At 72.1% G+C, this 57,327-nt stretch carries 48 protein-coding genes (2 of these 48 running past the window's edge); 26 read left to right on the top strand and 22 right to left on the bottom strand.

The genetic code is table 11. From position 1 onward, the window contains the following. The 7 genes in view from ASD90_RS02595 to ASD90_RS02565 are tightly spaced (at most 18 nt apart) and all read left to right on the top strand, a layout consistent with a single transcriptional unit that may run on beyond the window. Nucleotides 1–808, top strand: the 3' portion of a protein-coding gene (locus ASD90_RS02595) for a glycosyltransferase family 4 protein (protein WP_162260167.1). It extends 1,004 nt beyond the left edge of the window; 808 of the gene's 1,812 nt are visible here — the last part of the coding sequence; its start codon lies beyond the left edge, outside the window; the stop codon is at nt 806–808. Next, complete coding sequence (locus ASD90_RS02590; protein ID WP_056751249.1) at nt 805–1,728, top strand: ABC transporter permease; 924 nt, start codon at nt 805–807, stop codon at nt 1,726–1,728. The genes ASD90_RS02595 and ASD90_RS02590 overlap by 4 nt, the downstream gene beginning before the upstream one ends. Then, a complete protein-coding gene (locus ASD90_RS02585; RefSeq protein ID WP_056751246.1) occupies nt 1,715–2,509 on the top strand; it encodes an ABC transporter ATP-binding protein in 795 nt (264 codons plus the stop codon). The genes ASD90_RS02590 and ASD90_RS02585 overlap by 14 nt, the downstream gene beginning before the upstream one ends. Then, nucleotides 2,506–3,708, top strand: coding sequence for a glycosyltransferase (locus tag ASD90_RS02580; RefSeq protein ID WP_082588435.1), 1,203 nt, complete (start codon nt 2,506–2,508; stop codon nt 3,706–3,708). Before ASD90_RS02585 ends, ASD90_RS02580 begins: the two co-directional genes overlap by 4 nt. An 18-nt stretch (nt 3,709–3,726) precedes the next feature. Then, nucleotides 3,727–4,983 (top strand): UDP-N-acetyl-D-mannosamine dehydrogenase, encoded by a 1,257-nt coding sequence (gene wecC, locus ASD90_RS02575; protein WP_056751242.1) that lies wholly within the window; start codon nt 3,727–3,729, stop codon nt 4,981–4,983. 14 nt (nt 4,984–4,997) lie between these two features. Next, on the top strand, nt 4,998–6,212 hold the full coding sequence (gene wecB / locus ASD90_RS02570) for a non-hydrolyzing UDP-N-acetylglucosamine 2-epimerase (RefSeq protein ID WP_056751239.1): 1,215 nt from the start codon (nt 4,998–5,000) through the stop codon (nt 6,210–6,212). Then, complete coding sequence (locus tag ASD90_RS02565) at nt 6,205–7,491, top strand: nucleotide sugar dehydrogenase (RefSeq protein WP_056751236.1); 1,287 nt, start codon at nt 6,205–6,207, stop codon at nt 7,489–7,491. The genes wecB and ASD90_RS02565 overlap by 8 nt, the downstream gene beginning before the upstream one ends. A gap of 54 nt (nt 7,492–7,545) precedes the next feature. Here ASD90_RS02565 and ASD90_RS02560 read toward each other — a convergent pair whose 3' ends face one another. Beyond that, a complete protein-coding gene (locus ASD90_RS02560; RefSeq protein WP_056751232.1) occupies nt 7,546–8,328 on the bottom strand; it encodes an isocitrate lyase/phosphoenolpyruvate mutase family protein in 783 nt (260 codons plus the stop codon). Nucleotides 8,329–8,447: 119 nt separating this feature from the next. Between ASD90_RS02560 and ASD90_RS02555 the strand changes: the two genes are divergently transcribed. Then, complete coding sequence (locus tag ASD90_RS02555; RefSeq protein ID WP_056751228.1) at nt 8,448–9,335, top strand: hypothetical protein; 888 nt, start codon at nt 8,448–8,450, stop codon at nt 9,333–9,335. Between the two features lie 12 nt (nt 9,336–9,347). Here the strand turns inward: ASD90_RS02555 and ASD90_RS02550 are convergent, their stop codons facing one another. From ASD90_RS02550 to ASD90_RS02540, 3 genes are all read right to left on the bottom strand, one after another. After that, nucleotides 9,348–11,447, bottom strand: coding sequence for a multicopper oxidase family protein (locus ASD90_RS02550; RefSeq protein ID WP_235506357.1), 2,100 nt, complete (start codon nt 11,445–11,447; stop codon nt 9,348–9,350). A gap of 243 nt (nt 11,448–11,690) precedes the next feature. Continuing rightward, a complete protein-coding gene (locus ASD90_RS02545) occupies nt 11,691–16,517 on the bottom strand; it encodes an ATP-dependent helicase (RefSeq protein WP_056751226.1) in 4,827 nt (1,608 codons plus the stop codon). Nucleotides 16,518–16,746: 229 nt separating this feature from the next. Next, the gene (locus tag ASD90_RS02540; protein WP_162260166.1) at nt 16,747–17,523 is read right to left on the bottom strand and encodes a GNAT family N-acetyltransferase; all 777 of its coding nucleotides are present in this window, start codon (nt 17,521–17,523) and stop codon (nt 16,747–16,749) included. 75 nt (nt 17,524–17,598) lie between these two features. Between ASD90_RS02540 and ASD90_RS02535 the strand changes: the two genes are divergently transcribed. The 4 genes from ASD90_RS02535 to ASD90_RS23305 all read left to right on the top strand — a co-directional run bounded on the left by ASD90_RS02535 (nt 17,599) and on the right by ASD90_RS23305 (nt 22,422). Further along, the gene (locus ASD90_RS02535; RefSeq protein WP_056751220.1) at nt 17,599–20,148 is read left to right on the top strand and encodes an RNA helicase; all 2,550 of its coding nucleotides are present in this window, start codon (nt 17,599–17,601) and stop codon (nt 20,146–20,148) included. 2 nt (nt 20,149–20,150) lie between these two features. Next, nucleotides 20,151–20,993, top strand: coding sequence for an acyl-CoA thioester hydrolase/BAAT C-terminal domain-containing protein (locus ASD90_RS02530; RefSeq protein WP_200958519.1), 843 nt, complete (start codon nt 20,151–20,153; stop codon nt 20,991–20,993). A 308-nt stretch (nt 20,994–21,301) separates the two neighbouring features. After that, nucleotides 21,302–22,087, top strand: coding sequence for a DUF1206 domain-containing protein (locus ASD90_RS02525; protein ID WP_056751217.1), 786 nt, complete (start codon nt 21,302–21,304; stop codon nt 22,085–22,087). Nucleotides 22,088–22,251: 164 nt separating this feature from the next. Then, nucleotides 22,252–22,422 (top strand): hypothetical protein, encoded by a 171-nt coding sequence (locus tag ASD90_RS23305; RefSeq protein ID WP_157610968.1) that lies wholly within the window; start codon nt 22,252–22,254, stop codon nt 22,420–22,422. Between the two features lie 72 nt (nt 22,423–22,494). Here the strand turns inward: ASD90_RS23305 and ASD90_RS02520 are convergent, their stop codons facing one another. Genes ASD90_RS02520 through ASD90_RS02510 form a run of 3 tightly spaced genes read right to left on the bottom strand, consistent with a single transcriptional unit; the run spans nt 22,495 to nt 24,987 of the window. Then, nucleotides 22,495–23,226 (bottom strand): phosphatase PAP2 family protein, encoded by a 732-nt coding sequence (locus ASD90_RS02520; protein WP_056751216.1) that lies wholly within the window; start codon nt 23,224–23,226, stop codon nt 22,495–22,497. Next, complete coding sequence (locus tag ASD90_RS02515) at nt 23,223–23,966, bottom strand: phosphatase PAP2 family protein (RefSeq protein WP_056751212.1); 744 nt, start codon at nt 23,964–23,966, stop codon at nt 23,223–23,225. Before ASD90_RS02515 ends, ASD90_RS02520 begins: the two co-directional genes overlap by 4 nt. After that, the gene (locus ASD90_RS02510) at nt 23,959–24,987 is read right to left on the bottom strand and encodes a diacylglycerol kinase family protein (RefSeq protein ID WP_056751209.1); all 1,029 of its coding nucleotides are present in this window, start codon (nt 24,985–24,987) and stop codon (nt 23,959–23,961) included. The genes ASD90_RS02515 and ASD90_RS02510 overlap by 8 nt, the downstream gene beginning before the upstream one ends. A 145-nt stretch (nt 24,988–25,132) precedes the next feature. On the opposite strand from ASD90_RS02510, the gene ASD90_RS02505 reads away from it, so the two are divergent. Continuing rightward, nucleotides 25,133–25,771 carry a DUF1345 domain-containing protein gene (locus ASD90_RS02505; protein ID WP_056751206.1) on the top strand — a complete coding sequence of 213 codons (639 nt, stop codon included), beginning with the start codon at nt 25,133–25,135 and terminating at the stop codon, nt 25,769–25,771. A gap of 26 nt (nt 25,772–25,797) precedes the next feature. Here ASD90_RS02505 and ASD90_RS02500 read toward each other — a convergent pair whose 3' ends face one another. From ASD90_RS02500 to ASD90_RS02480, 4 genes are all read right to left on the bottom strand, one after another. Further along, the gene (locus ASD90_RS02500; protein ID WP_056751202.1) at nt 25,798–27,093 is read right to left on the bottom strand and encodes a RimK family alpha-L-glutamate ligase; all 1,296 of its coding nucleotides are present in this window, start codon (nt 27,091–27,093) and stop codon (nt 25,798–25,800) included. Nucleotides 27,094–27,165: 72 nt separating this feature from the next. Then, the gene (locus ASD90_RS02495; protein WP_056751199.1) at nt 27,166–27,855 is read right to left on the bottom strand and encodes an esterase family protein; all 690 of its coding nucleotides are present in this window, start codon (nt 27,853–27,855) and stop codon (nt 27,166–27,168) included. Between the two features lie 2,304 nt (nt 27,856–30,159). After that, nucleotides 30,160–30,489, bottom strand: coding sequence for a TfoX/Sxy family protein (locus ASD90_RS02485; RefSeq protein WP_056751194.1), 330 nt, complete (start codon nt 30,487–30,489; stop codon nt 30,160–30,162). 8 nt (nt 30,490–30,497) lie between these two features. Then, a complete protein-coding gene (locus ASD90_RS02480) occupies nt 30,498–30,848 on the bottom strand; it encodes a TfoX/Sxy family protein (RefSeq protein WP_056751191.1) in 351 nt (116 codons plus the stop codon). 218 nt (nt 30,849–31,066) lie between these two features. Between ASD90_RS02480 and ASD90_RS02475 the strand changes: the two genes are divergently transcribed. Together ASD90_RS02475 and ASD90_RS02470 are read left to right on the top strand one after the other, a co-directional pair. Next, the gene (locus tag ASD90_RS02475) at nt 31,067–31,798 is read left to right on the top strand and encodes a GAF and ANTAR domain-containing protein (protein ID WP_056751187.1); all 732 of its coding nucleotides are present in this window, start codon (nt 31,067–31,069) and stop codon (nt 31,796–31,798) included. Continuing rightward, a complete protein-coding gene (locus tag ASD90_RS02470) occupies nt 31,795–32,505 on the top strand; it encodes a GAF and ANTAR domain-containing protein (protein ID WP_056751185.1) in 711 nt (236 codons plus the stop codon). The genes ASD90_RS02475 and ASD90_RS02470 overlap by 4 nt, the downstream gene beginning before the upstream one ends. On the opposite strand, the gene ASD90_RS02465 is transcribed toward ASD90_RS02470, so the two are convergent. Together ASD90_RS02465 and ASD90_RS02460 are read right to left on the bottom strand one after the other, a co-directional pair. Further along, a complete protein-coding gene (locus tag ASD90_RS02465; protein ID WP_056751178.1) occupies nt 32,471–33,925 on the bottom strand; it encodes an MFS transporter in 1,455 nt (484 codons plus the stop codon). The two genes, ASD90_RS02470 and ASD90_RS02465, sit on opposite strands and share 35 nt — an antisense overlap. 31 nt (nt 33,926–33,956) lie before the next feature. Next, the gene (locus tag ASD90_RS02460) at nt 33,957–35,282 is read right to left on the bottom strand and encodes a M20/M25/M40 family metallo-hydrolase (protein ID WP_056751174.1); all 1,326 of its coding nucleotides are present in this window, start codon (nt 35,280–35,282) and stop codon (nt 33,957–33,959) included. Nucleotides 35,283–35,310: 28 nt separating this feature from the next. Between ASD90_RS02460 and ASD90_RS02455 the strand changes: the two genes are divergently transcribed. Beyond that, complete coding sequence (locus ASD90_RS02455; protein WP_056751172.1) at nt 35,311–36,891, top strand: LLM class flavin-dependent oxidoreductase; 1,581 nt, start codon at nt 35,311–35,313, stop codon at nt 36,889–36,891. An 18-nt stretch (nt 36,892–36,909) separates the two neighbouring features. Here ASD90_RS02455 and ASD90_RS02450 read toward each other — a convergent pair whose 3' ends face one another. Continuing rightward, nucleotides 36,910–37,470 carry a type 1 glutamine amidotransferase domain-containing protein gene (locus ASD90_RS02450; RefSeq protein WP_056754274.1) on the bottom strand — a complete coding sequence of 187 codons (561 nt, stop codon included), beginning with the start codon at nt 37,468–37,470 and terminating at the stop codon, nt 36,910–36,912. Between the two features lie 126 nt (nt 37,471–37,596). Here ASD90_RS02450 and ASD90_RS02445 point away from each other — a divergent pair, with 126 nt between their 5' ends. After that, nucleotides 37,597–38,316, top strand: coding sequence for an MBL fold metallo-hydrolase (locus ASD90_RS02445; RefSeq protein WP_056751169.1), 720 nt, complete (start codon nt 37,597–37,599; stop codon nt 38,314–38,316). Between the two features lie 87 nt (nt 38,317–38,403). Continuing rightward, nucleotides 38,404–39,390 (top strand): LLM class F420-dependent oxidoreductase, encoded by a 987-nt coding sequence (locus tag ASD90_RS02440; protein ID WP_056751166.1) that lies wholly within the window; start codon nt 38,404–38,406, stop codon nt 39,388–39,390. A gap of 3 nt (nt 39,391–39,393) precedes the next feature. Here ASD90_RS02440 and ASD90_RS02435 read toward each other — a convergent pair whose 3' ends face one another. Together ASD90_RS02435 and ASD90_RS02430 are read right to left on the bottom strand one after the other, a co-directional pair. Beyond that, nucleotides 39,394–39,930 (bottom strand): DUF4395 domain-containing protein, encoded by a 537-nt coding sequence (locus ASD90_RS02435; protein ID WP_056751163.1) that lies wholly within the window; start codon nt 39,928–39,930, stop codon nt 39,394–39,396. 58 nt (nt 39,931–39,988) lie between these two features. Then, the gene (locus tag ASD90_RS02430) at nt 39,989–41,512 is read right to left on the bottom strand and encodes an MFS transporter (protein WP_056751160.1); all 1,524 of its coding nucleotides are present in this window, start codon (nt 41,510–41,512) and stop codon (nt 39,989–39,991) included. Nucleotides 41,513–41,592: 80 nt separating this feature from the next. Here ASD90_RS02430 and ASD90_RS02425 point away from each other — a divergent pair, with 80 nt between their 5' ends. Together ASD90_RS02425 and ASD90_RS02420 are read left to right on the top strand one after the other, a co-directional pair. Further along, nucleotides 41,593–42,387, top strand: a complete 795-nt coding sequence (locus ASD90_RS02425) for a deoxyribonuclease IV (protein WP_056751157.1) — start codon at nt 41,593–41,595, stop codon at nt 42,385–42,387. A 118-nt stretch (nt 42,388–42,505) separates the two neighbouring features. Further along, a complete protein-coding gene (locus tag ASD90_RS02420; protein WP_235506356.1) occupies nt 42,506–43,402 on the top strand; it encodes a serine protease in 897 nt (298 codons plus the stop codon). Between the two features lie 78 nt (nt 43,403–43,480). On the opposite strand, the gene ASD90_RS02415 is transcribed toward ASD90_RS02420, so the two are convergent. Continuing rightward, the gene (locus ASD90_RS02415; protein WP_056751154.1) at nt 43,481–44,311 is read right to left on the bottom strand and encodes a DUF4118 domain-containing protein; all 831 of its coding nucleotides are present in this window, start codon (nt 44,309–44,311) and stop codon (nt 43,481–43,483) included. A 127-nt stretch (nt 44,312–44,438) separates the two neighbouring features. On the opposite strand from ASD90_RS02415, the gene ASD90_RS02410 reads away from it, so the two are divergent. The 3 genes from ASD90_RS02410 to ASD90_RS02400 are packed head-to-tail and all read left to right on the top strand — an operon-like array spanning nt 44,439 to nt 46,193. Continuing rightward, the gene (locus tag ASD90_RS02410; RefSeq protein WP_056751151.1) at nt 44,439–44,843 is read left to right on the top strand and encodes a DUF6855 family protein; all 405 of its coding nucleotides are present in this window, start codon (nt 44,439–44,441) and stop codon (nt 44,841–44,843) included. Then, nucleotides 44,840–45,739, top strand: coding sequence for an aminoglycoside phosphotransferase family protein (locus tag ASD90_RS02405; RefSeq protein ID WP_200958518.1), 900 nt, complete (start codon nt 44,840–44,842; stop codon nt 45,737–45,739). The genes ASD90_RS02410 and ASD90_RS02405 overlap by 4 nt, the downstream gene beginning before the upstream one ends. A gap of 52 nt (nt 45,740–45,791) precedes the next feature. Further along, entirely contained in the window at nt 45,792–46,193 is a 402-nt protein-coding gene (locus tag ASD90_RS02400; protein ID WP_056751148.1) for a DUF3224 domain-containing protein, read from the top strand. Nucleotides 46,194–46,277: 84 nt separating this feature from the next. Here the strand turns inward: ASD90_RS02400 and ASD90_RS02395 are convergent, their stop codons facing one another. Beyond that, on the bottom strand, nt 46,278–51,395 hold the full coding sequence (locus ASD90_RS02395) for a GH92 family glycosyl hydrolase (RefSeq protein WP_235506355.1): 5,118 nt from the start codon (nt 51,393–51,395) through the stop codon (nt 46,278–46,280). Between the two features lie 225 nt (nt 51,396–51,620). On the opposite strand from ASD90_RS02395, the gene ASD90_RS02390 reads away from it, so the two are divergent. Continuing rightward, nucleotides 51,621–52,652, top strand: coding sequence for a LacI family DNA-binding transcriptional regulator (locus tag ASD90_RS02390; RefSeq protein ID WP_235506354.1), 1,032 nt, complete (start codon nt 51,621–51,623; stop codon nt 52,650–52,652). A 44-nt stretch (nt 52,653–52,696) separates the two neighbouring features. Then, nucleotides 52,697–53,734, top strand: a complete 1,038-nt coding sequence (locus ASD90_RS02385) for a class I mannose-6-phosphate isomerase (protein WP_056754259.1) — start codon at nt 52,697–52,699, stop codon at nt 53,732–53,734. A gap of 23 nt (nt 53,735–53,757) precedes the next feature. Here ASD90_RS02385 and ASD90_RS02380 read toward each other — a convergent pair whose 3' ends face one another. Continuing rightward, nucleotides 53,758–54,612 (bottom strand): ABC transporter permease, encoded by an 855-nt coding sequence (locus ASD90_RS02380; protein WP_056751141.1) that lies wholly within the window; start codon nt 54,610–54,612, stop codon nt 53,758–53,760. After that, nucleotides 54,609–55,649 carry an ATP-binding cassette domain-containing protein gene (locus ASD90_RS02375; RefSeq protein WP_056751139.1) on the bottom strand — a complete coding sequence of 347 codons (1,041 nt, stop codon included), beginning with the start codon at nt 55,647–55,649 and terminating at the stop codon, nt 54,609–54,611. Before ASD90_RS02375 ends, ASD90_RS02380 begins: the two co-directional genes overlap by 4 nt. Nucleotides 55,650–55,870: 221 nt before the next feature. On the opposite strand from ASD90_RS02375, the gene ASD90_RS24600 reads away from it, so the two are divergent. Continuing rightward, nucleotides 55,871–56,248 carry a helix-turn-helix domain-containing protein gene (locus ASD90_RS24600; RefSeq protein ID WP_056751137.1) on the top strand — a complete coding sequence of 126 codons (378 nt, stop codon included), beginning with the start codon at nt 55,871–55,873 and terminating at the stop codon, nt 56,246–56,248. Nucleotides 56,249–56,281: 33 nt separating this feature from the next. On the opposite strand, the gene ASD90_RS02365 is transcribed toward ASD90_RS24600, so the two are convergent. Then, nucleotides 56,282–57,235: a phage tail tip lysozyme gene (locus ASD90_RS02365; RefSeq protein ID WP_056751130.1), complete on the bottom strand. Its 954-nt coding sequence runs from the start codon at nt 57,233–57,235 to the stop codon at nt 56,282–56,284. A gap of 28 nt (nt 57,236–57,263) precedes the next feature. Then, nucleotides 57,264–57,327 carry the final stretch of a D-Ala-D-Ala carboxypeptidase family metallohydrolase gene (locus ASD90_RS02360; protein ID WP_056751126.1) on the bottom strand. It continues 686 nt past the right edge of the window, so the window shows 64 of its 750 coding nt (coding positions 687–750); its start codon lies off the right edge, out of view; the stop codon is at nt 57,264–57,266.

The raw sequence follows: 57,327 nt of genomic DNA, 5'->3' as shown, positions 1-57,327 counted from the left end.
GCGCACGCGCGGCGGCGACGCCGACAGCGACTTCTACCGCTGGACCCGCGAGACGGAGACCCGCTGCCTCTCCCTCGCCGACGCCGTCGTGACCCTGTCTCGCAGCATGCGCGACGACGTCGTCGCCCGGGGCGTCGACGCCTCGCGGGTCCACGTCATCGGCAACTGTGTGCCCGACGCCCTTCTCACCGAGGCCGTCGACGGCGGCCCCGTGCGCGAGGCGCTCGGCATCGGACCCGACGACGTCGTCGTGGGCACCGTGTCGACGCTCAACGCGTACGAGGGCATCGACGTGCTCCTCGACGCGGGCGCACTCCTCGACGACGCACGGCTCGTCGTCCTCGTCGTGGGTGACGGACCGGCCCGCGACCGACTGACCCGACAGGCCGCCGAGCTGCGCCGGTCCGGCACGAGGACGCGCTTCGTGCTCACCGGACGCGTGCCGCACAGCCGCACCCGCGAGCACCACGCGGCCATCGACGTCTTCTGCCTCCCGCGCCGGGCCACCCCGGTCACGCGGCTCGTGCCGCCGCTCAAGCCCGTCGAGGCGATGGCACTCGGGCGCCCCGTCGTGGTGACCGACCTCCCGCCCCTGCGCGAGATCGTCGGGCCCGACCGCGGCGTCGTCGTCCCGGAGGCCGACCCGGAGCTGCTCGCCCAGGCCGTGCGCGAGCTCGTCTCCGACCCGGACCGGCGTAGTCGGCTCGGGGCCCGGGGACGCGACCACGTCGCGAGCGAGCGGACGTGGTCGGTGGCCGCGGCGGCATACGGACAGGTCTACGAGCAGGTGCAGGCTGTGGCGGCATGACGATCGGGAGCAGCAGCGTGGTGGAGAGCGTCGAGGCGCCGGAGGCACGGACCGAGCCGGCGCGGCTCACCGCCGAGGAGGCGGCCGCCCTCGCGCGGGGTGCCGGCCTCGAGGAGCTCGGCGTGCGACCCGGTTTCGTCGGCTACGCCCGCGAGGTGTGGGGCTACCGCCACCTCGTCTGGCACCTGTCGTCGGCGCAGGCCTGGGCGACGAACCAGAACAACTACCTCGGCCAGCTCTGGGCGGTGCTCAACCCGCTGCTCCTCGTCGGGTCGTACTACCTGATCTTCGGCCTGCTGCTCAAGACGCGCGGCGGGACGTCGAACTACATCGCGTTCCTCACCATCGGCATCTTCGTCTTCGGCTACTCCGCGAGCGCCATCATCGCCGGCTCGCGGGCCGTCGTCGGGCAGATCGGGCTCGTGCGCGCATTGCGCTTCCCCCGGGCCGTGCTGCCCATCTCGGTGACGCTGACGCAGTTCCTCGTCAACGTCCCGGCGTTCGCCGTGCTCATGGTCATGATCCCCCTGACGGGAGAGCCGTTCTCGCCGCATTGGCTGCTGTTCCCCGTCGCGCTCGTGTTCCAGAGCCTCATCAACCTGGGCCTCGCCTTCTACCTCGCCCGCGTCGTCAACACGGCCCGCGACTCGGCCAACCTCGTGCCCGTCGGCGTGCGGCTCGCCCGCTACGTCTCGGGCGTCTTCTTCTCGATCCCGCACTACGCCGGCTACGGGCTCGTCAGCGCCCTGCTGCTCTACCAGCCGCTCGCGGTCAGCATGACGACCGCGCGCGAGGCCCTGATGGACCAGTACCCCCTGACGTGGGGCAGCTGGGTCGCGGCCGCGGCCTGGGGAGTCGGGCTCAGCATCACCGGGATCGTCTTCTTCTGGCGCGGGGAGGGTCGCTATGGAAGCAACTGAGGCAGGGGCAACCGCACGTCCGAGCGTCGTCTGCTCGGGGCTCGACATCGTCTACACGGTGTTCGGCGCCAAGCAGAAGGGCACCGACACGGGCGGCGAGCTGCCCTTCGTCGAGCGGCTGCTGACGAAGCGCAACCCGGTCAGCTCGGTGCGCAAGGTGCACGCCGTCAAGGACGTCTCGTTCGTCGTCGACCACGGCGAGGCCGTCGGCATCATCGGTCGCAACGGATCGGGCAAGAGCACGCTGCTGCGCGCCATCGCCGGGCTCATGCCCCCGACGAACGGACGCGTCTGGGCGTCCGGGCGACCGTCGCTCCTCGGGGTCAACGCCGTCCTGCTCACGGGCCTGACCGGCGCGAAGAACGTCATGATCGGCGGTCTCGCGCTCGGCCTGACGCCGCGCCAGGTGCGCGAGCGCTACGACGACATCGTCGACTTCAGCGGCATCGGTGACTTCGTCAACCTGCCGATGAGCGCCTACTCCTCCGGGATGGGCGCGCGGCTGCGCTTCGCGATCTCGACGGCGGCGGCCCCCGACATCCTCATGATCGACGAGGCCCTGGCCACGGGCGACGCCGAGTTCCAGGCGCGCAGCCGCGACCGGATCGCCGAGATCCGGCGCGACGCGAGCACCGTCTTCCTCGTCAGCCACAGCAACGCCGCGATCCGCGAGTCGTGCGACCGCGTGCTGTGGATGGAGCAGGGCCGTCTCGTCATGGACGGGCCGACCGACGAGGTCGTGCGCGCCTACGAGCAGTCCCACCGGAAGGCTCCCGCGTGAGCCCTCACCCCGCACCCCGACGCGACGGGGCCCTGCGCGCGCTCGTCGTCACGGTCGTGCACCACCCCGAGGACGCTCGCATCCGGCACCGCGAGATCGGCGCCCTCCTCGACGCGGGGGTGCAGGTCACGTATGCCGCCGCCTTCGTCGCGCACGGCCTCGACCTCCCCGACGTGGCCGGCCTGCGCCCCGTCGACCTTCCTCACGCCACCGGACGCTCCCGCGGCCGGGCCTTCCGGGCAGCCCGACGGCTGCTCGCCCACGAGGCCTGGGACCACGACGTCGTGCTCGTCCACGACCCCGAGATCGTCGCTGCCGCAGCGGGTCTGCGTCTGGACAACCTCGTCTGGGACGTCCACGAGGACACCGCCGCCGCCATCGAGGCCAAGCCCTGGGTGCCGGCGCGGACCCGCGCTCCTCTCGCCCGCGCAGCCCGCGCCATCGAGCGGCACGCGGAGCGTCGGCACGAGCTGATCCTCGCGGAGTACGCGTACGCCGACCGCTTCGAGCGGGAGCACGTCGTCGTGCCCAACACGGTGCGCGTCCCGGCCACGGCGGCTGCGCCCGGGGCGTCGCGAGCGGTCTACCTCGGCTCGCTGACGATGGCCCGCGGCGCGGCGACCCTCCTGCAGACCGGAAGACTGCTCACGGTCGCCACCCGGGGCGAGGTCAAGGTCGAGATCATCGGGGGGGCCCGCGACACCCGCACCGCCGACACCCTCGACTGGGGCGTCAAGTGCGGTCACGTCGTGCACCACGGCTTCGTGCCGAGCGCCCGCGCCCTGCCGATGCTCGACGGCGCGCTCGCCGGGCTCTCGCTGCTCGAGGACCGGCCCAACTACCGGCACTCGATGCCGACCAAGGTCATCGAGTACATGGCCCACGGCCTGCCCGTCATCACGACTCCGCTGCCGCTCGCCGCCGACCTCGTCGAGCGGTCCGGCTGCGGGGTCGTCGTGCCCTTCGACGATGCCGAGGCCACTGCAGCCGCGCTCATCGAGCTGGCCCGCGACCCCGAGCGACGCGCGGCCCTGGGACGGGCCGGGCACGCGTACGCCCGCGAGCACCACGACTGGAACGTCATCGGCCGCGACTTCGTGCGCCACGTCACCGACCTCGCCCAGCGCCACCGCGGCGCGCACGAGCCTGCCCTGCGACCCAGCACCTACGCACACCCCGCCACCCACCAGCAGCACTGACAGCACAGGAGATCCACCATGTTCGAGGACGGAATCGCCGTCATCGGCCTCGGCTACATCGGCCTGCCCACCTGCGCCGCCCTCACCCGCCACGGCCTCCGGGTCACCGGCGTCGACGTCAACGAGCGCACCGTCTCGGAGATCAACGCCGGCCGCGTCCCGATCGTCGAGCCGAACCTCGACGTCGCCATCGCCGCGGCGGTGGGCGACGGCCTGCTGACGGCGACGACGACGATGCCGCACGCCTCCGTCTACCTCATCGCCGTGCCCACGCCGTTCACCGGCGACCACGAGCCGGACCTGCGGCACGTGCGCTCGGCGACCGAGGCCATCGCGCCGATGCTGCGCGGCGGCGAGGTCGTCATCCTGGAGTCGACGTCGCCGCCGGGGACGACCGAGCTGATCTCCGAGTGGATCTCGGACCTGCGACCCGACCTCAAGCTCCCCCACATGGGTGGGATCTCCGACGTCCACCTCGCGCACTGCCCCGAGCGGGTGCTGCCCGGCCGGATCATGGTCGAGATCTTCTCCAACGACCGCGTCGTCGGTGGCCTGTCGCCCGAGTGCGCGCTGCGTGCCGCCGAGGTCTACCGGCTCTTCGTCACCGGCGAGATCATCCTCACCGACGCGAAGTCGGCCGAGATGTCCAAGCTGACGGAGAACGCCTTCCGCGACGTCAACATCGCCTTCGCCAACGAGCTCGCCGAGATCTGCGAGCACATCGGCCTCGACGTGTGGGAGGTCATCTCGATGGCCAACCACCACCCGCGTGTCAACATCCTCCAGCCCGGCCCCGGCGTCGGCGGCCACTGCATCGCCGTCGACCCGTGGTTCATCGTCTCGGCCGCGCCCGAGCAGGCGCGGATCATCCGGGCCGCCCGCGAGACCAACGACGCCCGACCGCGCACCGTCGTCAGGAAGGTGGCCGACGCGCTGGCGGCCTCCGGTCGCGCGGACGACGGCGGCACCGTCGCGTGCCTCGGTCTCGCCTTCAAGGCCGACATCGACGACCTGCGCGAGTCGCCCGCCCTCCTGATCACCGAGACCCTCGCGACCGAGCGGCCCGGCACCCGGGTGCTCGCCGTCGAGCCGCACGTCGACGCACTGCCCGCGTCCCTCGCCGCGCTGCCGAACGTCGAGCTCGCCGCGACCGGGCAGGCCATCGCCGAGGCCGACGTCGTCGTCCTGCTCGTCGACCACGCGGCCTTCCGGTCCGTCAGCCTCGGCGACCTGCGCGGCCGGGAGCTCGTCGACACCCGCGGCCTCTGGCGCTGAAGGAGACCGAGACCATGAGCCCTGCACCCCACCGCGTCATGACCGTCTACGGCACGCGACCTGAGGCGATCAAGATGGCGCCCCTCGTCGCCGCCCTCGAGGCCGACGACCGGATCGAGCCGGTCGTCGCCGTCACCGGGCAGCACCGCGAGATGCTCGACCAGGTCAACGCCCTCTTCGGGATCCGCCCGGCGCACGACCTCGACCTCATGGCGCCCGGCGCGACCCTGGCCGAGATCACGGCCCGCACGGTGCTGGCCACCTCGGCGCTGCTGCGCGAGACCCGTCCCGACGTCGTCGTCGTCCAGGGCGACACGACGACAGTCCTCGCGACGGGCCTGGCCGCGTTCTACGAGCACATCCCCGTCGTGCACCTCGAGGCCGGCCTGCGCACGGGTGACGTCCGGTCGCCCTTCCCCGAGGAGGCGAACCGTAGGCTCACCGCGCCCCTCGCCGACCTGCACCTCGCACCCACGGCGACGTCCAAGGCCAACCTCGTCCGCGAGTCGATCGACGGGTCGCGGGTCCCGGTCACCGGCAACACCGTCATCGACGCCCTGCAGTGGACGACCGCGCAGCCGGTCGAGTTCGACGACCCGCGCGTCGCCGAGGCGGTCGACCACACGGCGAGCGGCCGGGACCTGCTCCTCGTCACGTCGCACCGTCGCGAGTCGTGGGGGCAGCGCATGGTCGAGACGATGACCGCGATCCGCGACCTGGCCCGCGACCGCCCCGACCTGCAGGTCCTGCTGCCGATGCACCGCAACCCGATCGTCCGCGACGTCATCGAGCCGCTGCTCGGGTCGCTCGACAACGTGCTGCTCACCGAGCCGCTCGACTACCACCAGTTCGCGCACGCGCTCGCCGGGGCGACCGTCGTGCTCACCGACTCGGGCGGCGTGCAGGAGGAGGCTCCGAGCCTCGGCAAACCCGTGCTCGTCATGCGCGACACCACCGAGCGTCCCGAGGCCGTCGAGGCCGGGACAGTCCGCCTCGTCGGCACCGACGGCGCCACGATCCGCGCCGCCGTCGAGGAGCTGCTCGACGACGTCGAGGCCTACTCCGCCATGGCCAATGCCGTGAACCCCTACGGCGACGGGCGTGCCGCGGAGCGGTCGGTCGCGGCCATCGCCGAGCTGCTCGGCCTCGGGCACCGCGCTCCCGACTTCGACCCGAGCGACGCCGCCGAGGCGTCGTCCGACAGCTCCGCCGAGCTGCTTCGTGTCTGAGCGTCGGCGGCGCGACGTCGTCGTCGTCGGCCTCGGCTACGTCGGCCTGCCGCTCGCACAGGCTGCCGTCGGCGCGGGGCTGTCCGTCGCCGGGCTCGACGCGAGCGCGTCCGTCGTGGCCTCGCTCGCCGGCGGGCGGTCGCACGTCGACGACCTGTCCGACGAGGACGTCACGAAGATGGTGAGCGCCGGCTTCGAGCCGACGACCGACCCCTCCTGCCTCGCCGACACCTCCGCGGTCGTCGTGTGCGTGCCCACGCCGCTGGGCTCCGAGGGCGGTCCCGACCTCTCCGCCGTGCGGTCGGCCATGACGGAGCTCGCGCGCCACTTGGCCCCGGGGACCCTCGTCGTCCTCGAGTCGACGACCTACCCCGGCACGACCGACGAGGTGGTGCGCCCGATCCTCGAGTCCGGCGGCCTGCGGGCCGGCGAGGACTTCCCCCTCGCGTTCTCGCCCGAGCGCGTCGACCCCGGCAACACGGCATACGGCATCAGCAACACGCCGAAGGTCGTCGGCGGGCACACGCCCGCCTGCACCGACGCCGCCGTGGCCTTCTACTCGCTCTTCGTCGACACCGTGGTGCCGACCCGGGGCACGCGCGAGGCCGAGACGGCCAAGCTGCTCGAGAACACCTACCGCCACATCAACATCGCCCTCGTCAACGAGATGGCCCGCTTCTGCCACGACCTCGACATCGACCTCTGGGAGGTCATCGCGGCGGCGAGGACGAAACCCTTCGGCTTCCAGGCCTTCTACCCGGGTCCGGGCGTCGGCGGGCACTGCATCCCGATCGACCCGAACTACCTGTCGCACAACGTCCGCACCCGGCTCGGCTACCCGTTCCGCTTCGTCGAGCTCGCGCAGGAGATCAACGCCTCGATGCCCGCCTACGTCGCGCGTCGCGTTCAGGACGCGCTCAACGACGACGGCACGGCCCTACGCGGGGCCCGGGTGCTGCTGCTCGGGGTGACGTACAAGGCCGACATCGCCGACCAGCGCGAGTCGCCCGCCGTCCCGGTCGCCCGGCGGCTCCTCGAGCAGGGCGCGGCGCTGTCGTTCCACGACCCACTCATCGCGCACTGGGACGAGCTGGGCTCCGAGCTCGGTGACGCCGCGACGTCGGTGGCCGACCTCGAGGCGGCCGTCGCCGACGCCGACGTCGTCGTGCTGCTGCAGCACCACCGCGACTACGACGTCGACGCCCTCGCGGCGCGCTCGCGACGCTTCCTCGACACCCGTGGCGTCGTCACCCCCACCGCTCGCGCCGAGCGCCTCTGACGCGTCCGCGCTTCTCGCGCAGTGGTCGCCGACACGGAGAAGTGCCGAGGCGGCTCAGTTGAGCTTGCGGGTGCCCTCGGGCAGGCCGCCGCCGGCGTAGACGTCCTCGGCGAGCGCGGCGAGCGCGGTGAGTGCCACGTTCTGGCTCCACGGGCCGTAGGACACCCGAGCGACGCCCAGGCGCTGGAGGGTGGCGAGGTCGAGCGAGCCGGGGACGCCGATGACGTTGACCTTCTGCGGCCCCAGCTCCTCGACGAGGCGGCTCACCGTCGGCTCGTCGAGCCTGCCCGGGACGAAGAAGGTCGACGCGCCGGCGTCGAGGAAGGCGCGGCCCCGCTCGACCGCCTCGGCGAGGACGTCCGCGGGGTTGCGGTCGCCGGCCTTGACGAAGGCGTCGGTGCGGGCGTTGAGGACGAACGGGATGCCCGCCCGCTCACCGGCGGCGACCGCTGCCTCGACGGCTCGTACAGCATCCGGCAGCGGCTTCATCTGGTCCTCGAGGTTGGCGCCGACGATCCCGACGTCGATGGCCCTCGCCACCGTCTCGCCCGCGTCTCCGTAGCCCGCCTCGAGGTCGGCCGTCACGGGCAGGTCGACGGCTGCGGCGATGCGCCCGACCGCCTCGATCATGAGGTCGCGCGGGATCTGCTCGCCGTCGGGATAGCCGTAGGCGGCTGCGATCGAGTGACTCGCCGTGGCCAGGGCCTTCGTGCCGGGGGTGTCGGCGACGACGCGGGCGGTGATGACGTCCCAGACGTTGACGACGAGCAGCAGCTCGGGGTCGCGGTGCAGGCGCTGGAGCTCGTGGGCCTTGGCGGCGGTGGCGGCGGTGTCCATCTCCGGTTCCTCTCGGTCGGCGCATCGACGACGGGCTGGGCGGGAGTCCATCCTCGTCGGAAGACGTACCCGGGCGCCAGGGCGCCATGACCCCCCGCCGCCGCAGCTAGCATCGCGTCGTGATCGGGTCGTATGCCGCTGCCGGTGCCTGGGGGGCCCGCAACGGTCCGGCGTTCATCCGGCGGATGCTCGACCGGGAGCGCGCCGGCACCTACGTGCTGCTCCTCCTCGCCGAGCTCGCCGTCCTCGCGGCCGCCGCCGGCGTGCTCGTGGGCCTGCTCGTCGTCAGCGTGGACGAGCCGCTCTGGCTGCGCGCGCTCGGGGTCGGCACCTTCGCGATGGCGACCTGTGGGGCGGCCGTGTGGGTCCTCGAGGCGGTCACCCGGTGGTGGTGGAGCCGCCGCCGACCGGGCCGCCTCGTGGTCTCACCCGCACCGTCCGGGGCCGTGTCCACCGCGGTCCTCCGCTCGCGGGCGTCGTTCGCCACGCCACTGTCGAACGCGATCCTCGTCGTGGCCTGGTGCGTCTTCATGGTCGTGCTCACCGCGCCGGCCCCCTGGGCGGCCACGGTCTTCGGCCTGGTCACCCTCGCTACCTGCGCCCGGCTGGCGCCGTTCGTCCTGGGTCGCGCCGCGGCGGGCGGGGTCTACCTGACGCCCTCGGCCATCGAGCTGCGCTGGGGCGTGCGCTCGGCGAGCGTCCCGTGGGAGTCCGTGACGGGCCGCCCGGACGACCTCGCGCACGGCCTTGCCGGCGCCACCGACGCCTCGGCGGCCCGGACCTTCCCCGTCGACGTGCCCCTCGACGTCACGGACCAGCCGACACCCGGACGGGTCGCGGTCCCCGTCGCCTACCTGTGGCTGCGCGCCGACGAGCTCGCCGAGCTCATCGGGTGGTATGCCGCCCAGCCGGCTCTGCGCGCACGGCTGGGCACGCAGGAGTCCCTCGCGTGGCGCCCGACCACGCCGAGCGCCGTGACGATGGCCGACGGCGACACCTTCGACTGAGCCGCGGGCCCCTCACGCCGTGGGCTGCCCCTGCTGCACCGGCCCGATCCGGTAGGGCCGCATCATCTCGTTGTCCTCGTGCTCGACGATGTGGCAGTGCCAGACGAACTGCCCCGGGTTGTTGAACCTCGCCTTGATGCGGGTCACCTCGCCCGGGTAGGCGATGACCGTGTCCTTGAAGCCGCTCTCCCACGGCTCAGGCGGTCGCGGTTCGCCCTCGAGCCGGGACGGGGGCTCGGTCTCGCCATCCTCGTTCGTCACCAGGGCCTGCCTGTTGATCACCTCGAACGTGGTCTCGTGGACGTGCATCGGGTGGGCGTCGGCGGTGAAGTTGTGGAACTCCCAGATCTCGGTGTCGCCGACCTTCGGGTTCTCGCTGACCGGTTCCTCCCACATCTTGTGGACCGGCATGCCGTCCTCGTCCAGGAAGCCCAACATCGCCTCGGCCGGCCCGTCCCAGTACGTCGATGCGATCTCGATGAGGGCCAGGGGGCGCGTGTTGGTCGCGGCGGGCAGCGGAGTGATCGGCGGCAGGACCAGGAACTGCGGCGGGGTCGTCGGGTCCGGCGCAACCGCCGGAACGACCCGGAGCTGCAGGACCTGCCCGGTCGTGGCCGGGTCGGCCTCGTCGAAGTCCTCGTCGGGCTCGCCGCCGCCGAACGGTTCATCCGGTCCCACATTCCGCAGGACGTGGTTCCCCAGAGGGACGTTCGTGAAGTCGACGATCAGGTCGGCGCGCTCAGCCAGCCCCATGAGGAGCCGGTTGCCGTTGGTCGCGGTCAGGTTCACGGGTGCGGCCAGGAAGCCGCCCTCGTTGCCGATGGCCCAGACCTGCACGCCCGGGATGGCAGCGAAGTCGAGGATGAGGAAGCGGGACTGGCAGCCGTTGAGGAAGCGGAGCCGGTAGCGGCGTCGCTCGACGACCTGGAAGGGCCACGTGCTGCCGTTGACCATGATCATGTTGCCGAAGAACTCGGGGTTCCAGATCGGCGAGAGGTCGGTCTGGGGCACGAAACCCGGGTCCTCGGCCGTGGCGCCGTCGAAGAACTCGCGGCTGTCGGGGTAGAACAAGGATCCGTCCTCGTTGAACGCCCGGTCCTGGACCGCGATCGGGATCTCGTAGTAGGTCTTGTTGGGGGGGAACTTGTCTCCCTCGATGGGCGCGGGACCGGGCAGCAGGGCAGTGGCGCCGGAGCGACTGTCGAGGATGGCCTTGTCGCCCTGCGGACCCCCTCTCACGAGAAAGAAGCCGGCCGGTCCTGCGTAGACATTGAGGCGGGTCATGCCGAGCGTGTGGTCGTGGTACCAGAGCGTCGACTCCCGCTGGTCGTTCGGGTACTGGAAGACGGCGAACCCGGGACCCCAGGTGGCGGCGTATCTCGACGATGCCTTGCTCCCGAAGAAGTCGTACCAGGTGCCTTCGGTCGCGTAGCCCGCGGGAACATTGTTCGCCGCCGGCAGGAACCACGCCTCGGGATAGCCGTCGCTCTCATCACCGACGCCGACCGCGCCGTGGAGGTGCGTCACCATGGGCACGGGCCCGGTGTACGGCCCCGGCGGGTCCGAGAAGGTCGGCCGCGTGTCGCGACCGTCGTCGCCACCGGGCGGGTTGGCCCAGTGCAGGGTGGGGTCGACCGGCAGCAGGTGCGGCAGGTATCTCCCGTTCGTGTCCACGAGGTCGTTGATCCACTTGACGCGCACCGGACGGTCCCACCTGGACTCGATCGTGAGCGACGGAGCGTGGTGGATCAACAGCCCCCTCTTGCTCGCCGACGTCACGGCGCCGTAGCCCCAGACGGTGGTGGCGGGCAGACCAGCGGGCAGGATCTGCTGCGAGAGCTGCTTCACCGAGATCTCGTAGTAGTCCGCCGGCTTGCCTCCCGGCAGCTTGAGCGTCCCCGCGCGCGGCATGACGGGCGGTATGAGCAGCGGCGTCACGAACTTCGGGACGGCCGTGGGATCCAGCGTCCCGCCCGGAACCGCTGCGACGGCACGTGGCGTGCCGCCCGGCGTATGGACGTACAGCACGAAGCCCGCGCCCGCCACACCCGCTGCCCTGATGAACGTCCGCCGGCTCAGCTGCAGTCGGCCCATGTCCTTCGGATCCATCATCGTGCTCACCATCCAGTTCGACGAAACTGGTCAATGGCGTGTCCCCGCTCGCGCTCGGCGACCGTCGGGGGACTCCCTGTCCCCTTCCCGCCAGCGTCGCACCGGAAGGGCTTGCGAACCGGCGAATCGGCAGGATGCTGGGGGCAGCATGACTCAACTCACGTCGGATTCCCCGTCGTACCAGCACGATCGCCGCATTTCGCGTCGCAGCGCGAGTCGCCGTTCGAGGCGCCGTTCGACCGGTCAGCGGCGCAGGCGCAGGCCCCGCGGTGTCAGGTGGAAGCCGGCCTGCGACAGGGCCCGCACGAGCGGGTGGTCCGAGCCGAGCACCGAGGCGCCGTCGGCCTTCTCGACGGTGAGGCGCCCGAGCGCGCCCTCCCGGACGGCGAGCGCCAGCGCGTCGGCGGCAGCCTGGAGCGGCTCGGGGTCGTGGGACCAGCAGAGCATCGTCTTGCCGCCGCGCTCGACGTAGAGCACGAGCTCGCCGTCGACGAGGACGACGAGAGCCCCGGCCTTGCGCCCGGGCTGGTGGCCCTTGCGACGCGGCGGCGTCCGGGCCCCCGCCTCGTCACCGGCGTCCGCATCGGTCGCCGGCTCGTCGGCGGCGTCGGTGAGGCCGCGCTCGGGCCATCCGATGGCGGCGCCGTAGGGGTTGGCGGGATCGCTCGCGGCGAGGACGAGCGCCGGCGGTCCGGAGCGCTCCGGGGCGTCAGCCCCCGCGCCCGGCAGGCGCGACATGGACCGGAGCCGGTCGACGGCACCGGTCGAGGCGAACTGCGAGGCGCCGAGGCCCTCGACGAAGTAGCCGCGCCGCACCTTGCCGGCCTCCTCTGCCGCGGCGAGCACGCGGTAGACGGCCGCGAAGCCGCCGGGCACGTCCTCGGTGACGACCGACCCGCGCGTGAGGACGCCGTAGCGGTCGAGGAGCAGCTCGGCGTTGGTGACGGCTCGCACCGTCGGGTCGGACTCGGCGGGCGGGAGCACGGTCCATCGGCCGACGCCGGTGGAGGGCCCGGACCCGACCGCCCGACCCGCGGCCAGCGCCTTGGACGTCGCCGCGCCCTCGGCGGCCTCGACCCGGGCCGGGCTCGTGCCGGCCAGGGGACCACGCAGGGAGCCGAACCGGCCCAGCGAACCGCGCCGGCCGGCATACCTCGTCGAGCGCGGACCGGAGGCGGTGCGCTTGTGGGCGGTGCGGCCGCCGGCGAGGAGGGCACGCAGCGGGGCGATGGTGTCGTTGGTGACGCGGCCCGACCACAGCAGCGACCACAACGCGTCGTTGAGCTCGCGATCACCGAGACCCACGCGGGTCGAGAGGGCGCGGAAGAAGTACGCGCCGCCGCCCTCGAGCGCGTCGAGCACGGCCTGCTCGTCGTCGGTCAGCTCGACGAGCTCGGGCGGGGTCAGCGTGAGGTGCGCGGCGTCTGCCAGGTGCAGGCTGACCCACCCGTCGTCGCCCGGCAGCGAGCCGTGCCCGCGCCAGACCACCTCGCCCGAGCTCATCACCTCGTCGAGCAGGGCCGGTCGGTAGTCGGCCACGCGCGCCGGGAGGACGAGCGACTCGACCGCACTCGCCGGGACGACCGCACCGGTCAGCTGCTCGACGGCGCGGAGGAGACCCTCGCGGCCACGCAGTCCGCCGCCGACTCCCTGCCACTGCGGGAGGAAGCGCGCGAGGTCGGGCTGCGCGACGGGCTCGACCTCGTGCCGCAGCGCGGCCAGCGACCGGCGCCGGAGCAGGCGCAGCACCTCGGCGTCGCAGAACTCGGGGCCGTGGCCGCCGCCGTTCTCGGTGGGGAGCAGCTCGCCCTCGACGACCCGGCCGGCCGAGACGAGCCGGCGCAGCGCGTCGTGGACGACGGCCGGCCCGACGCCCCACCAGGACGCGACGGTCTGGACGGCGAAGGGTCCGTGCGTGCGGGCGAAGCGCGCGACGAGGTCGGCGAGCGGGTCGGGCACCGGCTCGAGGAAGGCCTGCGGAACGCCGACGGGCAGCGCGGTGCCGAGGGCGTCGCGCAGGCGGGCGGCGTCCTCGATGGCGGCCCAGCGGTCCTCGCTGCCGACGCGCACGGCGATGACCCGGCGGGCCGCCTCGAGCTCGGTGAGAGCCGACTCGACGGCCGCCGGCTCGAAGCCCTCAGCCGCGCGGGCGACGACGTCACGCACCGAGAGGGGGCCGAGCACCCGGAGCAGGTCGGCGACGTCCTCGGCGTCACGGGCACCCCGCTCGGGCGTCAGCCGCTGGAGCTCGGCCTCGGTGCGGGCGACCGCCTCGGGGTCGAGCAGGTCGCGCAGGGCGAGCGCCTCGCCCTGGCCGAGCAGCTCGGACAGCAGCGACGGGTCGAGCGCGAGCGCCGCCGCCCGGCGCTCGGCGAGCGGCGAGTCGCCCTCGTAGAGGTACTGGGCGACGTAGCCGAAGACCAGCGACTTCGCGAAGGGGCTCGGCTGGCTCGACTCGACGTCGACGACCTTGACGGCGCGCGAGCGGATGTCGCCCATGAGCTCGACGAGGCCCGGCACGTCGAAGACGTCCTGGACGCACTCGCGGACGGCCTCGAGCACGATGGGGAAGCTGGGGTACTGGCTCGCCACCGACAGCAGCTGCGCGGCGCGCTGGCGCTGCTGCCACAGGGGCTGCCGCTTGTCGGGGCGGCGGCGTGGCAGCAGGAGCGCCCGGGCCGCGCACTCCCTGAACCGCGCTGCGAACAGGGCTGATCCGCCGATCTCCTGCGTGACGAGCTCGCTGACCTCCTCGGGATCGAGGGTGACGAGCTCGACGAGCTGCTGGCCGACGGCCGCGCCGTCCTCGAACTCGAGGTCGGGCAGCCGGAAGACGATGCCGTCGTCGCCGTGCATCGCCTGGACGTCGATGCCGAACCTCTCGCGCATGCGCGCCGCGACGCAGAGCGCCCACGGCGCGTGCACCTGGCCACCGAAGGGCGAGAGCACCGCGACGCGCCAGTCGCCGATCTCGTCGCGGAAGCGCTCGACGACGATGGTCCGGTCGTCGGGGACGTGCCGCGTCGCCTCCTTCTGCTCGGTGAGGTAGCCGATGAGGTTGTCGGCAGCCCACTCGTCGAGGCCTGCCGCCGTGACGCGCGCCCGGGCCCGCTCGGGGCTGAGGCCGACGATCTCGCGCACGAAGCCCCCGAGCGCCCGGCCGAGCTCGGCGGGCCGGCCCTGCTGGTCGCCCTTCCAGAAGGGCAGCTTGCCCGCCTGGCCCGGAGCGGGAGTGACGAGGACGCGGTCGTGCGTGATGTCCTCGATGCGCCACGTCGAGGTGCCGAGGGTGAAGACGTCGCCGACGCGCGACTCGTAGACCATCTCCTCGTCGAGCTCGCCGACCCGGCGACCGGGCCCCTCCCCGGAGGCGAGGAACACGGCATACAACCCGCGGTCGGGGATGGTGCCGCCACTCGTCACGGCCAGACGCTGGGCACCCCGTCGGCCGGAGAGCGTGTCGGTGACGCGGTCCCAGACGATGCGCGGGCGCAGCTCGGCGAACTCGTCGGAGGGGTAGCGGCCCGCGAGCATGTCGAGCGTGGCCTCGAGCACCGAGCGCGGGAGCGAGGCGAAGCTCGCGGTCCGGTGGACCAGCGCCTCGACGTCGGCGACGCTCCAGTCGTCCATGGCGCACATGGCGACGACCTGCTGCGCGAGCACGTCGACGGGGTTGGCCGGGACGCGCAGCGACTCGATGGCGCCGGCGCGCATGCGCTCGACGACGACGGCGGTCTGCACGAGGTCACCGCGGAACTTCGGGAACATCACGCCCTGGCTCACGGCGCCGACCTGGTGCCCGGCGCGGCCGACGCGCTGCAGCCCGCTCGCCACCGACGGCGGGCTCTCGACCTGGATGACGAGGTCGACGGCGCCCATGTCGATGCCGAGCTCGAGGCTGCTCGTCGCGACGACGGCGGGCAGACGACCGGCCTTGAGGTCCTCCTCGATGGTGGCGCGGTGCTCCTTGCTCACCGAGCCGTGGTGGGCGCGGGCGATCACGGCCGGCGCGCCCCGGGACACTCCCGCCTGGGCCATGACCTGGGCCGGTGGACGCGTCGAGAGGGCCGCGAGGCTGGGGACGGGGAGGCCCTCCTGCTCGGCGAGCCGCTCCTCCCAGATCTCGTTGAGGCGCGAGGTGAGCCGCTCGGCGAGGCGCCGCGAGTTGGCGAAGACGATGGTCGAGCGGTGCTCGGCGATGAGGTCGACGATGCGCTCCTCGACGTGCGGCCAGATGCTCGCCTGCGGGGCCTGTCCCGCGGCCGGTCCCGAGAGGTCGGGCACGCCCGGCGAGATCTCGGCGGCCGAGCCGGACAGCTCGCCCATGTCGGGGACGGGCACGACGACCTCGAGGTCCCACTGCTTGGTCGACACCGGCTGCACGATCTCGACCGGGCGGCCGCCGGCGAGGTAGCGCGCGACCTCCTCGACGGGGCGCACCGTCGCGGACAGCCCGACGCGCTGGGCCGGCTTCGGCAGGATGGCGTCGAGCCGCTCGAGGCTGAGGGCGAGGTGGGCGCCGCGCTTGGTGCCGGCGACGGCGTGGACCTCGTCGATGATGACCGTCTCGACGCCCCGGAGCGCCTCGCGCACCGACGAGGTGAGCATGAGGAACAGTGACTCGGGCGTCGTGATGAGGATGTCGGTGGGCGTGCGCGCGAAGGCACGGCGCTCGTTGGCGGGGGTGTCGCCCGAGCGGACGCTGACGCTGATGTCGGGCGGAGCCAGCTCGAGCCGGGTGGCCGCGTGCCCGATGCCGACGAGCGGGGCGCGCAGGTTGCGCTCGACGTCGACGGCGAGGGCCTTCATGGGCGAGACGTAGAGCACCCGGCACCGCTCGAGCTTCTCCTCGGGCACCGGAACGCTCGCCATCCGGTCGATGGCCCAGAGGAAGGCCGAGAGCGTCTTGCCCGAGCCGGTGGGCGCGACGACGACCGTGTGGTGGCCGGAGCTGATCGCGTCCCACGCCCCCGTCTGGGCCGTCGTGGGCGCGCTGAAGCTGCTCCGGAACCACTCGGCGGTCGCCGGAGAGAAACGGTCGAGCACGTCGGCTCGCTTGCCCTTGGCCATCGGGCCCAGCCTGCCATCCCCCGCCGACACCACAACGCCCGCCGCCGTTGATGACCTCGGCGCCGCCGGGGCCGCAGAAGCAGGCGGTCGTCCAGACGCCCATGCCCCCGACCCAACGCGGGTTGCCGAGGGCGAGGAGGTCGTGGCCCGACCAGACCTGCGTCGCGTCGGTGCTGTCCTTGTAGCCGTTGCGCGTTCGGTCCGACCGCGATACCTGACCAGCCGGACGTCAGCCGGGGAGATGGAAGATCCACCGCTCCGCCACACGAAAGCCGAGCCGCTGGTAGATGCCGAAGCCCATCGGCGACGCACCGAGGAACGCCATGGTGGCGCCCTCTCGAACCCCGTCGGCCAGGATTCGCGCGGTGACGGCTCGCCCGAGGCCACGACGGCGATGCTCGGGAGGCGTCGCGATCCCGAAGACTCCCACGGCTCCAGGCACCTGCAGCCGGATGCCGACCGAGGTGACGGCACCACCGGCCAACGATGCATAGACCGCCACGCCCGGCTGCTCGACCATGCGGCGGCCCACGAGGGCGTCGTAGACGCCTCGCGGCAGCTCGTTCCCGAGGGCGAACGCCTCCGCCACCCGAGGCAGCAGGTCGAGGGCGTCGCCGTCCAGCTCCACGATGGAGTCGACGTCCGCCCGGGGCCCAGCCGTCAGGGTCAGGATCGTGGGCTCGTCCATCACCATGATCGGGAAGTCCGCTCGCCTGCCCAGGCCACGCTGGGCGGCGAGGTCTCCCACCCAGGACGGCGCACCTGGACGCTCGCGGACGACGAAGGGCAGGCCCGCACCGGCGAGCTCGTCGGCATACGCCTCCGCGTCGTCGCGCTCGGCGTCCGGGCTGAGCACGTGAATGGTGTTCGTCGACGCCGAGGGCAGCCCGATGACGTTGAGGACCACACCGCGTCCGACCTTCTGGTAGCCGCCGGGGACCCCGGTCGCGAGCAGGCGCATCCCGCCTATGAAGGGCTCGACGACTGCGCTGGCCTCCGCATGCACGAGTCCCACTCTGACACCACCGGCCCGCTGCGTGCCGGCGATTCGGCACACGTCCCGGCCCGGCGGCATACTCACGTGGTGACGAAGAACCTCAGCGAGCGCATCCCGCGGGATCCCGATCCCGACGGCCTCTACGAGGTCTTCACCGAGTGGACGACCGAACGCGGCCTGACCCTCTACCCGCACCAGGAGGAGGCGTTCCTCGAGATCCTCAGCGGCAGCAACCTCATCCTGTCGACGCCGACCGGCTCGGGGAAGTCGCTCGTCGCGACGGCCGCCCATCTCACCGCCCTCGCCGAGGACCGCGTCTCCTTCTACACGGCACCCATCAAGGCGCTCGTCTCCGAGAAGTTCTTCGCCCTCTGCGAGCAGTTCGGCGCCGACAACGTCGGCATGATCACCGGCGACGCATCGGTCAACGCCGACGCCCCGATCATCTGCTGCACCGCCGAGATCCTCGCGAACCTCGCTCTGCGAGAGGGCAGCTCGGCTGACGTGGGTCTCGTCGTCATGGACGAGTTCCACTTCTACTCCGAGCCCGACCGCGGCTGGGCGTGGCAGGTGCCCATCATCGAGCTGCCGCAGGCGCAGTTCGTCCTCATGTCGGCCACGCTCGGTGACGTCACGATGTTCACGGACGACCTGACCCGGCGCACCGGCCGCTCCACGGCCGTCATCACCGGCACCGAGCGCCCCGTTCCCCTCGAGTTCTCGTATGCCGTGACGCCCCTCCACGAGACCATCGAGGAGCTCCTCGAGAAGGACCGTGCACCGGTCTACGTCGTCCACTTCACGCAGGCGGCCGCCCTCGAGCGCGCCCAGAGCCTCATGGCCGTCAAGATCACGACCCGCGAGGAGCGCGAGGCGATCGCCGAGCGCATCGGCAGCTTCCGCTTCGGGGCCGGGTTCGGCCGCACGCTCTCGCGGCTCGTGCGGCACGGCATCGGCGTGCACCACGCGGGCATGCTGCCGAAGTACCGGCGCCTCGTCGAGCAGCTCGCGCAGGACGGCCTGCTCAAGGTCATCTGCGGCACCGACACGCTCGGCGTCGGCATCAACGTCCCGATCCGCACCGTGCTGCTGACCGGACTGACGAAGTACGACGGCACGAAGCAGCGCCTGCTCAAGGCCCGCGAGTTCCACCAGATCGTCGGCCGCGCCGGACGGGCGGGGTTCGACGCCCGCGGCTGGGTCGTCGCGCAGGCACCGGACCACGTCGTCGAGAACCTCCGTGCCGTCGAGAAGGCGGGCGACGACCCCAAGAAGCAGAAGAAGATCCAGCGCAAGAAGGCCCCCGACGGCTTCGTCAACTGGTCCGAGGAGACCTTCGAGCGGCTCATCGTCGCCGAGCCCGAGCCGCTCCAGCCCCGCCTGCGCGTCTCGCACTCGATGCTCGTCAACATCCTCGCCCGCGAGGGCAACCCGGTCGCCCACGCGGCGCGGCTGCTCTCCGACAACCACCACGAGGTCAAGGACCAGCGACGCCTCCAGCGGCACGCGCTCGTGCTCGCCAAGGAGCTGCTCACCTCCGGCGTCGTCGAGCGCCTCGCGACCGTCGAGGCGTCCGGCCGTCGGCACGCGCTGACGATCGACCTCCAGCGCGACTTCGCGCTCAACCAGCCGCTCGCCCCCTTCGCACTCGCCGTCATGGACACCCTCGACCCCGAGAGCGACGCCTACGCCAAGGACCTCGTCTCGGTCATCGAGGCCATCCTCGAGGACCCGCGCCAGGTGCTCTGGGCCCAGGAGTTCAAGGCACGGGGCGAGGCCGTCGCCGCCATGAAGCTCGACGGCATCGAGTACGAGGAGCGGATGGAGCGGCTCGAGGAGGTCACGTGGCCCAAGCCGCTCGCCGACCTCCTCGAGGTGACGCTGACGGCCTACCGCCAGAGCCACCCCTGGATCTCCCAGGACGCCCTCTCGCCGAAGTCCGTCGTGCGCGAGATGTACGAGCGCGGCATGACGTTCAACGAGTTCGTCTCCTACTACGGCCTGTCCCGGTCCGAGGGGCTCGTCCTGCGCTACCTCACCGACGCCTACCGAGCCCTGCGCCGCACGGTCCCCGAGAGCCACCGCACCGAGGAGCTCGAGGACATCATCGAGTGGCTCGGCGAGCTCGTCCGGCAGACCGACTCGAGCCTGCTCGACGAGTGGGAGGACCTCGTCAACCCGAGCGACGCCGTGCTCGCGCAGACCGACGTCGCCCCGCCGGCCCGGCCGATCACCGCCAACGAGCGCGCCTTCACCGTCATGATCCGCAACGCGATGTTCCACCGGGTCGAGCTGGCCTCGCGGGACGAGTGGGAGGCCCTCGGCGAGCTCGAGTCCCGCGTCGCCGAGCTCACCGACCCGCCGCAGAAGGTGCTCATGGACGCCCAGGCGTGGAACGACGCCCTCGGCGCCTACTACGACGACCACGACGCCATCGCGACCGACCAGGGGGCCCGCTCACCCGCGCTGCTCCAGGTCGAGCGGACCCCGACCGAGTGGCGGCTGCGCCAGGTCGTCGTCGACCCTGATGACGACAAGGACTGGGGCATCACGGCGGTCATCGACCTCGCGGCGAGCGACGACGTCGGCGCCGCGGTCCTCACCGTCACCGGCTTCGAACGGCTCGGAGGCTGACGATGGCCCTGCGCGAGCACCCCGCCGACCACGAGGGCGTCCTCGTCGAGGCAGCAGACGGCGGCAACGGCACGGGCGTGCTCGTGCTGTCCGGTTCGAGCGGCCGCGTCGAGCTCGACCGTGCGCGCGTGCTCGCCGGAGCCGGCGTCTCCGCAGCCCTGACCTACCGCTGGTTCGGTGGCGACGGCCGGCCGGCCGCCATCTGGGAGTACCCCCTCGAGGCCTTCGCCCCCGCCGTCGCGACGCTCGTCGCGCGATGCGACCGTGTGGTGCTGGTGGGCGCCTCGAAGACGGCCGAGGCCTTCCTGGCGTATGCCGCCGACGACCCCGCCGTGGACGCCGTCGTCGCGCTCGCGCCGAGCCACGTCGTGTGGGCCAACGTCGGTGCCGGGCCCGACGGCGAGCTGCGCCCGCAGCACTCGTCGTGGTCCCGAGGCGGGGCGCCGCTCCCCTTCGTGCCGTACGACGACGACGCCGACCCGCTCGGCGACCCGCCCGCGTTCACCCCCGTCTACGCCCAGAGCCTGCGCTCCGCGGGCGACCGGGTCGCGGCCGCCACGATCCCGGTCGAGCGCTTCTTCGGCGACGTGCTGCTCGTGGCCGGGGGCGACGACCAGGTCTGGCCGTCGGTGACCTTCGCGAGGGCTGTGCAGGCCCGGAGGAAAGCCCTCGACCTGCCGACGACACTCGTCACCCACCCGGACGCCGGACACCGCGTCATCCTGCCCGGCGAACCCGTCGCGGCCGGCGGCCAGCAGATGGCGCGCGGCGGCACCGAGGTGGCCGACCGCGAGCTCGGCGAGCGGGCCTGGCCCGAGATCCGGCGCGTGCTCGACCTGCAGTGACGCGGGAGGTCACGGATCTGAGGCACCCGCCCGGCCGGCATACGCCGATCTCCCGATGTGGCCGGGCACGCCTCAGAACGACGCTGGAGAGGTCAGCACGAACCGACCTCGAAGGATCCACACCATGCTCTCCTCCTACATCGTCAGTGCCCTCCTCGCCCAGCGCGAGGCCGACCTCCGACGCCGCGCGGAGCGCGCCCGCCTGCGCCGTCCAGAAGAGCCTGCGGCCGAGGTGCCAGTTTCCGACCCCACGTGGGTATGTTCCCCAGTGGCCCATCGGGGACCCCTCTACCGACAGGATCACGTGAATGGACTCCACAGACGTCAAGGCCGCATCACAGCGCGCGGGTGACCACCCGGCGCTCGAGACGGCAGCGCGCATCGGCTACGCCGTCAACGGCGTGCTGCACATCATCATCGGCGCCATCGCCCTGCGACTCGCCTTCGGCGCCAAGGGCGCCAGTGCCGACCAGTCCGGCGCGCTCGGGTCGATGGCTGAGAACCCCCTCGGCCTGGTCACCCTCTGGATCGCCGTCATCGCCTGGCTCGGCCTCGCCGTCTGGCAGGTCACCGAGGCCATCTCGGGCGGCCGCGAGACGAGCGACAAGGTCAAGGCCGTCACCAAGGCGATCGTCTACCTCCTCCTGTCGTGGACGGCGTTCCGCTTCGCGAGCGGCGGCGGCTCGTCGAGCAAGAAGCAGTCGACCGACTTCACGGCGACGCTCATGTCGAAGCCGGCCGGCCAGTGGCTCGTCGCGGCCGTGGGCCTCGCCATCATCGGCGTCGGCGTCTACCACGTCGTCAAGGGCTGGAGGAAGAAGTTCCTCGAGGACCTCGAGACCCACCCGAGCGAGTGGATCGTCAAGGCCGGCCGCATCGGCTACATCGCCAAGGGCATCGCCCTCGCCATCGTCGGCGGCCTCTTCGTCCTGGCGGCCGTGCGGCACAAGCCCAGCGAAGCCCAGGGACTGGACGGTGCGCTGCGCAACCTGCTCGGCGCCCCCGGCGGACCGGTGCTGCTCGCCCTCGTCGCGCTCGGCCTCATCGCCTTCGGCGTCTACTCCTTCGGCCGCGCCCGGCACGCCGACGTCTGAGCACGATCGACGTCTGAGCCACCTCCCTGGCCCCGACGCCAGAACTCCCACGGCCCCGAGCACCCGGACATTTCCGGGCACTCGGGGCCGTTCTCGGTCCGCCTGCATCACGGCGGCCCTCTCCTGCTCTGTGTGAGCACGCATCACGAGTGCAGGAGGGCACCATGAACACGACATACCTGAACGAGGCCATCGCCCGTCAGCGCACCGCCGACCTCGGTCGCCGGACCCGACGCGCACAGCGACCCGTCGTCGACCCGCAGTCGACGCCGCGCCGCGGCATGATCCTCATCCTCGGGTGGCGCACGCGCCGTTCGCAGGTGTCCCCCGGGTGAGCCACGAGAACGGCGATGGCCGGAAACCCGTCCGGGTTTCCGGCCATCGCCGTCTCTGCGGGGGCTGACGCGTCAGCGCGAGACGGCCTCGCGCACCGCGGAGGTCGCCCGGTCACCACTGGTCCGGCGGCGCAGGTAGTTCCACGCCAGCAGCGCGCAGATGACGCCGTTGACCAGCCCGACGAGGATGTCGACGAGGTGGTGCATGCCGCGGTAGAGGCGGGCGTAGCCGACGAGGAGCGGCACGATCGCGCACACCACGGTGACGAGGCGGCGCAGCCACACCGTCTCGATGCGCTGGGCCATCATCGCGAAGGTCAGGTAGAGCGCCGTCGCGGCGCCCATGTGACCACTGGGGTAGCTCGACGTCGGGGGCGCCGGGTCGAGGTGCTCGACCGCCGGCCGCTTGCGGTCGGTGAGGGTCGTGGCGGCGACGAACACGCTCGCCTGGGTGGCGATCGCGATGGCGGGGATGACGGCATACCACCACTGCTTGGTGCGCCACCACACCAGGGCCACGACGATCACGCAGACACCGATGACGATCTCGGTGTTGCCGATGTGCGACCAGACCGCGGTGACGGAGTTCATCATCTCGGTGCGCCCTGCCGCGACGGACTTGCTGAGGTCGTCCTCCCAGGGGAGGTTGTCGAGTGGCCCCATGATCAGCAGGCCCAGGCCGACGATGAGCCCGAAGAGGACGATGGCCGGGGCGAGCACCCGCAGGGCCACGTCACGCAGCGCCGACCCCACGGTCGGTCGCGACGAGTCGATCTCGTATCGGTGGATGAAGGTGTGGTTCACGTGCTGCCTTTCGATGACTCGGGCCCGACGTCCCCCTCCGGCGGAGGGGTCTCGTCCAGGCCCTGGGGGTTCCACCCGAGGTAGCCGACGTAGGACGCCGTACCCAGGCCGATGCCGAAGAGGACACCGGCCAGGACGTCTGAGGGGTAGTGCACGCCGAGGAAGACGCGGTCGAGGGCCGTGAGGACGACGTATGCCGTCAGGCCGGCCACCAGCCACCGACGCGCCACGGGCGACAGCACCGGCCAGAGCAGCAGCGTCATGACGGTCGCGATCGCCGCGGCGTTGGCGACGTGACCGGACGGGAAGCTGTAGCCAGGGGCGTGCGAGACGGGGTCGCTGACGACCGGGCGGGCCCGGCGGACGACCTCCTTGAGGACGAGCTGGAGGTTCCAGGCGACCATCATCGTGAGGAACGCCCAGAGGCACCGGGTGGCGAGCTCGCGGTGCCGGCGCCAGACGACGAGGCACACGCCCGAGGCGATGATGTAGACCCACTTCGGCTGGGTGGCCTCCTGCCAGACGAGCAGGACGGTCTTGAGCCACGGGTTGTCGCGGGTGATGTCCGTCGCGGCGACGATGAGCCGCCCGTCGAGCTCGATGACGGGGAGGAACTTCTCGCGGACGACGAACGCGAGGGCCGTGACGGGCACCGCGAACGCGAGCCCGAAACCGACGGCCTTGAGCAGGCGGCGGCCGCGACCCTCGGGTCGCCGGCCGTGAGGACGTCGCTCAGCCAACCCGGACCACCAGGGAGTCGGGGAGGATGCGGATGCCCAGCGAGACGTGCTCGCCGATCGGGTCGCCGTCGATCTCCGCCTCGACCGGGCGGCCCGCGGTGACGGTGAGCTCACGGCCCCGGAGGCGGTCGAGACGTCCGTGGCCGGCCCGGTGACGGGTCACGACGTCGGAGAGCACGGAGATCCAGCCCAGCGCACCCTTGGGGGCGACGACGACGGCGTCGAGGATGCCGTCGTCGATCTTCGCCTCGGGCATCAGCTCGATGCCGCCCTGCAGGGTGCCGCAGTTGCCGACGACGACGGTGCGCGCGTGCCGGCTCACCGACCCGCTCGGCTCGTCGTGGTCGCGCTCGTGGTCGCCGCTCTCGCCCGTCACGCCGGAGCCGCCCTTCGAGGCGACGTCGACGCGGAAGCCGCGGCTGAAGACCTGGCGCAGCGCACTGAAGACGTAGGCGACCCAGCCGACCGCGGCCTTGACCTTCTCGTTGGTGCCGGCCATGACCTGGCCGTCGAGGCCGAGGCCGGCCATGACGAGGAAGACCTCCTCGTCGTCGTCGACCTGCGGGCCGCCGTCGTGGGTGCCGTGGCTCTCGCGCGGCTGGATCGGCTGGTCGGCCACGCGCATCAGGCCGACGTCGATGCGGCGGTCGGTGCCGCCGAGCATCGCCTCGACGGCGTCCTCGAGGGAGTCGACGGGCAGGCCGAGGTTGCGGGCGAGGAGGTTGCCCGTGCCGCCCGGCAGCAGGCCGAGGGCGACATCGGTGCCGACGAGTGCCGAGGCCACCGCGCGGACCGTGCCGTCGCCCCCGAGCGAGGCCACGACGTCGGACCCGGCACGCACGGCCTCACGGCCCTGCTTCTCGCCGGTCTCGTCCTCGGTCGTCTCGATCCACGCGGGGTCCTCCCAGCCGTGCCGGGCCGCGGCCTTGGCGACGAGCTCCTGGGCAGCGACGAGGTCGTCGACCTTGACCGGGTTGTAGACGACGGTGAGGCTGCGTCGAGCGCTGGGGGTGTCTGACATGTGCGGATCCTAGGGCTCGGGGCGGGAGGGGGCGGCCGTCGAGCGGGCCAGTCGTAGACATACCCGACCCGGCACCCAGCCGACCACCAGCGCACCTCCAGCCGGCGTCCAGCCGCCGGGTCGCCTCCGGCGGTAGCCTCCGAAGGTGCCCACCATCCGACGTCGCCTGGCCCTCGCGGTCGTCGTCGGGGTGCTCGCCGGTGTCCTCGTGCCGCTGGGACCCGCGCACGGTGCCCTCGTGCACGGGCTCGCCGGTTTCGTCGTCGCCGGGCTCGCCTTCGCCGTGCCGCTGCTCGTCCACATCCTCGGCCACGACGCCCCCGCGACGCGGGAGAAGGTGCAGGGCCGCGACGGCGACGCCGCGTGGTACGACGTGGTCGTCATCCTCGTCGGGCTGGCCAGCCTCGCCGGCGTGACCATCCTCCTCGTCGGCGGGCGCGCCCTCGGCGGGGCCGAGGTCGTCGACGCGCTCGTCGGGGTCGGCGCGGTCGCGGTCGGCTGGCTCTGCGTCCACACCGTCTACGTGCTGCGCTACGCCCGCGTCTACTACGCGAGTCCGCGTCCACCCATCGACTTCAACCAGGACGAGGACCCGACGTTCGCGGACTTCGCCTACTTCTCCTTCAACCTCGGCATGGCCTACCAGGTCTCGGACACCGACCTCAAGAGCTCCGCCGTGCGCCGGGTCGTGCTCGGCCACACGCTCCTCGCCTACCTCTACGGCACCATCGTCATCGCCTCGACGATCAACCTCGTCGCCGGCATCGGCGGCTCCCTCCGCTAGGCCGGCCCCTGAGAGCCCCGGGAGCCCTAGGCGATCCCGAGCCGCACCTTCTCGTCCTTGACCCACAGGCCGATGAGACCGCCGAAGTGCGCCATGAACCGGTCCCGCTCGTGGGCCGGGTAGGTCGTGACGACGGTCGAGCGGAGCAGGTTGGTGAAGACGTCGGACTGCACCCACTCGAGCACCGCGGCGTCGAGGTGCGGCAGGTAGCGCTCGCACCACGCCCAGTAGGCGGCCGTGTCGAAGTACTCGTCGGCGATCGCGAGGAACTCGTCGAGCTTCTGCGCGTCGGTGAGGTCGTCGCGGTCGGCGACGTCGAAGTAGCGGCGCATCTCGAGGTCCATCGGGCCACGGCGGCCGGTGATGACGCAGAAGGTCGACCACCGCACGAGCGCCTTGATGGCCCACGGGAAGTAGTAGTGCAACGACGTGACGGCGACGTCGGGACAGGCGTTGGCGTAGTCGATCGGGTAGACGTCGTCACCCTTGACGAGCATCTCGCACGAGTTGAACTCCCAGCCGAACATCGCGTTGACGATGCGGCTGATCGCGGCTGCCTGCTTGCCCGCCGAGGGCTGGAGGAAGTCGTAGCTCACGGCATACCGGTTGTGCATCGGCTGCTCGGGACGGAAGTCCATGACCATCGTCTCGGGACCGATCGACAGGGCCCGCGCGAAGTGGTCGTACTCGATGGTCGACTGCAGGTGCATGAGCATCTCGCCGGACTCGTCGTAGGCCTTGACGAGGTCGCTCTCGTCGTTGATCCGGGAGACGCCGCGCCAGCCACCACCGTCGAACGGCTTCATGTACATCGGGTAGCCGAGCCGGTTGGCGATCGCCTTGAGGTCGAAGGGACGGTTGTACTTCGCGGAGGTGTAGGCCCACCGGACGTTGTCGACGGGGTGCTTGTAGGGCACCAGCCACGTCTCGGGGACCTTGAGCCCCAGGCGCATCAGAGCGACGTACGCGCTGTGCTTCTCCATGGACTGGAAGGTGAACGGGCTGTTGAGCAGGTAGGTGTCGTCCATGAGCGCGGCCTTCTTGAGCCACTCGCGCGGGTGGTAGTACCAGTAGGCGAGGCGGTCGATGACGAGCTCGGTGCGCACCGGCTGGCGCAGGTCGAACGGCTCGATGGTGAGGCGCTCGCTCGTCAGCTCGTGGGTGACGCCGTCGTCGGTCGTGATCGGTCCGACGAGCGCGAGCAGCTCCTCGAACGCCGTGGGCCAGTCCTCCTCGGCACCGAGCAGGAGGCCGACGAGATGCGTCCTGGTCGACGAGGTGCTCGACGAGGCGGACGAGTCCTGCTGTGCGGTGTCGGTCATCGTGCTGCTCCTACCGTCGTGGGTCGGGTCATCGACTGCGATCCTTGCAGGAACGGCGGGATCTGTCGCCGGTCAGCGGGTGCCCGCTCGGGCGAGAAGGTCGAGCAGGTAGGGGTCGAACGCCGCCTCCCACGAGCGCCAGTCGTGTCGCCCCGGCAGCTCGGTGAACGACACGTCGTGACCGCTGGCGGCGAGCGACTGCGCCATCTGGCGGTTGTTGGCGAGGTTGCCCTCGTCGGCGCCGCGCGTGAGGACGATGCGGGCGTCGGTGTGCGGCCGGCGCGCCCGACGCACCCGGGTGACGAACGCCGTGACGCGGTCCCAGAACTCGAAGTCCTCCTCGTCGTCGACGCGCTTGCGGAAGAAGGACCCCGACTGGAGGAAGAGGGCCCCGACCGTCCCCGGGTGGCACCACTCGGCCTGGAGCGAGGCGAGCGCTCCGAGGCTCGCTCCCATGAGGGTCGGACTCCCGTCGATGGCGTATGCCGTCCGCACCGTCGGGAGCACGTGCGCGGTGAGCGCCTCGGCCCAGAGCGGGTTGGCGGCATACCGCTCGTTGCGGGGACCGGGTTCGAGCAGGACGACGCGGGTCGGCGGGACGCGACCCTCGGCAGTGGCCGCGCGCAACCGCGAGGGCAGGTGCGCGCGACGGGAGTACGCCGGTCCGTCGTGCGCGACGAGCAGCGGGAGCGGGTCGGATCGACGGGTGCCCACCGGGGAGACGACGACGGTCTCGACGTCCCCGACCGGTGTGTCGGTCACGGTCAGTCTCGTTCTCGCCATCCGCCGACCCTAGGGGTTCGGCGGGGCGGATGCGCACTTGCTCGCATCGATGATGGAGTAATGGCGGCGCGAGACAGGTTGCAGCACAGTCAGATTCGTTGTCCACAGATGGCGTCCACCTCGTGCAAAGCAGTCGAACACCTGTTCTACTTGAGGTGTTGGACACACCACAGGGGAGGAGAGCGCCGTGCCGTACGCCACGCCGTCGAACGGGCCGCTCGGCGCGCCCGCGAGAGGGCCGTGGCCGGTTCACCGGATGGCGTGGTCGACCGGCCATGAGCTTCTCGTTCGGTCGCTTGAGCCGGTCCTGACCCGGCTGCGCGTCGACGCTGCGGCCACGACGACCACGGGGATGACGAGTGCGACGTCATCGGTGACATCGACGGTCGAGCCCACGTCGCGGCCAGCGCATGGGCGAGGGCGAGGGCGTGGAGTCGATCCCGTGACGGCGACCGACGGCGGGCGGGCGGAGGCGGCGACGGCCCTGGAGGGGCTCGCGCGTGCGGGTGAGCGGGTGCTGGCCCAGATCGAGGCGCTCGAGGTCGCCAAGGCGCGCCTCGAGGCCGACCTGCTCGCCGCCTACGGCGCGCTGCGCACCATCGAGGCCCAGCAGATCGACGCCCTCCCCGCCGGCGCCGTCGCCCGGGTGTCCGCGCGGGTCTGCCCGGACCGAGTCGTGACCGAGGAGATCGCCCTCGCGACCGGGGTCGGCACCGGCGAGGTCGCCCGCCGCCTGTCCCTGGCGACCGCGCCGCGTCGGCACCGGGTCGTCCTGGGCGCGCTGCGCGCCGGGGCGACCTCGCTGCACCGTGCGCTGCAGGTCGCATCCGAGACCGCCCAGCTGCCCGATCCGGACGTGACCACCGTCGCCGAGGCCGTGCTCGCCCCGTCCCGCGACGGGCAGCCCGTGCCGCAGCGGACGTTCACCGCGCGGCTGCGGCGGGCGGTCGCGTCGGTCGACGCCCGCGGCAGCCAGGAGCGGCACGCGCACGCCCGGTCCCGGCGCGGGGTCTTCGGCCGCCTCACGCAGGACGGGATGGGCTGTCTCACCGTCACCACCGACGCCGCCACGATCGCCGCGGTCCTGGACCGCCTCGACACGCACGCCCGTGGCCGGCGCGGGGCCGGGGACCCCCGCACCCTCGACCAGCTCCGCGCCGACCTCGCCACCCACGCCCTCCTGCACGCCACCAGCCACCCCGGAGCCACAACTGGGGACGTCCCCGCTCCGGCGCCGGGTGCCGCATCAGGCGCGGCGCCCGGCGCGGTGTCCGGCGCGGTGTCCGGCGCGGTGTCCGGCGCGGTGTCCGGCGGGGCGGCGGCGCTGGCGTGGATCGTCGTGCCCTTCGAGGTCGCGATCGGCGAGCGCGACACCGCCTGCGAGCTCCCCGGCCACGGCTGGGTCACCGCCGCCCACGCCCGCGAGATCATCACCCGCCCCGGATCGGTCTGGCGCACCTTGCCCNGATCGGGCTCTACCAGCGCGCTGGGTTCGTCGACCCTTCGAGGTCGCGATCGGCGAGCGCGACACCGCCTGCGAGCTCCCCGGCCACGGCTGGGTCACCGCCGCCCACGCCCGCGAGATCATCACCCGCCCCGGATCGGTCTGGCGCACCTTGCCCGTCGACCTGCGCACCGGCCACGCCCTCACCCGCCCCACCACGGCGTACCGGCCCACCCGAGCCATGGTCGAACACGTCCAGGCCGTCGACGGGGTCTGCCGCGGACCCGGCTGCCAGGTCCCCGCCACCCGCTGCGACCTCGACCACGAGACACCGTGGCCGCGCGGCGAGACAGCGGTCGGCAACCTCCACGCCAAACACCGCTGGCACCACAACACCAAGACCGACGGCATCTGGACCTCCCGACCAGTCCCCGACGACGGCCCGGACGACAGTCTCGATGACGGCCTCGAATGGACCACCCTCACCGGCCGCACCCACACCACCCACCCCAAGAACNGAGACAGCGGTCGGCAACCTCCACGCCAAACACCGCTGGCACCACAACACCAAGACCGACGGCATCTGGACCTCCCGACCAGTCCCCGACGACGGCCCGGACGACAGTCTCGATGACGGCCTCGAATGGACCACCCTCACCGGCCGCACCCACACCACCCACCCCAAGAACTGGCGCGACGGCCTCGAGCCCCCACCACCACACCCACCACGACAGCCACACCCACACCCACACCTGCCGCCCGAGCGAACCGCCACACCAGCAGGGCTCACCCGATCCGAGGACGACCCACCACCCTTCTGAGCGCGCCGCGTGGTCTTGTCAGGCGTGCAGGCTCGCGACGTGCTCACGTGCCCGCAGCAACCACGCGCGGCGCTCGGCGGACGGCATGCCGGCGGGGAGGCTGCGGTAGGCCTTCATCTGCCGGTCGCCCATCCTCACGACGCCCGAGCCCGGCGCGGCGGCGAGCTCGCTGAGCGCATCGGGGCCGAGCTTGACCCCGACCACGTCGTCCATCGCCACGGCGAAGACGTGCCCGTCCACGAGCGCGGCGAGGGTGCCGAACATCGGGCGCAGCTCCACCCCGGGCTCGTCGCGGAGCAGGGCCCGCAGGTCAGCGGGCCCACTCGGTTCGGTGGTGGGCGTGGCCATCTCGTCCGCTACTTCTTCGGCTTCTTCACCTTGGGCGGGAGGGTCGCGACGTGGTCGCGGGCGCGGTCGACCCACGTCGACTGGTCCTCGTCGGTGAGGTCGGCGGGGAGCGACAGGTAGCCCCCCATCGGTCGGCCCTCGGGCCCGAAAGGTCCACTGCCCGGCATCGCCCGCAGCTCGGCCAGCCCCGCCTCGTCGAGCCTGACCCCGACGTTCGGTCCGAAGAGCCCGGCGAACATGTTGCCGTTGACGAAGGCGCCGAGGCTGCCGAACATCGGCTTGACCTCCACCCCGGGCGCGGCCGTCACGAGGGAGCGGAAGTGGGCCTTGGCCTCGTCGCTGTGCTTGGGCATGTCCATGGCTCCATGACACCACCGCGCCCGTCGCGTTGACCACCGGCCGGGCGGGGCTGGGCGGGCTGGGCGGCGCCGGGCGGGCCCGGCCGGGTCACCGTCGCGGCGTAGAGTCGAAGGGTGGTCCGGCACGAGCCGGACCGCCACCCCCTCAGAGGAGCGTCTCACCGTGCGTGACACGCCCGCCCACGCCACGGAGTCCGGTCCAGCCAGGCCGGAGTCGCATGACGAATGACGGTCTCGGCCCGGACCCGCGGCACCGTGCCGCCATCCTCGCGGCCCTGACCCGTGGCATCGCGCGCGACGTCGACCGCCTCCCCCTGCCCGCTCGCCTGTGCAACGCCTTCGTCGACGTCTTCGGCGGCGCCGGGGCCGCCATCACCCTGGGCTACCACCAGCCCGACCGCCTGACGCTCTGCGCGACGGACCCGACGGTCGCACGCCTCGACGGCCTGCAGGAGGTGCTCGGCGAGGGCCCCGGCTGGGACGCCTTCACCTCGCGGCGCGTCGTGACGGCCGACCTGCGCCACCCCACGCCGTGGGAGCACTTCTCGTCGACCGCGCGTCAGGAGCTCGGCGAGCTCTGGGTCTGCGCCGCACCGATGCGACCCGATGACCGCGCCCTCGGCGTCGTCATGGTCTACGACGAGTCACCCGAGGCCATCGGCGGCGACCCCGTCCTCGCCCAGTTCCTCGCGGACGCCGTCGGCGCCGCGCTGCTCGGTCACGACGCGCTGCTCACCGACGACGTCGGCCCGTGGGTCGTGCGCCAGCAGGTGCACCAGGCCGTCGGGATGGTCGTCGCGCAGCTGGGGATCAGCCCGGTGGACGCCATGGCGGTGATCCGGGCCCACGCCTATTCGCAGGACACGGACGTGGAGGCGATCGCAGCGCTCGTGCTCGACCGTGCTCTCGACTTCTCCGACGCGGGCCCGACGACGAAGGACCCCGCATGAACCCGAAACCGACCAGCCAGGTCCTCGCCGAGGCGACGGCCGCCATGGTCGACCGACACGACGTCACAGACCTGCTGACGCGCCTGTTGCGCGACGGCTCGTCCTCGCTCGGCGTCGACGCGATGGGGCTCATCGTGCAGGCGCCCGACGACACGCTCGAGCTCCTCGTCTCCACGTCGCACCGGGTCGCCGAGCTCGAGGCCCTCCAGGTGGGCCAGGACGAGGGGCCCTGTGTCGAGTGCTACCGCTCGGCATCGCCGGTGGTCGCCCTCGGCGCCAGCGTGATCCAGCTCCGCTGGCCGGTCTCCGGCGAGGCGATCGTGCGCGCCGGCTTCGGCGCCGTGCACGCCTTTCCCTTGGTGTGGCACGGGCGGGCCCTCGGCGCGCTCAACATCTTCACGCAGAGCGACGCCGCCCTCGACGAGTCCCAGCGCGAGATGGCGCAGGCGTTCACCGACATGTCGACCATCGTCATCCTGCAGACCCAGTCGATCGACCAGCGCCAGATCACCGAGTCCCTCCGTGAGGCGCTCCTCGGTCGTGTCGTCATCGAGCAGGCCAAGGGGGCCCTCGCCCACCTGCAGGGCGTCGACACGGCGACCGCCTACGAGCTGCTCGTCACCGAGGCCGTGCAGCGTGCGACGTCCGTGACCCAGGTGGCCCAGGACGTGCTCACCCGGGCACAGCGACAGCGGACCGGGAGCTGACCGGTCGGACGACCGCCAGGAAGACCGCGGCGACGAGCGCCGTGACACCGCAGATCGCCCACACCGTCAGGTAGCCGGAGAGCGACGCGTGCGCCGTCGCCTCCGCGTCGACCGTGCCCGTCGAGGCGAGGGCGATGGCGAAGACGCTCGAGGCGAAGGCCCCGCCGATCGTCTTCGTCGTGTTGGTCATGCCCGTCGTCAGGCCGGTGTGGGTCGGTGGCGCCTGGGCCGCGGCGGCCGTCGGCAGGCCCGCGACGAGGGCGCCCGACCCCAGGCCGGCAATGACCATGTTCGTCATCGTCTGGGCGAGGGTGTCGTGGAACGGCAGGAAGAGCAGGTAGCCCGCCGCGACGAGCACGGCCGCCACGACCATCGCCACGCGCGTCCCGGTCCGGTGCGCGAGCAGGTGGAGCAGCAGGGCGCCGACGGCGAGCGACAGCACGTAGCCGCCGATGATGATCGACACCTTGCCGGCCGACGCGCCGAGGCCGTAGCCCGTGACGGCCGGGTCCGTGCGCGCGAAGGTGGACAGCGGGATCTGGGCACCCAGGACCGAGACCCCGAAGAGGAAGGCCGTCGCCTGGACCGGCCACTGGCCCCGCGCCCCGAGGATGCGCAGGTCCACGAGCGGCTCCGGGTGCGCGAGCTCGGCGCGCGCGAACGGCACGAGCGCGGCGAGGCCCGCCACGACGAGCGCCCACGGCCACGGGCTGCCCGGGCCGACGACGCGCAGCATGACGAGACCGCCCATGACGAGCCCGAGTGCGAGCGTGACAAGCCAGAAGCCGCGCCAGTCGACCGAGCCGTGCGCGAGCACCGGCGACTCCTCGACCCCGAACCAGATCGCGACGAGGGCCAGCGTGACGACGACGGCCGGCAGCGCAAGCAGGGCCGTCATGCCGAGCGACTCGGCGAGGGCACCGCTGGTCAGCGCACCCGCGATGACGCCGAGCTCGAGTCCCGCGACGAGCAGGCCGGCCGCACCGCGGACGCGCCGCTCGGAGCCGCCGGTGCGGCGGTGGATGATCGCAACCTCCATCGGCAGCCACACGACGTAGAAGCCCTGGATCGCCCACGCGACGAGGAAGAGACCGAAGGTCGGGGCGAACGCCACACCCCACGACGCGAGCGCCGTGACGACCGTCGACAGCAGGAGCACCTTGCGGTGTCCGATGAGGTCTCCGAGCCGCGCCAGGAGCGGGACCACGAGCGCGGACACGATGAGCTGGGCGGCCTCGAACCAGTTGACGTCCGCGTCCTTGATCGACAGGTGGCGCGCGATGTCGGTGAAGATCGGGGTGTAGTAGCCCTGCAGCACGCCGCTCGCGAGCTCGACGCAGATGAGGAAGCCGACGACCTTGGTGATCGGGCTGCGGGCCACGGCCCGGGCGGCGTCAGAGACGGCCGTGCTGTCTGACATGCGGATCCTGTTCTCTCTCAGGCTGCTTCGACTAGAGCTGTTCGATGAGGCGGCGGTACCACGCGACGCCGTCGTGGAGGTCGGTCACGCCGATGCGCTCGTCGACGCCGTGGATCGAGGCGCGCTGCGCGTCGGTCATCCGGAACGGCGTGAACCGGTAGACGCGCGGCCACAGGCGGTGGAAGTGGCGCGAGTCCGTGGCCGCGAGCATGACGTACGGCACCGCGACGGTCCCCGGGAAGACGTCTCCCACCGTCGACTCCAAGAGGGCGTATGCCGTGTCGTCCGTCGGCGACACCGGGCTCGGTTCGTCGCCGCTGACCAGCGTCACCTCGACGTGGGGGTCCTTGACGGTGCGGCGGATCCGCTCGACGGCCCCGTCGACGGTCTCCCCGACCATGACCCGCATGTTGACGTGGGCGCGCGCGGTCGCGGCGATGACGTTCGCGCCCGCAGACCCCGAGAGCTGGGTGACGGCCACCGTCGTGCGCGTCAGGGCCGCGGTCTCGTGACCGAGCCGTGGGAGGACCCGGGAGAGCACGGGGCGTAGGCGGCGCGCGTGGCCGAAGACCGCGGCATACGGCATACGCGCATGGGCGCCGGCGCGTTCGAGCATGTCGACGGTGGCGTCGGGCAGGTGGCTCGGGAAGGGCTTGCGCTCCAGGCGCAGGACCGCGCGCGCGAGCCTGCTCGTGGCGCCCATCCGGCGCGGCGCGGAGGCGTGGCCGCCATCGCCGCGGGCGGTGAGGTCGACGTCGACGGTGCCCTTCTCGGAGACCCCGATGACGGCCATGGGTGCGTCGACCCCGGGGAGGGCGCCCTCCACGATGGCGCCGCCCTCGTCGATGACGAACCACGGCTCGACGCCCCGCTCGCGCAGGATCGCGACGGCGTCCTTCGCAGCGCGCCCGGACACCTCCTCGTTGCAGCCGAACGAGAGCCACACGTCCCGACCGGGTGTGACGCCCTCCTCGATGAGGTCCTCGACCGCCCGGCACGTCGCCACGAGAGACCCCTTGCAGTCGAGCGCCCCTCGGCCCCAGACGTGCCCGTCGGCGAGGTCGGCCGCGAAGGGCGGGTGCGTCCACGCGTCGGGGTCGTCGACGGGCACGACGTCGAGGTGCGCCATGAGCACGACCGGCGCCTCGCGCGTCCGGCCCGGCCAACGCACGAGCAGGGCGTCGCCGCAGATGCGCTCGACCTCGCAGTCCGCGTGCAGGCGTGGGAAGCGCTCGCGCAGCTCGACCAGGAGTGCCTCGAACGTCGTCCGGTCCTCGCGCGCGGGGTCCCAGTCCGAGACCGTCGGGATGCGGATCAGCGCGCGCAGCGCCTCGACGGCGGCGTCGTCCCCGTTCATGCCCCGGAGCGTATGCCACGCTGACCGCATGGACTACGGACACGATCTGCAGTTCGGGGTGTTCGCGAGCCCCGACGCGTCACGGGTGCACGAGACACTCGAGCTGGCGCAGCTCGCCGACGTCGTCGGGCTCGACGTGTTCACCGTCCAGGACCACCCCTACAACGCCAAGCACCTCGACACCTCGACCCTGCTGACGGCGGTCGCCTCTCGCACCAACGCGATCCGGGTCGCGGCCAACGTGGCCAACCTGCCTCTTCGTCCACCCGTGGGCCTCGCCAAGCAGGTCGCGACCCTCGACGTCATCAGCGGCGGCCGCGCCGAGCTGGGTCTGGGCACCGGTGCCTTCTGGGACGCGATCGTGGCCGCGGGCGGCGAGCGCCGCACGCCCGGCGAGGCGGTCGACGCCCTCGTCGAGGCGATCCGTGTCATCCGGGGCGTCTGGGGGCAGGACCCGGACCGGCCCGGCGCGCGGTCGGTGACGGTCGAGGGCGAGCACTACGCCGTCGCAGGGATGCACGCCGGGCCCCTCCCCCTGCACCACGTCGAGATCTGGCTCGGCGCCTACAAGCCGCGCATGCTGCGGGTCACGGCCCGCCACGCCGACGGCTGGCTCCCGAGCATGGGCTACGCCGACCCCGACGCGCTCGGTGCGATGAACGCCGTCATCGACGAGGCCGCCGACCGGGCCGGGCGCGGGCCCCAGTCCATCCGCCGGATGTACAACGTCTTCGGCCAGTTCGGCACCGGCAGCGGCTTCCTCCGCGGCACGGCCGACGACTGGGCCGAACAGCTGGCTGGGCTCGCGTTGACGGAGGGCATGAGCACCTTCATCCTCGGCACCGACGACCCCGACGTCGTGCGCCGCTATGCCGACGAGGTCGCACCGGCCGCCCGCGCGGCGGTGGACCACGAGCGCGCCCGACGAGCCGGCGAGCCCCCGGCGCCGCACCGGACATCTCCCTCGACACCGGTGGAGGGGTCCGCTCGGCAGTCGCTCCAGGTGCGCCCGACCCCCGACCACGGCACCCGGCTCAGCGCCGGCCTGCCGTGGCGCGAGGACGACCGACCGGTGACCACGAAACCCGACGACGCGGCATACTCCCCCGCCGAGCAGGCCGTGCCGCAGCACCTCGTCGACGTCCACGACCACCTGCGCGGCGAGCTCGCCCAGCTGCGCGACGTCGTGGGGCAGGTGCGCCGCGGCTCGATGTCGACCGGGGCCGCCAGGTCGGTCATCAACACGATGGCGATGCGGCAGAACAACTGGACCCTGGGCGCCTACTGCGAGACGTACTGCCGTCTCGTGACCGGGCACCACACCCTCGAGGACCGCAGCATCTTCGTCCACCTGCGCGGCGCCCAGCCCGACCTGGGACCCGTCATCGACCGGCTCGAGGAGGAGCACCACGTCATCGCCGACGTCCTCGAGCAGGTCGACGACGCGCTCGTCGGGCTCGTGGGCGCCGACGCCTACGGCCGCGCCGGGCAGGAGTCCCTGGACGAGATCCAGCGCGCCCTCGACCTGCTCACCGACACGCTCCTGTCACACCTCGCCTACGAGGAGCGCGAGCTGCTCCATCCGCTCGCCCGCCACGGGTTCGGCTGAGGAGCCAGGCCGCCGGTCTCAGGCGGAGGGCGCCGACGTGGCGGCGGCCGAGCCGTGCTCGAGCGCCTCGACGACGGCGCCGCAGAAGTCGGGCAGGTCGTCGGGGTTGCGGCTCGTGATGAGGTTGCCGTCGACGACGAGCGACTCGTCGACCCACTCACCTCCGGCGTTGCGGATGTCGGTCTTCAGGCTCGGCCACGACGTGAGGCGGCGGCCCGAGACGACGTCGGCCTCGATGAGGGTCCACGGGGCGTGGCAGATCGCCGCGACAGGACGGCCCGAGGCGACGAAGTCACGCACGAGCGCGACGGCATCGGCGTGGGTGCGCAGGTTGTCGGGGTTGGCGACGCCGCCGGGCAGCACGAGCGCGTCGTAGTCCTCGGCTCTCGCGTCGGCCACGGTCACGTCGACCGCCCGGGTGTCCGCCTTGTCGAGGTGGTCGAACATCTGCACCTCGCCGGCCTCGGGGCTGACGACGACGGCCTCGTGCCCGGCGTCGGTGACGGCCTTCCACGGCTCGGTCAGCTCGACCTGCTCGATGCCCTCGTTCGCGACGAGAAATGCGACTCGCTTGGCCACGTTGGCCCTCCTCTGGTCTCGGGTGACGTCGACCGCCACCCTCGGCTCCTACCCACCGGGCCCGCCCGTCTCACCCGACGTTCGACAGCGCGAGCGCGGGACACCGGTCGCGGTTAGGGTCGGCCCATGGCCAAGGACCTCGTGGTTCCGCTCGCGCCGAACGTCTGGCGCATCCCGCTCGTGCGCGACTTCGTCAACGGGTTCATCCTGCGCGACGACGACGGCCAGGTGACGCTCGTCGACATGGGGCTGGCCAGCTCGGGGCCCAAGGTCATCGCCGCCCTGGGCGCGATCGGGGCCGCCCCGTCCGACGTGACCCGCCTGCTGCTCACGCACGCCCACCCCGACCACGCGGGCGGTGCGGCGCACGTGGCCCGCGAGACCGGGCGCGGCTTCACGATCCACCACGGCGACGCGGCATACGCCGTCGAGGGGTCCTCGCCGCCGCGTGACCGCAGCTTCCTGCTCGGCCGGCTCATCGACCGCTTCTCCCGGCCCGGTCGCGACTTCGAGCCGCTCACGGTCGAGCGCGAGATGACCGACGGCGAGGTGCTGCCGATCGCCGGTGGCCTGCGGGTCGTGCACACGCCCGGCCACTCCCCCGGCCACGTCTCGCTGCTCCACGAGGAGTCGCGCACGCTGATCACGGGCGACGCCATCTTCAACGTCATGGGGCTGCGCTGGCCGGTCAAGGCGTTCTGCACCGACTTCCGCATGACGCAGCAGACCGCCCACCTGCTCGGCGAGCTCGACTACGACGTCGCGGCCTTCACGCACGGCACCGAGCTGCGCGACCGGCCGCGCGAGGCCATCCGGACCTTCCTCGGGAGGCACCGCCCGTCCTGACGCGACGGGCCGCGATCCACAGACCTGTCCACAACTGTGGACAGACCCTGTACACGCTGTGCCCCCGAGAATGGGTAGGTCCCCTGCGTGACCAACTTCGGATACACCCTGATGACCGAGCAGAGCGGCCCCAAGGACCTCGTCCGCTGGGCCGTGCGCGCCGAGGAGGTGGGCTTCGACCTCGCGGTCTCGAGCGACCACTACTCACCCTGGCTGACCGAGCAGGGACACGCACCGTACGCGTGGTCGGTGCTCGGCGCGGTCGCGCAGGCCACCGAGCGCCTCGAGCTCATGACCTACGTGACGTGCCCGACGATGCGCTACCACCCGGCCGTCGTCGCCCAGAAGTCGGCGACGATGCAGCTGCTCTCCGACGGCCGCTTCACGCTGGGCCTCGGCAGCGGCGAGAGCCTCAACGAGCACGTCGTCGGCGAGGGCTGGCCGGGCGTCGCGACACGGCAGGAGATGCTCGTCGAGGCGATCGAGATCATCCGGGAGCTGCACTCGGGTGAGCTCGTGACCCACCACGGTGACTACTTCGACGTCGACTCGGCGCGCATCTGGGACCTGCCCGACATCCTCGTGCCGGTGGCCGTCGCCGTGAGCGGCGACGCGTCGATCGAGCGCCTCGCCCCGCTGGCCGACCACATGATCGCGGTGCAGCCGGAGTCCGACCTCGTCGACACGTGGAACCGCACCGACGGGGCCGAGCGGATCGGCTCCGGCGCGCGCGCCATCGGCCAGGTCCCGATCAGCTGGGACCCCGACCGCGACGCGGCGGTGGCCCGGGCCCACGAGCAGTTCCGTTGGTTCGGCGGCGGCTGGTCGGTGAACGCCGACCTGCCGACCCCGGCGGGCTTCGCCGGCGCCACTCAGTTCGTGCGGCCGGACGACGTCGCGGCGTCGATCCCCTGCGGGCCCGACCTCGATGCGGTCGTCGAGGCCGTGCGCCCCTACTGGGAGGCCGGCTTCACCGACATCGCGCTCGTGCAGATCGGCGGGGACGCCCAGGAGCGCTTCCTCGACGAGGCCGCGGGACCGCTGCTCGAGAAGCTGCGGGCCGCCGCCGGGTGAGCCTCAGGCCGCCTGCTGGCCCGTCCGCTCGGCGACGAGACGATCGCGGCGCTTGGTGATGTCCGCGCACTCGAGGCAGACCTCCTCGGGGATGACACCGAGGCGCATGAGGCCGGAGAAGAGGATGCAGCCGACGCAGATGCCGAAGATCGACTCGAGCGCCGGAAAGAGCACCATGACGGCGCCGATGACGACGACGCCGGCGGTGGCCCCCGACGACCCGGTCACGAGCGCGACGACCCAGAGCACGGTCGCGGCGACCGTCATGACGGCTCCGATGGTCGCCGCGAACCGCTTGGGCGGGCCGGCCGTGGGTCGCTTGGGCGCGGAGACGGCGGGTCGGATCCACCGCTGGACGAGCCGGGCGATCGGGCTGGCCTGGGGTCCGAGCGCGGCCCGCAAGCTGAAGTCGACGGCGAGGACGGCGTAGAGCCACCACTGCTGCGTCGCGAGGGCGATGACGCCGATGACGAGCACGACGGCCGCGATGAGACGGACCGTGACGTCGTCGACGACAGCGGGGAAGCGCGAGGAACTCATCCCCACATTATTGACTACATAAGGTCGGGTTATGCAACCTTCGGCCAGCATCCGGACCTCAGCGGGTCCGCAGGACCCGCAGGGCGATGACCGCGCAGGCCACGAAGAGCACGGCGCCGACGCCGGCGACGACGCCGAGGCTCGTCGTGAAGGCGCCCTGCGCGGCCGTGACGAGCTCGTGGGCGGCCGCGGCCGGCAGCGTGGTCGCGGTCCGGACGGCGCCGGCGAGGGAGTCGAGCGCGGCGGTGGTCGCGTCGGACGCGTGCGTGGCGGCATACGGCGCCAGCTGGTCGCGGTAGACGAACGTCGCGAGCGAGCCCAGCCCGGCGATGCCGATGGCGATGCCGAACTCACCGGAGGTCTCCGACATCGAGGCGACCGACCCGGCACGCTCCGGCGGCGCCGACTGCATCATGACGCCCATCGTCAGCGTCGACGGGAGCATGATCCCGAACGAGGTCAGGCACATCCCGAAGACGAGCAGGCCGAGGCCCTGGGCGGGGCCGACCTGCGTGTAGAGCGCGAGACCCGTGGCACAGACGACCAGTCCCGTGGCCATGGTGCGCGCGGTGCCGAGCCGCTGGGCGATCCGCGCCGACGACGACGCGCCGATGAGCAGGGCGATGTTGGCCGGGAGCATCCACAGGCCTGCACCGAGCGGGTCGAGACCCGCGACCAGCTGCAGCCACTGGGAGCTGAGGAACGACACACCCGCCATGACCACGCCACCGACGAGCATCACCGCGAGCGCCGTGGAGAAGGCGCGGCTGCGGAAGAGCGCGAGGTCGACGAGCGGGTTGGCGATGCGTCGCTGGCGACGGACGAAGACGATGCCGAGCGCGCAGCCGACCGACATCGTCAGCAGGGCGGTCGTCGTGTCGCCGCCCCGGGCGATCTCCTTGAAGCCGTAGATGACCGGCAGGATCGCGGCGAGCGACAGCACCGAGCTGGCGACGTCGACGGGCGCACCGGCCCGGCGGTCGGACTCCGGGAGCACGCGGCGACCGACGACGACGAGCAGCAGCATGAAGGGGACGCCGAGCAGGAACGCCGATCCCCACCAGAAGTGCTCGAGCAGGACGCCGCCGACGAGCGGGCCGACGGCCATGCCGCCCATGAAGCACGAGTACCAGACGCCGATCGCCGTCATCATCGCCTTCTCGTCGGTGAAGATGGTGCGGATGAGGCCCATCGTCGACGGCATGAGGGTCGCGCCCGCGATGCCGAGCACGGCCCGCCAGAAGATCAGCTGACCGGGGGTGGAGGCGTAGGCGGCGGCCGCGCTCGCGATGCCGAAGGCCACCGCGCCGATGAGCAGGAGGCGCTTGCGACCGATCCGGTCACCGACGGCCCCCATCGTCACGAGGAAGCCGGCGAGCACGAACGAGTAGATGTCCAGCATCCACAGCTGCTGGGTCGTGCTGGCACCCAGGTCGGCGGACAGCTCCGGCAGCGCGAGGTAGAGGACGCTGACGTCGAGGGAGAGGAGCAGGGCCGTCAGGGCGAGGACCCCGAGGGCGAGCCACTGGCGGCGCGTCGACGTCGTGGTCGTCGTGGGCTGGGTCTGCGTTGTCGTCGTCATGCCCTCACGTCGAACGGGACCGCGCCACCTCGACACGGCCACGGGAAATCGGTGTCGGCCGGGCGGCATACGCTGGCGGCATGGCTCTACACATCGGTGCGCACGTCGACCAGGAGGACCCGATCGCGGAGGCGAAGGCGCGCGGGGCCTCGCTATCGCAGCTCTTCCTCGGCGACCCGCAGAGCTACAAGGGCCCGGTGGTCCGGTATGCCGGTGGCGCGGAGGCGCTCAAGGCGGACGCCGATGCCGCGGGCGTCGACCTCTACGTCCACGCGCCCTACCCGATCAACGTCGCGAGCCTCAACAACCGCATCCGCATCCCCGGCCGCAAGCTGCTCCAGCAGCACCTGACGGCTGCCGCCGAGATCGGCGCCAAGGGCGTCATCGTCCACGGCGGCCACCTGGGCGCCGACGAGGACGCGGCGACGGGATTCGACAACTGGCGCAAGTGCATCGACGGGCTCGACCTGCCCGTGCCGCTGCTCATCGAGAACACCGCGGGCGGCGACAACGCCATGGCCCGCCGGCTCGAGGCCATCGCCCGGCTGTGGGACGCGATCGGCCGGGCGTCCGGGAGCGAGGACGTCGGCTTCTGCCTCGACACGTGCCACGCCCACGCCGGCGGCAACGACCTCGGCACCGTCGTCGACGAGGTGCGCGCCATCACCGGGCGCATCGACCTCGTCCACGCCAACGACTCGCGCGACGAGTTCGACTCGGGCGCCGACCGGCACACGAACTTCGGCTCCGGGCACATCGCGGGCGAGGCGCTCGCGGGCGTCATCCGCGCGGCCGGGGCTCCGGTCGTGTGCGAGACCCCCGGCGGGCTCGAGGGCCAGAGCGCCGACATCGCCTGGCTGCGGTCGCACGTCTGACGTCTTGACGACGTCTTTACCCCGACAACCCTCGCCAGAGGTCGGGAGCGGCCTACCGTGCGAGGTGGATCGCCACTCGGGGGTTGGCCGGCGATCCCCCGCTTCGACGGAGGAACTCATGCGAACGATCATCAGGACCGCCACGGCGGCACTGGGCGCCGGGGCCCTGGCGCTCACCATCTCCGCGGCGCCGACCGCGACCGCCGCGCGAACGAGCGGCCACGTCGACAGCCACGCCGCGGCGACGACCCTGGCCGAGCAGCAGCGCATCACGGCCTACTGGACCCCGGCACGGATGAAGAGCGCCATTCCGCGCGAGAACAAGTACGTCCCGCTCCAGGGCAAGCCCGGGGGCGGCACGAGCAGCGCGACGGCAGTGCAGGTGCCCGCCTCGCCGCTCTTCGGCAAGGTGTTCTTCACCGAGAAGGGCCTCAACTACGTGTGCTCCGGCACCGTCACCGCGAGCGGCACCGGCTCGCTCGTGACGACGGCCGGGCACTGCGTCAACGAGGGGCCCGGGGCCTACGTGACGAACTTCGCCTTCGTCCCGAAGTACGAGAACGGCGTCCGCCCCTACGGCACGTTCACAGCGCGCACCCTGCTGACCACCTCCGAATGGCGCACGAGCGGCGACTTCAACCACGACATCGGCTTCGCCGTCATGAACCAGATGGGCGGCAAGACGCTCGCCGCCACGGTGGGCGGTGCCTACCCCATCGCGTTCAACCTGGGCTACAACCGGACCTTCGACGCCTACGGCTACCCGCAGGCGAGCCCCTACGACGGCCAGACCCTGTGGCGCTGCTCGGGTCCCACGACGAAGGACACCCGGGGCTCGACGGACAACCGCCTGCCGTGCAGCATGACCGGCGGCTCGTCGGGTGGCGGCTGGATCACCGGCGGCGTCCTCAACTCCCTCAACAGCTTCGGCTACCGCGGCGAGAAGAACGTCATGTACGGGCCGTACTTCGGCACCGTCGAGGAGACGCTCTACAACGCGGCAAGGGTTGCCTGACCCGGGCCGCGACACTCAGGGCGCTCCCAGCATTTCCTGACTCACTCTTTACCCAACGGTCCCTCGCGGCCGCCTAGGTTACTCAGGGGTTGCGAACGGGTCGCCGACGATGCCGGTCCCTCGCGCCCGCACGCCTGCGTCGCGTCCCGCCATCCCCTCCTCGGTGGCGGGCCGCGGCGCTCGTGCGTTCGCCATCCGGTCGGCGAGGAGCACGGCGACGCGCAGCTGCTCGGTCGTGGGTCGCGCGACGTGCGTCGAGGCCGTCACGCGGAAGTGACCGACGAGGTCGGTGCCGCGACGGACGACGACCGCGGTGTAGCCGTCCGTGGGCAGCCCGACCCGCTCGACGGGGAGGCGTCGCCCGCCGGTGGTCACCTGGCCGTCCGCGCCGATGACGGCGTCGTTCCAGCGGGGATGGCCGGCGTCCCACGTGGACCGGTCGGCGCCGAGCACCGTGGTGATCGCGGTCCCGATGGCGTCGGCCCGGGCGTGCTCGGTCGTGTCCGGCGGCAGGTCGAGCAGGTGGGTCAGACCGGAGATGTACCCGTCGCGGCGCTGCGCCGCGGCCTGCTGGCGACGTCCCCACAGCGCGATCTCCGTGACGGCGAGACCGACGACGACGAGCGCGACGGCGAGCTCGAGGTCCTCCCGGTGATGGATCGAGAACGAGTAGTACGGCTCGGTGAGGAAGAAGTCGAAGGCGCCCGCGGCCGAGAGGGCGGCGATGATGCCGGCGACCCTGTCGCCCGTGGCGGCGGCCGCGACGACGGTGAGCACGAGCACCATGGCCGCGGTGCTCTGGTTCATCCCGTCGCGGAAGAGGCCGAGGGCCGCGCCCACGAGGATGGGCAGGAGCAGGGAGCCCCACCGCGTCCAGGCGCGGTGATCGGCGAGCCAGTCAGTGGTCATGACTCCACGCAACACCCGCCGGCAGGGACAGCTCGCCATCTCGCCCGCATCCTGACGCGATCTTGACGCCGTCCTGACGACGCGGGAGTAGAAAGGTGGGCGACGACGTCGAGACCAGGAGGACACCGTGAGCGGGACCGGAAGCGCCGACGACCCGTGGGTGCTGCGCACGCCGGCGGGCACCTCGGAGTACACGATGAGCCGCGACGACGGCGCCGAGCCGGCCCAGCTCGTCTGCCAGGTGGGATCGACGCGGCTGACATACGACGCCAGGGTCGTCGACGACCTCCACGCCTGGCTGCGGGAACAGGGTGACTGGGTCCCGCTCGGGTCGGCTGACGAGCAGAAGCCGGCGAAGGAGGGGACCGTGGAGGCCTGGGCGCGGTCGGAGACCAACCCGCTCGGTGGCTGGTACGGCCTGCGCAAGGGCTACCGAGGGCGCGTCGGCATGTACCTGCCTCCCCTGCTCGAGGAGCTCGGCCTCGCCGAGGTCGAGCACGGCGCCCGCAACAACCGCATGCGCGCCCTGTGACCGCACGGATGCACGCGGACGAGCTCGTGGTCAGCGAGGACCTCGTCCGCCGGCTCCTCGCCGACCAGCTCCCGCACCTCGCCCACCTTCCCGTGCGGCCGTTCGCGTCGACCGGGACCGTCAACGCGATCATCCGCCTCGGCGACGACCTCTACGTGCGCCTTCCGCGAGTCGCGGCCTGGGCGCACGACCTGGCCAGGGAGCTGGAGTGGCTGCCCCGGCTCGCGCCGTCCCTCCCGCTCACCGTCCCGGAAGCCGTGGCGGTCGGGGAACCGACCAGCGAGTTCCCCCACGTGTGGGCGGTGTTCCGATGGGTGACCGGCAGTCCGTATGCCGTCGGCGCCGTGGAGGAGGCCCGCGCGGCAGCCGACCTCGGCGCCTTCGTCGCCGCCCTGCGCGCCGTACCGGCTCCCCCGGACGCGCCTCCGGGTGGGCGTCGGCCGCTGGCGGAGGTCGACGCCTCGACCCGGGACGCCCTGCAGCGGTCCCGCCATCTCGTCGACGCCGACGCCGCCCTCGCCGCGTGGGACCGCGCGATGCAGGCCCCCGTCCTCACCGGTTCCAGCTCGGACCGCGTGTGGCTCCACGGCGACCTGCTGCCACCCAACGTGCTCGTCCGGGACGGACACGTCGAGGCCGTCCTCGACTTCGGGAGCGTCGGCGTCGGCGACCCGGCGGCCGACACGATCGCGGCGTGGACGATGTTCTCCCGGACGGGCCGGGCGGCATACCGCGAGGCCCTCGGTGTCGACGAGGGCACGTGGGAGCGAGCCCGCGGCCACGCCCTGACGCAGGCGGCCCACATCGTGCCGTACTACGAGCGCACCAATCCGGGGTTCTCCGCCATGGCCCGGCGCACGATCGAGCAGCTGCTCGACGACGCGGCGCACGGCTGACCCGTCGGAAACGTTCTAGCCCAACGGCATTCGGGTCGATAGCGTCGGGCTCATGCTGAGCACCTCGACCTTCACGACGTCCGACTTCGACGTCACCGACTACGTCCCCGACGTGACGACGGCGCTGCCCACCGGGCACCTGCGCATGCGCAAGGCGTATGCCGGTGACGTCGAGGGGCGCAGCGTCACCCAGTTCACGTCGGCCTTCGACCAGACCTCCGGTGTCGGCACGTACGTCGCGCTCGAGTCCTTCGAGGGCACCGTCGCCGGGCGCCACGGCGCCTTCAACTTCGTGCACGCCGCCTCGACCAGCGGCGCGGACCGCTCGAACGAGTACGGCCTCATCGTGCCGGGCAGCGGCACCGAGGAGCTGGCCGGCATCGAGGGCACCGTCCGGTTGCACGTCGACGCCGACGGCACCCACCGCATGGACTTCGACCACAACCTCGGCTGAGCGCAGCAGAGCGGCGCGGGGAGGCGTGTTCCCCGCGCCGCTCTGTTGTGGTGCCCGGTGGTGACCCGGTGGTGACCCGGTGGGCTAGCCGACTGTGACCGTGAGCGAGCTCAGCACGTCGGACCGGGAGTCGGACACGAGGACCCGCACCGTGTAGGTGCCGGCGGTGGCCCACGTGTGGACGCCTGCCACCGTGGCCGTGCCGTCGGACCCGACCGTCACGGTCGCGTCCTCCGTCACGGTGCCGTCGCCCCACTGCACCCGAGCCGTGTAGCCGGTGTCGGCGGGGACGCCGCCCGACGCCGTGCCGAGCGTGACGTCGGTGTCGGCGCCGGTCGTCGCGGTGGCACCCGCGGCAGCCTTGACCTCGAGAGCCGAACCGTTGTCGGCGACCGCGAAGACGTGGATCCGTCCCGCCGTGGCCGGGTCACCGGTCTGCGTCGGCAGGGTGACCGACTCGACCGTCTTGCCGGCCGGCACCGTGAGCGGCGTGGTGGCGAAGAGCTTGACCTGGCAGCTGTCGGTCCCCGTGCCGTTGAGGCGGTAGGCCATCTGGATCGCGACGACGTTGCCGAACTGCGGCGAGCCGCACCAGTCGCCGTACTGCACCGGGTAGCTCGTCGTCGAGCCGTCGGTGAAGCGGACCGTGGCCGTGGTGTCCTGGTTGCGCTGGGTGGCCGTGCCGATGAGCGACAGCTTCGTCGCCCCCGGCGCGAGGGTTACCGGGAGGGTCTGGCCGGCGCCGGTGGCGTTGTCCTTCTCGCCGACCGGGATCCCCGGCATCGAGAACCGGAGGTCGGTCCCCGGCACAGTCAGCAGCTTGCCCGGCACCCCGCCCGCTGCGGCGAGGGCCTCGCGGGACAGGCCCGCGCGGTCCCCGTCGCACGGCACCGAGTCGCCGACGTTGCCGAAGCACACCGAGTCGAACCCGGCGGCATACGCCGGCGCCGACGCCTGGTGCACGGTGACGCCGCCGAGCGCGGAGCCGCCGTCGTTCGCCGTCGTGACGGTGACCTTGGGCTGGTACGGCCCCGGCTCGGCCCACGTGTGGGTGCCGCGGACGGTGTAGGAGCCCAGGTCGCCGGCCTCGATGGTGCCGGCCGAGCTGGACCCGTCACCCCATGCGATCGTCGCCGTCGCCGTGCCGGCCGGGTCGGTGCCCTGGCCGACACCACCCGAGAACGTCGCCACCGCGCCGGTCCACGCGGTGTCCTCGGCCACCTCGAACGGCTCGGCCGCCGAGACCTTGATCCCGGTGTTCTGCGCCTTGGAGCCGTCGGTGAGCAGCTCGAGCTCGGACAGGTTGGCGGCCTCGCCCCCGGCGGTGGCCGTCACGACGAGACGGTACGACGTGTACGTCTCGGGGAGGGCGATCTGGAACGGGCGGGTCTGCACCCGCCACGGGAACGACTGGCCGGTGCGCGTGTCGAGCGTGACCCAGGTCGTGCCGTCCTTGCTGCCCTCGAGGCGCCACGCCGACGGGTCGCCGGCCTTCGGACCCGAGGTGACGGTGTACCAGGTCGCCCGCTGGCCGACGCCCGAGAGGGCGAAGGTCACCTGCGGCGTACCCGAGGTGAAGGCCACCGACGTCCGCGACGTGTTGTCGAAGAGCGCCTTGGCGTCGCCGCCCGACGCGAGGTCGGTCGCCGTCGCGGTGCCGCGACCGGGACCGGTCGCGTCCCTGAGCGGCTTCGGTGCCTCGGTGCCCTGCGTCAGCGACGGCGGGGCGTCCTGGGCGCGGGCGCCGAAGTCGGACGGCTTGGCGCCCATCGCGAAGTCGACCGTGGTCGGGCCGGTGAGCTCGTCCTGGCTGATCGAGACGCTCTTGTGCTTCTGGCCGTCGATCGTGACGCCCTGGACGTAGATCGAGCGCTCCGAGTTGCCCGGCGCATTGACGACGAGGTCACCCTGGGTGCGCTTGACCCGCACCTGCTCGAACTTCGGCGACCCGATGGCCCAGTTGGCCGAGCCGACCTGGAGCGGGTAGATGCCGAGCGAGGAGAGGACGTACCACGCCGACATCTCGCCGTTGTCCTCGTCACCCGGGTAGCCCTGGCCGATCTCGCCGCCCACGTAGAGGCGTCGCATGATCTCGCGGACCTTCTCGGCCGTCTTCCACTGCTGGCCGGTCCAGTCGTACATGTAGGCGATGTGGTGGCTCACCTGGTTGCTCTGGCCGAGCTGCCCCATCCGGACGTCGCGGGCCTCGAGCATCTCGTGGATGACGCCGCCGTAGCCGCCGGGCTTCGTCGCCGTCTCGGGCGTCGAGAAGAACGTGTCGAGCTTCTTCGCGAGCGCGTCACGGCCGCCGTAGAGGTTGGCCAGGCCGTTGCCGTCGAACGGGGCGTGGAAGGCGAAGTTCCAGGCGTTCGTCTCGGTGTAGTCGCCGCCCCAGTCCTCGGGGTCGAAGCTCGACGGGAAGGTCCCGTCGGCGCCGCGGCCCTGGAAGAAGCCGACCTTCGGGTTGAAGAGGTTGCCGTAGTGCGTCGAGCGCTCGAGGAAGTACTTCGACTCCTCGACGAGCTGCGCCCGGCGTGACGCCGGCGTCGCGGGGTCCGTGGCGAGCTTGGCCGCCATGGTGCCGATGCCGAAGTCGTTGACGAGCCCCTCGAGACCCCACGACACGCTCTCCCCGGTGTTGGTGCTCGTGTAGCCGAGGAAGGTGGACGTGTCGAGGCCCTTGCGACCGACCGCACTCGACGTCGGGAGCACCGTGGCGTTCTTCACCGCCGCGTCGTAGGCGGCGAGCGGGTCGGGCAGCTTGACGCCCTTGGCGTACGCGTCGGCGAAGGCCACGTCGGAGCTCGTGCCGGTCATGAGGTCGGCGTAGCCCGGCGAGCTCCACCGCGCGACCCAGCCGCCGTCGCGGTACTGCTGCACGAAGCCGTCGGCGATCTCGGCCGCCACCTCCGGGTAGAGCAGGCTGTAGGCCGGCCACACGGTGCGGTAGGTGTCCCAGAAGCCGTTGTTGACGTAGATCTTGCCGTCCTTGACCGCGGCGTTCGTCGTCGTCGCGGTGGCCGAACCGCTCTTGGCCGCAACCGGGCTCGCGTACTGGTAGTGCGGAGCCGCAGCCGTGCCGGTGTTCTCGAACTGGCTGTTCGGGTAGAGGTTGAGGCGGTAGAGGTTGGAGTAGAGCGTCGTCCGCTCGGTGTCGTTGGTGCCCTTGACGCTGACCACGCCGAGACGGTCGTTCCAGGCCGTCTTGGCGGCCGCGCGCACGGCGTCGAAGTCGCGGGTGGCGAGCTCGAGCGCGTGGTTCTTCTTCGCCTGGTCGAGCGAGATGAACGACGTCGAGAGCTTGAGCGTGACCTGCTTGGTCGTGCTCGTGTCGAAGCTCGCGTAGCGGGTGCCGACGTGGCCGCCCGGCGCCGTGCCGACCGCCGTGGCGGGCCGGTCGAAGGTGCCGTAGACGAACATCCGGCTGCGGCCGGCGGAGAGGCCGCTGCCGTTGTCGACCCAGCCGGTCATGGTGCCGGTGGCCGCGTCGACCGTGAAGGTGCCGTTGTCGTCTCGGGTGTCGACGACGAGGCTGCCCTTGGTCGCCGAGGCGGGGAAGGTGAAGCGGTAGACGCCGCCGTGGTCGGCCGGGGCCGTCTCGGCGGTCAGGCCGCCGGCGAGGACCACCTTGTAGTAGTCGGGGTGGGCCAGCTCGGTCGCATGGTCGAAGGCGAGGCCGCGACCGGACGCGCTGCCCGTCGGGGTGCCCGTCGCGATGGACGGCATGACCGACATCTGGTTGCGGTCGCCCATCCACGGGCTCGGCTCGTGCGAGACCGCAAGGCCTTGCAGCACAGGGAGGTTCGCCGCGTTGTTCTGCGACTGGTAGTAGTACTCCCACGACTGCGAGTTCGCGTCGGTCACGGGGGTGAAGAAGGTGAACCCGTTGGGCACTGCGCTGATCGGCAGGTTGTTGCCGCGCGAGAAGCCGCCCGACGCGTTGGTGCCGCGTCGCACGTCGACGTAGTTCGTCAGGTCCGAGCCGTCGACGACCGCCGGCGAGGACTGCACCGCGACGTCGTCGATCCAGCCGCCGAAGCGCGTGTCCTTCTTGGCGCCGCCGACGTTGTCGTAACCGACGAGGACGCGGTCGATGGTCTTGCCTGCCGCGACCTTTCCGACCTCGAGGGTGACGGCGTTCCACTGGTTGGCGTAGAGGATCTTGCCCTTGCCCTGCCCGCTCGGGCTGCCGGCGACGCCGTGCACGTCGTCGGCGCCGAGGTCGGACAGGTAGGTGCCGTCGGTGAAGCGCACGTCGAGCGCGGCATACGTCGACGGGTACTCGAGGTCGCCCGAGATCATGTCGGGGAAGATCTTGTAGCTCAGCCGGGTCTGCGACGTCACCGGCAGGTCGACGTCGAACAGCCGGTTCCAGGCGTAGCCACGGCCGTCGGCGGTGTGACCGCCGGAGTAGCGCAGCGCCTTGACGCCGGTCCAGCCGACGAGCGGTTTGATGTTGAAGCCGGAGATGGGCCCCGAGCCGACGATCGTCTTCATCGGCGTCGCCGGGCCGGAGCCCGTGCTGCCGTCGGAGAGGTCCCAGTCGGCGAGCTGGACGGTGCCGCCCGAGTGGATGGCGGTCACGTTGAGGCGGTAGTACGCGTACGTCCCGGGCGTCGTCACGTCGAAGGTCCGCGTCGCGAAGCGTCCGGAGAAGTCGATGCCGGTGCGGCGGTCGAGGTCGGTCCACGTCGTGCCGTCGGCCGATCCCTGGAGCGTGAAGTCCTTCGGGTCGCGCTCCGGGGAGTCGTTGGCCGAGGTCAGCGAGTAGCGGACGGCCTTGGCCGGCGTACCGAGCTGGTAGCGCACCCAGGCGCTCGAGGCGAAGGCGAGCCACTTGCTGTCGGGGTTGGCGTCGGCGAGGTTCGCCGCAACCTCCCCCGGGGCGTTCTCGGCGCTCGCGGTGACGCCGACGACCGAGCCGAGCAGGCTCCCGTCGGCGCTCGCCGTGCCGGAGACGTTCTGCTGCCGCGGGCCGCTGGGGCCGACCTCGACGGTCGACAGCGCGGGCTGCGGCTGACCGGTCTCGAACGAGGTCGAGAAGTCACCCGCGCCCGCGACGGCGGTGGGTGCTGAGAGCGGCGCCGCGGCAGGGCTGCCGGCGGCGTTCGCTGAAGCGGGACCGGCGACCGCACCCGCGGTCGACGTGGCCAGGACTGCCAGGGCGATGACGCCTCTGTGGATCCCGGATCTCATGGACATGGGTTCCTCCGTGCTCGTCGTTGAGCCGTGCTGAATGTGAGGTCGGCGCCGGCGACCCCGAGCCGCCTCCGACCCGGCAGAGACTCGCCGCACCCGACAAAGGGCGTCAACAGCCCGAACCGATCTTGTCCGGTCAGGACATCGGATCGGACAGAACGCCCCTGCGGCGAGACTTCGGGGGGATGTGGCGTTGCCATCCGAGCGCTCGCTGGTCAGACTGCGGGCATGACAGCGTTGTCTGACCACCGGACAGCCGCCCGCCCGACCATGGCCGACGTCGCCGCCGAGGCCCACGTCTCGGTCAAGACCGTCTCGCGTGTGGTCAACCACGAGCCGGGCGTGCGACCCGACACGGCCGAACGAGTGCGCGCCGTCATCGAGCGACTCGGATTCCGACGCCACGACGGTGCCCGCCTCATGCGCCAGGGCCGCACCTTCACCATCGCCCTCGTCGTGGAGGACCTCGCCAACCCCTTCTACTCGCAGGTCGGCGCGGCCGTCGAGCGCGAGGCGCGCATCCGCCAGCACCAGCTCATCACGGCCTCCGCCGAGGGCTCGCCGTCGCGCGAGCGCGCGGTCATCGAGGCGCTCGTGGGCCGCCGCGTCGACGGCATCGTCGTCGTGCCCGCCGACGAGAGCGCTTCCTCGGACGCCGTGCTCGAGGCGAGCCACACCCCCATCGTCTACATGGACCGACCCGTGCGCGGCACCCCGCGCGACACGATCCTCAGCGACAACCACGGCGGCATCCGCAGCGCCGTCGAGCACCTCGTCGCCCACGGCCACCGCAACATCGCCTTCTACGGCGACGACCCGGCCTTCTGGACGGCACGACAGCGCCGCGACGCGTTCGTGACGACGCAGCAGAGCCTGGGCCTGCCCGCCAGCCCACGCGTCTCGATGGGCCCGCACACGCCGGTCTCCGTGCACGAGACGCTGAGCCAGTGGACGACCGGGCCGGAGCCGATCACCGCGGTCATCACCGGCAACAACCGCATCACCCTCGCCGCCCTGCTCGCCCTGCGCGAGCTGCGGCTGCCCCTGTCGCTCGTCGGCTACGACGACTTCGAGCTCGCCGCGCTCATCGACCCGCCGGTCACCGTCGTGCACCAGGACCCGGCGGCCATGGGACAGAAGGCCGCCCAGCAGCTCTTCGCGCGGCTGCTCGGCGACGAGTCCCAGGCGCAGACCGTCGTCATGCCGACGCGGCTCATCGTGCGCGCCTCCGGCATCCGCCGCGGGACACCGACCCGATGACCCCGCCACGCACCTCCAGCACCGACCCGAGGAGCACCACCACCGTGTCCGAGACCACCGTGTCCGACCCGACGCGCCTGCCGCTCAACACGCCCCACCGGTTCTACCGGGGCGGCGAGCGCATCCTCGCCTTCCGCGGGCTCGACGTCCCGGAGGCCTTCGACGGCCACCGCCCCGAGGACTGGCTCGCCTCGACGACGCGCCTGTTCGCCGAGGGCGGGGACGGCGTCACGGTCCTCGCCGACGGGACGCCGCTGCCCGACGCGCTCGCCAGCGACCCCGACCACTGGCTCGGCGCCGACCACGTCGCCAGGCACGGTATCGAGCCGGGCCTGCTGACGAAGCTGCTCGACGCCGGTGAGCGGCTGCCCGTCCACTCCCACCCCGACCGCGCCTTCGCCGCGGCCCACCTCGACTGCGACCACGGCAAGACGGAGGCCTGGATCGTGCTCGACGCCGAGCCCGGCGCGTGCGTCTGGCTCGGCTTCCGCGACGAGCTGCCCGCCGACGAGCTGGCCGGGCTCGTCGAGGCCCAGGACGAGCGGCTCCTCGCCGCGCTCAACCGGATCGAGGTGCACGCGGGCGACACCGTCCTCGTGCCCGGTGGTCAGCCGCACGCCATCGGCGAGGGGGTCTTCGTCCTCGAGCTGCAGGAGCCGACCGACCTGTCCGTCATGCTCGAGCACCGTCGCTTCGGCCTCGAGGAGGCACACGCGTTCCTCGGGCTCGGCCTCGCGCGCGCCCTCGAGAGCGTCGCCCTCGGGCCACTGACGTCCGACGGCCTGGACCGGCTGCGCCGTCGGTGGACCGACGTCGAGGCGTCGGGCCCCGCCCTGCCGGACGAGGCCTCGGAGTACTTCCGGGCCGAGGTCCTGCGGGCGAGTGCCGGAGCCTCGGCCACCGGCGCGGCGGCCTTCGCCGTGACGGTCGTCGTCGCCGGCGCCGGGGTGCTGACCACCGGGACGGACGCGCCCCGCACCACCGAGGTGGCGCGGGGCGACGTTCTGCTCGTGCCGTACGGGGCCGGTGACGTGCGCCTCGAGGGCGACGTCACCGTCGTCCGCTGCATGCCGCCGGCCTGAGCCGGCGCCCTGCGACCGCGGCCTCAGTCGGTCGTGCGGCGGATGAAGGCACGCACGGCCAGCGGGGAGACGACGGCGGTGATCGCGACCGACCAGATCACCGTCGTGAGGACCGGGTAGTGGAGGGGCAGGGCGGCGTCGGGCAGTGCCGCGGGGCCGTTGCCCCACAGCTCGCGCATCGCCTGGACGAGCGAGCTGATCGGGTTCCACTCGGCGATGGTGCGCAACCAGCTGGCCATGCCCACCGTCGGTGCGAAGGTGTTGGCCAGGAACGTGATCGGGAAGATCGTCGTGAACATCAGACCGTTGACCGCCTCGGGCGAGCGCATCGACGAGCCGACGAGGATGCCCACCCAGATCATGGCGAAACCGAAGAGCAGCAGCAGCGCGAAGGCGAGCAGCGCCTTGCCGATGCCGTTGTGGATGCGCCAGCCGATGGCCAGGCCGGTGAGCGACATGACGAAGATGCCGATGCTCGAGTGGATGATGCTGTAGATGCTGCGCCCGACGAGCACGGAGCCCCGCGAGATCGGGAGCGAGCGGAACCGGTCGATGATGCCCTTGCCGAGATCCATGTTGAGGCCGATCGCGACGATGAACGCGGAGAAGGCCATGGTCTGGGCCATGATCCCCGGCATCAGCCACTCCCGGTAGTTGAAGCCGGGGATGACGATCGACCCTCCGAAGACGAAGGCGAAGAGCAGCACGAACATGACCGGCTGGATCGTGACGTCGGTGAGCATCTCGGGCTGTCGCTTGATGTGCTTGAGGCTGCGCCACACCATCGTCGTGACCTGGCGGACGAAGCCGGGCGGCTGGAAGTCGTGGGGCTCGACGTGGGCAACCCGCGTGGCCTCCTGAACTGCGGAGTCGGTCATCGCTGCTCCTCGGTCTGCGTGCTGGGTTCGGTGGGGGTCTCGGCGCTGTCGCCGGCCGGCGGCTCGGCGCGGTGGCCGGTGAGGCTGAGGAAGACGTCGTCGAGGCTGGGCCGCTGCAGGCCCAGGTCGTCGAGCACGATCTCGCTGCGCTCGAACACCGTCGCGACGCGCGTCATGTCGGACAGCCCGTCGGCCGGGGCGGTCAGCTGACGGGCCGCCACGTCGACGTGCACCTCGGGGACGTGGGCGGCGAGCAGCGCGCGAGCCGCCTCGAGCTGGTCGGCGTGCGACACCGTGAGGACGATCGCGGCCTTGCCCGACTGGTCCTTGAGCTCGAGCGGTGTGCCCTGGGCGATGATGCGGCCGTGGTCGATGACGACGATGCGGTCGGCCAGCTGGTCGGCCTCCTCGAGGTACTGCGTCGTGAGGAGCAGCGTCGTGCCGTCGCGCACGAGGCCACGCAGCACGTCCCAGAGCTCGACGCGGCTGCGCGGGTCGAGACCCGTGGTCGGCTCGTCGAGGAAGAGGACGGGCGGCGTGGCGATGAGGCTGACCGCGAGGTCGAGCCGGCGCCGCATGCCGCCGCTGTAGTCCTTGACCACCTTGTTGCCGGCGTCGGTGAGGGAGAAGCGCTCGAGCAGCTCGGCGGACAGACGGCGTACCTCACCCCCCGGCAGGCCGTAGAGCGAGCCCATCATCCTGAGGTTCTCGCGACCGGTGAGCAGCTCGTCGACCGTGGCGGCCTGGCCCGTGAGGCCCATGCTGCGGCGGACCAGCTCGGGCTCGCGGGCGACGTCGTGGCCGGCGACGCGGGCCGAGCCGCTCGTCGGGCGGCTCAGGGTCGTCATCATGCGGACGGTGGTGGTCTTGCCGGCACCGTTGGGACCGAGCAGACCGAGGACCGTGCCCTGGGGCACGGAGAAGCTGACGTCGTCGACGGCGGTCATGTCGCCGAAGCGTTTGACGAGGTGCTCGGCCTCGATGGCCGGACCTGTGGACCGGTCGCGCACGGCGCGCGCGTCGGTGGTGATGGTCATGTGCGGGCTCCCCGGGTGAGTCGTGCCTGTGGGACGAGAGGTGTGAGTTGCGGCGTGCGACGACCTTAGGCGTCACCACCGACAAGCCTCATCGACGAAGTGAACGCCGTCAACATGTTTGGGGCAGTTCGCCCACGGCGTACGCCATCCGTCGCCGCAGTCGGCACGTTCCGAGCGCTCGCGTGCGACGCTGGACGGACGCACCGAGATCGGAGACCGCCATGACCCAGCTCGCCCCGCGCCCCCAGACCACCCTCCGGACGCCGCTGTTGCGCGAGGTCTACGGACGCCTCCTGCGCGGCCTGCGCACCCGCCAGGGACGCACCCTCGCCGAGGTCGCCGCGCGTGCCGGCATCTCGGTCGCCTACCTCTCCGAGGTGGAGCGGGGGCTCAAGGAGCCGTCGTCCGAGGTGCTCGAGGCGGTCTGCGTCGCCCTCGGCTCCAGCATCACCGGCCTCGTCGGCGCCGCCCACCGCGAGCTGCGCGACCTCACCTCCGAGGGCACCGGTGGCCGCGTCCTCGACCTCACCTCGCGCGTCGGGTCGAGCATCGCGACCCCCTCGGACGCAGCGACGGGTCCGGTGCTGCTCGTCGCGTGAGCGGCACCGGACCCGTCGGCGACGGGAGCCGGCTCAGTCGATGAGGCTGCCCCACGTGTTGTTGCCGACGACGCCGTCGACGACCAGCCCGGTCTTGGTCTGGTAGGCCCGCACCGCCGAGTACGTCGCCGGGCCGAACGACCCGTCGACGGTCAACGCGTAGCCGGCGTCGACGAGCTCGCGCTGCAGGCCCTTGACGGCCTCGCCGCTCGCGCCCTGGCGCAGCACGGGCAGCAGCGAGTACCACGTGTTGTCGCCGACGACGCCGTCGACGGACAGCCCGTGGGCGGACTGGTAGCTGCGCACCGCGGAATCCGTTGCGGGGCCGAAGGACCCGTCGGCGGTGACGCTGCGGCCCGACGCCCTGAGCAGGTACTGCACGGTGCGTACGGCCGCCCCGCTGCTGCCGCTGCGCAGCACCGGCAGGCTCGTCTCCGTCGTGCTGCCGCCCGTGCCACCGCTGCCGTACTTCGACAGGACGTCGTTGGCGTACGCGATGCGCTGGGTCGTCGCGCACGTGCCGCACCGCTCGAACTTCTGCATGAAGACGGTCGTCGCCGTGCTGACGGAGGTCGACGCCCTCAGGTCGGCGAGGCCGTAGGCCGAGAAGGTCGACAGCTCGTACCACGTGAAGTCGAGCTGGGCCGTGAGGCTGTAGCGGCTGCGCGCGCTGAGCCCGGCGTACCAGACCACGTTGTCCCGGGAGTCGGTGTCCCAACGGCCGCCCTCGCTCCACTGCGCGATCCCCATGCCGGGTCCGCTGGGCTGGTTGGCGTAGGGGTTGATCGGGCTGCCCGACTCCTGGATGAGGTTGCCGACGATGCCGGCGGACTGGCGTTCGGTGAGCCCCTTGGACACGAAGTAGTCGAAGGCGATCTCGTCGTTCGAGGCGGCGAGGGCGCTCGGGGCCGAGACCACGCCGAGGATCGCCACGGCCACGCCGGCGAGCAGCCCGGCGACGGTCCTGCGGGCGGTGCTGGTCTTCATCTGGTCCTCCGATCCCCCGCCGCGACCTTCACCAGCCGGCACATGCGTCCGCGTCCCAGGCGATGCTCGTCCGGATGTCGACGTGGGCGTGG

The sequence above is a fragment of the Terrabacter sp. Root181 genome (assembly GCF_001428505.1).
Classification (GTDB): Bacteria; Actinomycetota; Actinomycetes; order Actinomycetales; family Dermatophilaceae; genus Terrabacter.
Note: the sequence above shows the minus strand (reverse complement) of the source record. Positions and strands in the feature narration are given on the sequence as shown.

What these genes read in the sequence shown, in the direction of transcription:
- ASD90_RS02470 (WP_056751185.1), top strand. Translation starts at nt 31,795, where the DNA reads ATGAACCCGAAACCGACCAGCCAGGTCCTCGCCGAGGCGACGGCCGCC.
- ASD90_RS02500 (WP_056751202.1), bottom strand. Translation starts at nt 27,093, where the DNA reads ATGACCGACACCGCACAGCAGGACTCGTCCGCCTCGTCGAGCACCTCG.
- ASD90_RS02510 (WP_056751209.1), bottom strand. Translation starts at nt 24,987, where the DNA reads ATGTCAGACACCCCCAGCGCTCGACGCAGCCTCACCGTCGTCTACAAC.
- ASD90_RS02425 (WP_056751157.1), top strand. Translation starts at nt 41,593, where the DNA reads ATGGCTCTACACATCGGTGCGCACGTCGACCAGGAGGACCCGATCGCG.
- ASD90_RS02460 (WP_056751174.1), bottom strand. Translation starts at nt 35,282, where the DNA reads ATGAACGGGGACGACGCCGCCGTCGAGGCGCTGCGCGCGCTGATCCGC.
- ASD90_RS02445 (WP_056751169.1), top strand. Translation starts at nt 37,597, where the DNA reads ATGGCCAAGGACCTCGTGGTTCCGCTCGCGCCGAACGTCTGGCGCATC.
- wecB (WP_056751239.1), top strand. Translation starts at nt 4,998, where the DNA reads ATGAGCCCTGCACCCCACCGCGTCATGACCGTCTACGGCACGCGACCT.
- ASD90_RS02550 (WP_235506357.1), bottom strand. Translation starts at nt 11,447, where the DNA reads ATGATGGATCCGAAGGACATGGGCCGACTGCAGCTGAGCCGGCGGACG.
- ASD90_RS02380 (WP_056751141.1), bottom strand. Translation starts at nt 54,612, where the DNA reads ATGACCGACTCCGCAGTTCAGGAGGCCACGCGGGTTGCCCACGTCGAG.
- ASD90_RS02395 (WP_235506355.1), bottom strand. Translation starts at nt 51,395, where the DNA reads ATGTCCATGAGATCCGGGATCCACAGAGGCGTCATCGCCCTGGCAGTC.
- ASD90_RS02435 (WP_056751163.1), bottom strand. Translation starts at nt 39,930, where the DNA reads ATGAGTTCCTCGCGCTTCCCCGCTGTCGTCGACGACGTCACGGTCCGT.
- wecC (WP_056751242.1), top strand. Translation starts at nt 3,727, where the DNA reads ATGTTCGAGGACGGAATCGCCGTCATCGGCCTCGGCTACATCGGCCTG.
- ASD90_RS02480 (WP_056751191.1), bottom strand. Translation starts at nt 30,848, where the DNA reads ATGGACATGCCCAAGCACAGCGACGAGGCCAAGGCCCACTTCCGCTCC.
- ASD90_RS02545 (WP_056751226.1), bottom strand. Translation starts at nt 16,517, where the DNA reads ATGGCCAAGGGCAAGCGAGCCGACGTGCTCGACCGTTTCTCTCCGGCG.
- ASD90_RS02455 (WP_056751172.1), top strand. Translation starts at nt 35,311, where the DNA reads ATGGACTACGGACACGATCTGCAGTTCGGGGTGTTCGCGAGCCCCGAC.
- ASD90_RS24600 (WP_056751137.1), top strand. Translation starts at nt 55,871, where the DNA reads ATGACCCAGCTCGCCCCGCGCCCCCAGACCACCCTCCGGACGCCGCTG.
- ASD90_RS23305 (WP_157610968.1), top strand. Translation starts at nt 22,252, where the DNA reads ATGAACACGACATACCTGAACGAGGCCATCGCCCGTCAGCGCACCGCC.
- ASD90_RS02415 (WP_056751154.1), bottom strand. Translation starts at nt 44,311, where the DNA reads ATGACCACTGACTGGCTCGCCGATCACCGCGCCTGGACGCGGTGGGGC.
- ASD90_RS02390 (WP_235506354.1), top strand. Translation starts at nt 51,621, where the DNA reads ATGACAGCGTTGTCTGACCACCGGACAGCCGCCCGCCCGACCATGGCC.
- ASD90_RS02590 (WP_056751249.1), top strand. Translation starts at nt 805, where the DNA reads ATGACGATCGGGAGCAGCAGCGTGGTGGAGAGCGTCGAGGCGCCGGAG.
- ASD90_RS02525 (WP_056751217.1), top strand. Translation starts at nt 21,302, where the DNA reads ATGGACTCCACAGACGTCAAGGCCGCATCACAGCGCGCGGGTGACCAC.
- ASD90_RS02585 (WP_056751246.1), top strand. Translation starts at nt 1,715, where the DNA reads ATGGAAGCAACTGAGGCAGGGGCAACCGCACGTCCGAGCGTCGTCTGC.
- ASD90_RS02400 (WP_056751148.1), top strand. Translation starts at nt 45,792, where the DNA reads ATGCTGAGCACCTCGACCTTCACGACGTCCGACTTCGACGTCACCGAC.
- ASD90_RS02475 (WP_056751187.1), top strand. Translation starts at nt 31,067, where the DNA reads ATGACGAATGACGGTCTCGGCCCGGACCCGCGGCACCGTGCCGCCATC.
- ASD90_RS02420 (WP_235506356.1), top strand. Translation starts at nt 42,506, where the DNA reads ATGCGAACGATCATCAGGACCGCCACGGCGGCACTGGGCGCCGGGGCC.
- ASD90_RS02430 (WP_056751160.1), bottom strand. Translation starts at nt 41,512, where the DNA reads ATGACGACGACAACGCAGACCCAGCCCACGACGACCACGACGTCGACG.
- ASD90_RS02485 (WP_056751194.1), bottom strand. Translation starts at nt 30,489, where the DNA reads ATGGCCACGCCCACCACCGAACCGAGTGGGCCCGCTGACCTGCGGGCC.
- ASD90_RS02365 (WP_056751130.1), bottom strand. Translation starts at nt 57,235, where the DNA reads ATGAAGACCAGCACCGCCCGCAGGACCGTCGCCGGGCTGCTCGCCGGC.
- ASD90_RS02465 (WP_056751178.1), bottom strand. Translation starts at nt 33,925, where the DNA reads ATGTCAGACAGCACGGCCGTCTCTGACGCCGCCCGGGCCGTGGCCCGC.
- ASD90_RS02530 (WP_200958519.1), top strand. Translation starts at nt 20,151, where the DNA reads ATGGCCCTGCGCGAGCACCCCGCCGACCACGAGGGCGTCCTCGTCGAG.
- ASD90_RS02560 (WP_056751232.1), bottom strand. Translation starts at nt 8,328, where the DNA reads ATGGACACCGCCGCCACCGCCGCCAAGGCCCACGAGCTCCAGCGCCTG.
- ASD90_RS02375 (WP_056751139.1), bottom strand. Translation starts at nt 55,649, where the DNA reads ATGACCATCACCACCGACGCGCGCGCCGTGCGCGACCGGTCCACAGGT.